51 protein-coding genes (1 of these 51 cut by a window edge) are annotated in these 57,671 nt (G+C 51.0%); 35 read left to right on the top strand and 16 right to left on the bottom strand.

What is annotated here, in order from left to right; translation table 11 throughout:
- On the top strand, positions 1-1,358 hold the 3' portion of the coding sequence (locus tag ACRQU7_RS13165) for a citrate/2-methylcitrate synthase (RefSeq protein ID WP_444641313.1). It extends 19 nt beyond the left edge of the window; the window shows 1,358 of its 1,377 coding nt (coding positions 20-1,377); the start codon falls outside the window, past its left edge; it ends in the stop codon at positions 1,356-1,358.
- Positions 1,359-1,493: 135 nt separating this feature from the next.
- Here ACRQU7_RS13165 and ACRQU7_RS13160 read toward each other — a convergent pair whose 3' ends face one another.
- From ACRQU7_RS13160 to ACRQU7_RS13135, 6 genes are all read right to left on the bottom strand, one after another.
- On the bottom strand, positions 1,494-3,128 hold the full coding sequence (locus ACRQU7_RS13160) for an L-serine ammonia-lyase, iron-sulfur-dependent, subunit beta (RefSeq protein ID WP_444641312.1): 1,635 nt from the start codon (positions 3,126-3,128) through the stop codon (positions 1,494-1,496).
- Between the two features lies 1 nt (position 3,129).
- Entirely contained in the window at positions 3,130-4,284 is a 1,155-nt protein-coding gene (locus ACRQU7_RS13155) for an amidohydrolase (RefSeq protein ID WP_444641311.1), read from the bottom strand.
- Between the two features lie 111 nt (positions 4,285-4,395).
- A complete protein-coding gene (locus ACRQU7_RS13150; RefSeq protein ID WP_444641310.1) occupies positions 4,396-5,136 on the bottom strand; it encodes an amino acid ABC transporter ATP-binding protein in 741 nt (246 codons plus the stop codon).
- Entirely contained in the window at positions 5,133-5,849 is a 717-nt protein-coding gene (locus ACRQU7_RS13145) for an amino acid ABC transporter permease (protein WP_444641309.1), read from the bottom strand. Before ACRQU7_RS13145 ends, ACRQU7_RS13150 begins: the two co-directional genes overlap by 4 nt.
- Positions 5,850-5,960: 111 nt before the next feature.
- A complete protein-coding gene (locus ACRQU7_RS13140; RefSeq protein ID WP_052010671.1) occupies positions 5,961-6,857 on the bottom strand; it encodes a transporter substrate-binding domain-containing protein in 897 nt (298 codons plus the stop codon).
- A 610-nt stretch (positions 6,858-7,467) separates the two neighbouring features.
- Positions 7,468-7,773 (bottom strand): DUF3892 domain-containing protein, encoded by a 306-nt coding sequence (locus ACRQU7_RS13135; RefSeq protein WP_038325113.1) that lies wholly within the window; start codon positions 7,771-7,773, stop codon positions 7,468-7,470.
- A 260-nt stretch (positions 7,774-8,033) separates the two neighbouring features.
- Here ACRQU7_RS13135 and ACRQU7_RS13130 point away from each other — a divergent pair, with 260 nt between their 5' ends.
- The 3 genes from ACRQU7_RS13130 to ACRQU7_RS13120 all read left to right on the top strand — a co-directional run bounded on the left by ACRQU7_RS13130 (position 8,034) and on the right by ACRQU7_RS13120 (position 9,252).
- Positions 8,034-8,468, top strand: coding sequence for a phosphatase PAP2 family protein (locus ACRQU7_RS13130; RefSeq protein ID WP_444641308.1), 435 nt, complete (start codon positions 8,034-8,036; stop codon positions 8,466-8,468).
- 69 nt (positions 8,469-8,537) lie between these two features.
- Positions 8,538-8,906, top strand: a complete 369-nt coding sequence (locus tag ACRQU7_RS13125; RefSeq protein ID WP_444641307.1) for a YkvA family protein — start codon at positions 8,538-8,540, stop codon at positions 8,904-8,906.
- A 40-nt stretch (positions 8,907-8,946) separates the two neighbouring features.
- A complete protein-coding gene (locus ACRQU7_RS13120) occupies positions 8,947-9,252 on the top strand; it encodes a hypothetical protein (protein WP_444641306.1) in 306 nt (101 codons plus the stop codon).
- Between the two features lie 73 nt (positions 9,253-9,325).
- On the opposite strand, the gene ACRQU7_RS13115 is transcribed toward ACRQU7_RS13120, so the two are convergent.
- From ACRQU7_RS13115 to ACRQU7_RS13100, 4 genes are all read right to left on the bottom strand, one after another.
- A complete protein-coding gene (locus ACRQU7_RS13115; RefSeq protein ID WP_444641305.1) occupies positions 9,326-9,844 on the bottom strand; it encodes a VanZ family protein in 519 nt (172 codons plus the stop codon).
- A 378-nt stretch (positions 9,845-10,222) separates the two neighbouring features.
- Positions 10,223-10,597, bottom strand: coding sequence for a hypothetical protein (locus ACRQU7_RS13110; protein WP_444641304.1), 375 nt, complete (start codon positions 10,595-10,597; stop codon positions 10,223-10,225).
- Positions 10,598-10,626: 29 nt separating this feature from the next.
- Complete coding sequence (locus ACRQU7_RS13105; RefSeq protein ID WP_444641303.1) at positions 10,627-12,054, bottom strand: 4Fe-4S dicluster domain-containing protein; 1,428 nt, start codon at positions 12,052-12,054, stop codon at positions 10,627-10,629.
- Between the two features lie 44 nt (positions 12,055-12,098).
- On the bottom strand, positions 12,099-12,350 hold the full coding sequence (locus tag ACRQU7_RS13100; protein WP_444641302.1) for a hypothetical protein: 252 nt from the start codon (positions 12,348-12,350) through the stop codon (positions 12,099-12,101).
- 365 nt (positions 12,351-12,715) lie between these two features.
- Between ACRQU7_RS13100 and ACRQU7_RS13095 the strand changes: the two genes are divergently transcribed.
- From ACRQU7_RS13095 to ACRQU7_RS13060, 8 genes are all read left to right on the top strand, one after another.
- The gene (locus ACRQU7_RS13095) at positions 12,716-14,443 is read left to right on the top strand and encodes a [Fe-Fe] hydrogenase large subunit C-terminal domain-containing protein (RefSeq protein WP_444641301.1); all 1,728 of its coding nucleotides are present in this window, start codon (positions 12,716-12,718) and stop codon (positions 14,441-14,443) included.
- Positions 14,427-15,104: a hypothetical protein gene (locus ACRQU7_RS13090; protein WP_444641300.1), complete on the top strand. Its 678-nt coding sequence runs from the start codon at positions 14,427-14,429 to the stop codon at positions 15,102-15,104. Before ACRQU7_RS13095 ends, ACRQU7_RS13090 begins: the two co-directional genes overlap by 17 nt.
- A gap of 30 nt (positions 15,105-15,134) precedes the next feature.
- The gene (locus ACRQU7_RS13085) at positions 15,135-16,679 is read left to right on the top strand and encodes a hypothetical protein (protein ID WP_444641299.1); all 1,545 of its coding nucleotides are present in this window, start codon (positions 15,135-15,137) and stop codon (positions 16,677-16,679) included.
- 398 nt (positions 16,680-17,077) lie between these two features.
- Positions 17,078-19,606, top strand: coding sequence for a glycyl radical protein (locus tag ACRQU7_RS13080; RefSeq protein ID WP_444641298.1), 2,529 nt, complete (start codon positions 17,078-17,080; stop codon positions 19,604-19,606).
- Between the two features lie 247 nt (positions 19,607-19,853).
- Complete coding sequence (locus ACRQU7_RS13075) at positions 19,854-20,762, top strand: LysR family transcriptional regulator (RefSeq protein ID WP_444641297.1); 909 nt, start codon at positions 19,854-19,856, stop codon at positions 20,760-20,762.
- A 102-nt stretch (positions 20,763-20,864) separates the two neighbouring features.
- On the top strand, positions 20,865-22,001 hold the full coding sequence (locus ACRQU7_RS13070; protein WP_444641296.1) for a 5-methyltetrahydropteroyltriglutamate--homocysteine S-methyltransferase: 1,137 nt from the start codon (positions 20,865-20,867) through the stop codon (positions 21,999-22,001).
- Between the two features lie 203 nt (positions 22,002-22,204).
- Positions 22,205-23,080, top strand: a complete 876-nt coding sequence (locus ACRQU7_RS13065; protein ID WP_444641295.1) for a MerR family transcriptional regulator — start codon at positions 22,205-22,207, stop codon at positions 23,078-23,080.
- A 523-nt stretch (positions 23,081-23,603) separates the two neighbouring features.
- Positions 23,604-24,785, top strand: a complete 1,182-nt coding sequence (locus tag ACRQU7_RS13060; protein ID WP_444641294.1) for a MalY/PatB family protein — start codon at positions 23,604-23,606, stop codon at positions 24,783-24,785.
- A gap of 66 nt (positions 24,786-24,851) precedes the next feature.
- Here the strand turns inward: ACRQU7_RS13060 and feoB are convergent, their stop codons facing one another.
- Positions 24,852-27,011: a ferrous iron transport protein B gene (feoB, locus tag ACRQU7_RS13055; protein WP_444641293.1), complete on the bottom strand. Its 2,160-nt coding sequence runs from the start codon at positions 27,009-27,011 to the stop codon at positions 24,852-24,854.
- Positions 27,012-27,123: 112 nt separating this feature from the next.
- Positions 27,124-27,360: a FeoA family protein gene (locus ACRQU7_RS13050; protein ID WP_038325020.1), complete on the bottom strand. Its 237-nt coding sequence runs from the start codon at positions 27,358-27,360 to the stop codon at positions 27,124-27,126.
- Positions 27,361-27,695: 335 nt separating this feature from the next.
- Here ACRQU7_RS13050 and ACRQU7_RS13045 point away from each other — a divergent pair, with 335 nt between their 5' ends.
- The 6 genes from ACRQU7_RS13045 to ACRQU7_RS13020 all read left to right on the top strand — a co-directional run bounded on the left by ACRQU7_RS13045 (position 27,696) and on the right by ACRQU7_RS13020 (position 34,995).
- On the top strand, positions 27,696-28,181 hold the full coding sequence (locus tag ACRQU7_RS13045; RefSeq protein ID WP_444641292.1) for a metal-dependent transcriptional regulator: 486 nt from the start codon (positions 27,696-27,698) through the stop codon (positions 28,179-28,181).
- A 621-nt stretch (positions 28,182-28,802) separates the two neighbouring features.
- A complete protein-coding gene (locus ACRQU7_RS13040; protein WP_038325018.1) occupies positions 28,803-29,303 on the top strand; it encodes an RNA polymerase sigma factor in 501 nt (166 codons plus the stop codon).
- Positions 29,287-30,333: an anti-sigma-I factor RsgI family protein gene (locus ACRQU7_RS13035; RefSeq protein ID WP_444641291.1), complete on the top strand. Its 1,047-nt coding sequence runs from the start codon at positions 29,287-29,289 to the stop codon at positions 30,331-30,333. The genes ACRQU7_RS13040 and ACRQU7_RS13035 overlap by 17 nt, the downstream gene beginning before the upstream one ends.
- Positions 30,334-30,463: 130 nt before the next feature.
- The gene (locus ACRQU7_RS13030) at positions 30,464-33,451 is read left to right on the top strand and encodes a hypothetical protein (RefSeq protein ID WP_444641290.1); all 2,988 of its coding nucleotides are present in this window, start codon (positions 30,464-30,466) and stop codon (positions 33,449-33,451) included.
- A 398-nt stretch (positions 33,452-33,849) separates the two neighbouring features.
- Positions 33,850-34,377 (top strand): ECF transporter S component, encoded by a 528-nt coding sequence (locus ACRQU7_RS13025; RefSeq protein WP_444641289.1) that lies wholly within the window; start codon positions 33,850-33,852, stop codon positions 34,375-34,377.
- Positions 34,378-34,380: 3 nt separating this feature from the next.
- Positions 34,381-34,995, top strand: coding sequence for a class I SAM-dependent DNA methyltransferase (locus ACRQU7_RS13020; protein WP_444641288.1), 615 nt, complete (start codon positions 34,381-34,383; stop codon positions 34,993-34,995).
- Positions 34,996-35,096: 101 nt separating this feature from the next.
- Here ACRQU7_RS13020 and ACRQU7_RS13015 read toward each other — a convergent pair whose 3' ends face one another.
- On the bottom strand, positions 35,097-36,464 hold the full coding sequence (locus ACRQU7_RS13015) for a hypothetical protein (protein ID WP_444641287.1): 1,368 nt from the start codon (positions 36,462-36,464) through the stop codon (positions 35,097-35,099).
- Positions 36,465-37,171: 707 nt separating this feature from the next.
- Here ACRQU7_RS13015 and ACRQU7_RS13010 point away from each other — a divergent pair.
- The 4 genes from ACRQU7_RS13010 (at position 37,172) to ACRQU7_RS12995 (ending at position 42,090) form a co-directional block, all read left to right on the top strand.
- A complete protein-coding gene (locus tag ACRQU7_RS13010; protein WP_444641286.1) occupies positions 37,172-38,560 on the top strand; it encodes a PTS transporter subunit EIIC in 1,389 nt (462 codons plus the stop codon).
- 160 nt (positions 38,561-38,720) lie between these two features.
- Entirely contained in the window at positions 38,721-40,547 is a 1,827-nt protein-coding gene (locus ACRQU7_RS13005) for a class I mannose-6-phosphate isomerase (RefSeq protein ID WP_444641285.1), read from the top strand.
- Between the two features lie 25 nt (positions 40,548-40,572).
- Entirely contained in the window at positions 40,573-41,148 is a 576-nt protein-coding gene (locus ACRQU7_RS13000; protein WP_038325011.1) for a glucose-6-phosphate isomerase family protein, read from the top strand.
- A 3-nt stretch (positions 41,149-41,151) separates the two neighbouring features.
- The gene (locus ACRQU7_RS12995; RefSeq protein WP_444641284.1) at positions 41,152-42,090 is read left to right on the top strand and encodes a class I mannose-6-phosphate isomerase; all 939 of its coding nucleotides are present in this window, start codon (positions 41,152-41,154) and stop codon (positions 42,088-42,090) included.
- A gap of 55 nt (positions 42,091-42,145) precedes the next feature.
- Here the strand turns inward: ACRQU7_RS12995 and ACRQU7_RS12990 are convergent, their stop codons facing one another.
- Positions 42,146-42,988, bottom strand: coding sequence for a MurR/RpiR family transcriptional regulator (locus ACRQU7_RS12990; RefSeq protein ID WP_038325008.1), 843 nt, complete (start codon positions 42,986-42,988; stop codon positions 42,146-42,148).
- A 232-nt stretch (positions 42,989-43,220) separates the two neighbouring features.
- Here ACRQU7_RS12990 and ACRQU7_RS12985 point away from each other — a divergent pair, with 232 nt between their 5' ends.
- From ACRQU7_RS12985 to ACRQU7_RS12960, 6 genes are all read left to right on the top strand, one after another.
- A complete protein-coding gene (locus ACRQU7_RS12985; RefSeq protein WP_042082004.1) occupies positions 43,221-43,694 on the top strand; it encodes a PTS sugar transporter subunit IIA in 474 nt (157 codons plus the stop codon).
- Positions 43,687-44,511 (top strand): HAD family hydrolase, encoded by an 825-nt coding sequence (locus tag ACRQU7_RS12980; RefSeq protein WP_141825723.1) that lies wholly within the window; start codon positions 43,687-43,689, stop codon positions 44,509-44,511. Before ACRQU7_RS12985 ends, ACRQU7_RS12980 begins: the two co-directional genes overlap by 8 nt.
- Before the next feature lie 42 nt (positions 44,512-44,553).
- A complete protein-coding gene (locus tag ACRQU7_RS12975) occupies positions 44,554-44,811 on the top strand; it encodes an HPr family phosphocarrier protein (RefSeq protein ID WP_038325004.1) in 258 nt (85 codons plus the stop codon).
- Between the two features lie 424 nt (positions 44,812-45,235).
- Positions 45,236-45,733: a MarR family winged helix-turn-helix transcriptional regulator gene (locus ACRQU7_RS12970; protein ID WP_444641283.1), complete on the top strand. Its 498-nt coding sequence runs from the start codon at positions 45,236-45,238 to the stop codon at positions 45,731-45,733.
- A gap of 43 nt (positions 45,734-45,776) precedes the next feature.
- On the top strand, positions 45,777-46,145 hold the full coding sequence (locus ACRQU7_RS12965) for a metal-dependent transcriptional regulator (RefSeq protein ID WP_444641282.1): 369 nt from the start codon (positions 45,777-45,779) through the stop codon (positions 46,143-46,145).
- Positions 46,146-46,644: 499 nt separating this feature from the next.
- On the top strand, positions 46,645-47,883 hold the full coding sequence (locus tag ACRQU7_RS12960; RefSeq protein WP_444641281.1) for an MFS transporter: 1,239 nt from the start codon (positions 46,645-46,647) through the stop codon (positions 47,881-47,883).
- Between the two features lie 173 nt (positions 47,884-48,056).
- Here the strand turns inward: ACRQU7_RS12960 and ACRQU7_RS12955 are convergent, their stop codons facing one another.
- Positions 48,057-48,710 (bottom strand): hypothetical protein, encoded by a 654-nt coding sequence (locus ACRQU7_RS12955; protein WP_444641280.1) that lies wholly within the window; start codon positions 48,708-48,710, stop codon positions 48,057-48,059.
- Positions 48,711-48,814: 104 nt separating this feature from the next.
- Positions 48,815-49,393, bottom strand: a complete 579-nt coding sequence (locus ACRQU7_RS12950; RefSeq protein ID WP_444641279.1) for an RNA polymerase sigma factor — start codon at positions 49,391-49,393, stop codon at positions 48,815-48,817.
- Between the two features lie 803 nt (positions 49,394-50,196).
- Between ACRQU7_RS12950 and speD the strand changes: the two genes are divergently transcribed.
- The 7 genes from speD to ACRQU7_RS12915 all read left to right on the top strand — a co-directional run bounded on the left by speD (position 50,197) and on the right by ACRQU7_RS12915 (position 57,585).
- The gene (gene speD, locus ACRQU7_RS12945) at positions 50,197-50,979 is read left to right on the top strand and encodes an adenosylmethionine decarboxylase (RefSeq protein WP_444641278.1); all 783 of its coding nucleotides are present in this window, start codon (positions 50,197-50,199) and stop codon (positions 50,977-50,979) included.
- Complete coding sequence (locus ACRQU7_RS12940) at positions 50,976-52,424, top strand: aminotransferase class I/II-fold pyridoxal phosphate-dependent enzyme (RefSeq protein WP_444641277.1); 1,449 nt, start codon at positions 50,976-50,978, stop codon at positions 52,422-52,424. The genes speD and ACRQU7_RS12940 overlap by 4 nt, the downstream gene beginning before the upstream one ends.
- Positions 52,424-53,278, top strand: a complete 855-nt coding sequence (speE, locus tag ACRQU7_RS12935; protein WP_444641276.1) for a polyamine aminopropyltransferase — start codon at positions 52,424-52,426, stop codon at positions 53,276-53,278. The genes ACRQU7_RS12940 and speE overlap by 1 nt, the downstream gene beginning before the upstream one ends.
- On the top strand, positions 53,271-54,134 hold the full coding sequence (gene speB, locus ACRQU7_RS12930) for an agmatinase (RefSeq protein ID WP_444641275.1): 864 nt from the start codon (positions 53,271-53,273) through the stop codon (positions 54,132-54,134). The genes speE and speB overlap by 8 nt, the downstream gene beginning before the upstream one ends.
- Positions 54,127-55,329: a saccharopine dehydrogenase family protein gene (locus ACRQU7_RS12925; RefSeq protein ID WP_444641274.1), complete on the top strand. Its 1,203-nt coding sequence runs from the start codon at positions 54,127-54,129 to the stop codon at positions 55,327-55,329. The genes speB and ACRQU7_RS12925 overlap by 8 nt, the downstream gene beginning before the upstream one ends.
- Entirely contained in the window at positions 55,326-56,459 is a 1,134-nt protein-coding gene (gene nspC / locus ACRQU7_RS12920; RefSeq protein WP_444641273.1) for a carboxynorspermidine decarboxylase, read from the top strand. The genes ACRQU7_RS12925 and nspC overlap by 4 nt, the downstream gene beginning before the upstream one ends.
- A gap of 229 nt (positions 56,460-56,688) precedes the next feature.
- Positions 56,689-57,585 carry a helix-turn-helix domain-containing protein gene (locus ACRQU7_RS12915; protein ID WP_444641272.1) on the top strand — a complete coding sequence of 299 codons (897 nt, stop codon included), beginning with the start codon at positions 56,689-56,691 and terminating at the stop codon, positions 57,583-57,585.
- Positions 57,586-57,671 lie beyond the last annotated feature (86 nt).

Here is a 57,671-nt window from a genome sequence, read left to right as displayed (position 1 = left end):
CAGACTTTTTCACGGTAACTCCCGAAATTCTGGAGCTGACGGACCTTTGTAAAAGCCACAGTACGATCAACCCCTCCCTGTTTGCCCAATACGACGTGAAGCGCGGTCTGCGCGATATTAACGGAAAAGGCGTCCTGACCGGTTTAACCGAGATATCAGATATTATTTCTTCCAAGGAAATAGACGGAAAAAGTGTGCCCTGCGAAGGGGAACTATATTACCGCGGCATTAATATTCACGATATTGTACGCGGCTTTATCGCGGAAAACCGCTTCGGATTTGAGGAGACGACCTATCTGCTCCTGTTCGGCGAACTGCCGGAAGAGGACAGGCTGCAGGAATTCAAAAGGCTCCTTTTCAAATACAGAACTCTGCCCACCAATTTTGTGCGCGATATTATTATGAAGGCGCCGTCTTTCGATATGATGAATACGCTGGCGAGAAGTGTCCTCACTCTTTACGCCTACGATGAAAGGCCAAACGATACCTCGCTGCCGAATGTGCTGCGCCAGTGCCTGGAAATGATCGCACTTTTCCCGCAGCTTGCGGTTTACGGTTATCAGGCCTACGCCCACGACATGGACCCGAACTACAGCTTTTTCATCCATGCGCCCAAGCCGGAGCTCTCTGTGGCGGAGAATATTCTGTACATGCTTCGAATCGACAATCAATACACCGCCCTGGAAGCCCGTATCCTTGACCTTGCGCTTGTTCTGCACGCCGAGCACGGCGGCGGCAACAATTCCAGCTTTACCACCCATGTGGTCGCGTCCTCCGGTACGGACGCCTACTCGGTCATTGCGGCGGCGCTCAGCTCGCTCAAGGGACCGAAGCACGGCGGCGCAAACATCAAGGTCATGATGATGTTTGAGGATATGAAGCAGAATATCGACGACTGGGAGGACGAGGACAAGGTAGCCGACTATCTGAGCAGGCTGCTGAATAAACAGGCGTTTGACCGGGCCGGCCTGATTTACGGGATGGGTCACGCGGTTTATTCCCTTTCCGACCCGCGCGCGAATATTTTCAAGAAGTTCGTCAAGAGCCTTTCCGAAGAAAAGGGCCTTACCAAGGAGTACAAGCTCTATTCTCTGGTGGAACGGCTGGCGCCGGAGGTGATCGGGCGCGAGCGCAAGACCTATAAGGGCGTCAGCGCGAACATCGACTTTTACAGCGGGTTTGTCTACCATATGCTCGGCCTGCCGCCGGAGCTTTTCACCCCGGTTTTCGCCATGGCTCGTATCTCCGGATGGAGCGCCCATTTACTGGAGGAACTGATCAACGTCGGCAAGATCATCCGCCCCGCGTACAAGAGCATATCCTCCCACAAGGACTATATTCCGCTCCACGAAAGATAAGAGTTTCTTTACGGATCAATCCTGAGAAATTCAAACGGCTGACCTTCCGCAAACCGGAAGGTCAGCCGTTTTTGTACGATGGGGTTTGTCCGCATGGGAAGTCCCCGAAAAAGTCGGGGAGGAGACTTCTCGGCTTTATCGGCCGGTTTCCGTCTCTTCCGCTTCAAATTTGATTTTGTCTCCCATGACCTCGTTCTGAAGAAAAGCCTTGCAGCGGCCCGCCGTGGGCGTGCAGTTGATCCCGCAGAGAGGGCCGCAAAGCTCCCCCGGCCTGCTGCTGCGGAAATTCTTTTCGATCGCTCCCAGCACTTCGTGATAGGGAACGAGGGGGTCGATTCCGCTCAGCGCCAGATCCGCGTAAAGGGGTGCGGTCACCGCTGCGCGAATCGTCCGTGTAATGCAGGGAAATTCAAGACCGCCGGGAATGGGGTCGCAGGGGATTCCAAGGTTGGCCTGCAGCGCCATGGAGGCGGCGTGCTCGACCTGGTTTCCGTCGCCCCCCGCCATCCAGGTGACCGCGCCGGACGCCATTGCGCAGCAGACCCCGGATTCTCCGACACAGCCGACCTCGCCGGTCGCGTTGGTGTGCGTATAGGCCAAAGCGCCCAGCCCCGCCGCCACGACCAGTCCCTCGATCATCTTCCGGTGGGAAAAACCTCTTGCCTCCCGCACGGCGTCCAAAGCGGAAAACAGATATCCTCCTCCGGTCCCCATGGGGCCGGGTACAATCCGTACACCCGGCAGCTTTGCGTTGGTCGAGAAGGCATGCACCAGAATATGGCGTGTGATCGGGTCCGACAGCGTCTGATGGTTCTGCATGTATGTATTCCACTGTCTGCCGTAAATAGGCAGCATCGGAGTGTCCTTTGCATTGTCGTAGCCGATGGTCTCCAGAGCATGGATCTGCTGATTTAAAATATCCGCGATATTTTCAAAATACTGCCAGATGGTTTCGTCCGTCCATCCGGAAAAATCCTTTTCGTATTCAATAGCGGCCTGAACAAAGGAAATTCCCCGCTGTTCCGCAACCCGGCGCCATTCCTCCACTGTTTTAAAAAGCTGCGGCTTCCTTTTTGCGGTGGTGACGACCGGAAGAAGGGCGGGGAATACCCTGACCTGCGTGTCGGGACCGAAATGCCGCAGCAGCCCGCCGGGCTCCGGGTTTTCGGAGAGCTCAAGGAATACGGCGCTCGCGCCGTCCGGGCGGGCGACGCGTTCCGCCGTAAGGAATGCTTCCCCCGCGCTTTGCTCAAAGCCGCGCAGCTGTTCCTCCGGAATGTCCTGATTGGCATTTTGCAGCAGCACGCCGAAGGTATCCGCCCGCCAATGGATGGGGAAGCCGGAAATTTCATAGGTCGCCACCATGCCGCCTCCGACCGATTTTGCGGTGAGGGAAGCGGTGTCCCCGCCGGTTCCCGTCAGTTCGAAGTGGACGCTTCCGGGATACGCGTTATCGGTTTCCAGCTCCCCGAATTCATACGATATCTTTTTTTTCCGGGCAAGCTCATGCGCAGAAAACAGGCGCACGTCGTCCGTGGCAAAATCCTGCAGGCCGCCCAGATAGCCCCGGTCGTCCATCATATTTCCCAGATTCAGCATATGGTGGTCGCCGGGATTGAACAGGATGCGCACCCGTTTCGGTTCACTGAGCAGCGTATGCCGGGCAATCCGGCCCACCCGGCTGGTACCCGCGAAGCTTCCGCTGGAACCGGGCTGCATAATCGGCCCGAATACGTCGTTAAAAAAATCAGGATAAAAAATCTTTCCCATGTTACCTGTCCTTTCCGCTGTTGATTCTTGTAAGCGCCCTTTCCCCAAGTGCGGCCAGCAGCTTTGCCGCGCCCGTCAGCCCGCTCCGGTCCGCTTTGAACGAAGGATTGTGCAGCGGGGCGGTATCGCCCACCCCGATCATCCAGAACGCCCCTCTGATTTTTTCCTGATAGCAGGAAAAATCTTCGCCCCCCATGGAGGGAACCGCCTCCTGTGTGCGCAGTCCCAATGACTCCGCGGTGTCTTTTATAAAAGCCGCCAGCTCTGCGTCGTTGTTTGTGGAGGGACAGCCGGGGTACCAGTGAAACCGGATGGACGTGCCGGATACCGTCGCGATTCCTTCGCAGATTTCCTTCATCCGGCGGACGATCTTTTGCCGGACCGTTTTGTCCAGCGTCCGAACGGTTCCCTCCAGCTGGGCGGAGGACGGGATTACATTCCACGTGCTGCCCGATTCCACTCTGGTTACGCTGATGACGGCGCGGTCGAACGCGGAAATACTGCGGCTCACGATGGTCTGAAAAGCGATGGTCAGCTGGGAAGCCGCGAGAATCGGATCAATAACCAGCTCCGGGTGCGCCGCGTGGCCGCCCAGACCCGTTACATCCACAACAAACCGGTCGACCGCCGCATGGTCGGCCCCCGCCGTCACCGCGACCGTACCGGCTGGCAGGTCCGCAGCCACGTGCAGTCCGTAGATTTCCTCCACGTCGTCCAAAGCTCCTGTTTTCAGGACATGCTCCGCTCCGTGCCCCGCTTCCTCCGCAGGCTGAAACAGAAGCTTTACGGTGCCTTCCAGATTCGCTTCCTTCTGTTTCAGAAGCAGGGCGGCCCCCAGCATCGCCGTGGTATGGAAATCATGCCCGCAGGCGTGCATTTTCCCCGGGTTTTCAGACCGGTACGGTACATCCGCCGTCTCTTCGATCGGAAGAGCGTCGATATCACAGCGCAGCGCCACTACGGGCTTTTCTTTTTTTCCGCGAAGAACGGCGACAAGGCCGGTTTGCAAGCCGCTGTCCAAAATTTCCACGCCGTTTTCCGTCAGAATCCGCTTGATATACGCCGTGGTTTCAAATTCCCTGAGCGCCGTTTCGGGGTGGCGGTGGAGCCATGAAAAATGCTCTTCCAGCGTATTCTGTAATGCTTTTTCGTCCATGTTTCTTCCTTTCTGAATCTGCGTGTGTTTTCCTATATAAAAAGCCGATAGGAGATTCTCCTACAGGCTTTTGAAGTGACTTTTTCATATCGCTGTCCGGTTTCCGCCTTTTCAGCCGTCAAGGCAGGCCTGTGACAAAAACTGCTTTGTGCGTTCGTTTTGCGGGTTGCGGAAGATTTGTTCGGGGGTGCCGTCCTCCTGAATCACGCCTTCATCAAAAAACAGGACGCGGTTGGACACGCTCCGCGCGAAACGCATTTCATGCGAAACCACCATCATCGTCATTCCCTCCGCCGCAATCTGGTTCATGACCGCCAGAACCTCGCCGACCCATTCCGGGTCCAGTGCGCTGGTCGGTTCGTCGAACAGCATCACCTTGGGGTCCACGGCAAGCGCGCGCGCAATACCCACACGCTGCTGCTGCCCGCCGGAAAGCCGGGAAGGATATTGGTCATGCTTTTCCTGCAGGCCGACCTTGCGCAAAAGCTCCATGCCGATTTCATCCGCTTCCTTTTTTGGAAGCTTTTTCACATAGATCAGGCTTTCCGTAACATTTTCCAGGACCGTTTTATTGTGGAAAAGGTTGTAATGCTGAAACACCATGGAACTTTGCGCGCGAAGATGATAAACCTCTTTTTTGGTCGGGTTTTTCGCGTCGATAACGGCGTCCGCAATCCGGATGGTGCCTTCATCCGGCAGCTCCAGCCAGTTGAGCATCCTCAGCAGCGTCGTTTTTCCCGCGCCGCTGGGGCCGATTACCGTCACGATTTCCCCTTTTTTTATCTGGAGGCTGACCCCGCGAAGCACCTGATTGGTACCGTAGGCTTTTTTAAGATTTTCAATCTGTATCATCGGGCAACATCTCTTTCATATCGTCTTACATACCGTTCGATTATCCACAGAATCCGCTCAATTACAAAGCAGCATGCCCAGTAGATCAGCGATACCACAATGTAAATTTCAAAGAAGCGGAAGGAGCGGGCGCCGATCAGCTTGGCCTGAGCCATGATGTCCACAATGGAAATGCTGAAAGCCAGCGACGTTTCCTTTACCATGGAGATAAAGGAATTCCCCAGCGGGGGAAGCGCGACCTTGAACGCCTGCGGGATGATGATGCGGACCATCGCCTGCCTTGTGGTCATGTTGACGCTGTAGCATGCTTCCAGCTGTCCGGAATCGACCGAGAGCATGGCGCTCCGGATGGTTTCGGACATATACGCGCCGGAATTGAAGGAAAACGCCACGACGCCGAAAACCAGCGTCGGAATCCCGTCGACGTTCAGATTCCATTGGAACTGCTCGTTCAGCGCCTGAAGAAGGATCGGCGTTCCGTAATACACGAGGAAGAGCTGAACCAGCGTTGGGGTTCCGCGGATAAAAGACACATAGATTTTGCTGATCGGCTCCAGAACGCGGATATGAAAATAGCGGATCAGGGCGATCCCCAGCGCGATCATCAGTCCGATCAGGGAGGAAACCACGGCAAGCCCGAGGGTAATCGGCAGATAGGACACAATTTCAGGCACGGTGGAAATCATAAATGCGGGGTCAAATAATTTATTCATAGAAAGTCAAGTCTCCTTGCAGATCTTTGCCAATTTCCTTTTTCGGTGAAAAGGCCGGCAGAAGGAACGCGGGCCGTTGCACCGTATTCCTTCTGCCGCCTGTATCTGAAATTAAGAGGTCCGGTCGGTAATGGCTTTTTCCGTTGAATAGTCCTCGCCAAGATACTTTTTGGAGATTTCAACAAGCGTTCCGTTGTCGGTCAGGGTTTTCAGTGCTTTATCGATCAGTTTTTTATATTCGGTTCCCTTTTCATTTTTGGAGAAAAGGAAAAATTCCGGTTTTATTCCCAACTCCGGCGCCAATGCGTAACCCAGATCAAGGTTCTGTTTTTCGGCAATCAGCTTTGTGGTCACCTCACTGTTGATGGTGGCGTCCACACGGCCGGAGATGATGTCCTGAAGCATCAGGGTAACATCGCCATCGTAATATTTCAGCTTAATCGCGTTATTGTTTTTCTTGTTGTAGTCCTCCAGCCAGACTGTATTATTGGAACCGACGCCCGCCGCTACCGTTTTCCCATGAAGGTCTTTCAGGGAATGAATGTCCGTGCGGCCGCCTTTATAAATAATGGAGTTCCCGGCATAAGAATAGGGGAGCTCTGAAAATTGATATTTTTCTTCTCTGGATGGGTTTTTGGCAATTTGACTGGCAATCATATCGAATTTCCCGGATTCCAGCGCGACAAAAATAGAGTCCCATGCCGTAGGCTGAAATTTGAATTCCACTTCGGGGATCAGTTCGTCCAGCGCGCGGACCACCGCAATGTCGTACCCGTCGACGGTACCGTCCGAATTTACGTAGTTAAATGGCGGGTAGGCCCCTTCTGTTCCAACGACCACGGTTTCCACCTTGGTACCGGAAGAAGCCGGTGCTGCTGCGGCAGAGGATGCGGACGTGTCTGCCGCCGAACCGGTGGCTGCGGGTGCTGCGGTATTTGCGCAGGCGGCGGTCAGCAGAAGCAGAAGAGTAGCCAGGAAGAGAGAAATTGATTTTGCGCCCTTTTTCATATGTAAAACCTCTTTCATTTTTTAAGTATAAAACTTGGATTCTATTTTCCAATATAACAGCGGCTGCACCTTCTACACATTCGCGTATGGCGATGGATGCAGCGAATCATTTTTCCCTTCAAGCAGTTCATAAGTAACTTCCTTTCCCAAAATCTCATCCCTGTTTCATAAGCACCATATGCTTTTATGTAATAAAGCATACTTTTCATATAATAATTATATGAAATAGGGTTGCAATAAGGATAAAAGATTTTCACCTTTTTGTCAAGAGACTTTTTATCACTAAAACAGTTAAATACCAGTTTAAAGCTCTTTTCTGCTGTTCTCTGGCATCCATATTTCCATAAAGAGTATTTTTTGTAGCCTTCGGTGAAACAAAATGCATGAAAAGAAAAATACAGAGATCGGAAAAACCTTACATTTCCAGAGCTTTACTCCCAAATAACAAAAAAGCGCAATGCCTGCATTCCAGACATTTGCGCCCTTTTTATTGAATTGTGATATTCCCGGAAGTATAATAGGATTGATAAAAATTGATGGCTGTCATGCTGTTGAAAAACATGAAAAAATCTGCTGCGGGCAGCCCGGAAACAATCGCCACGCCGCTTGCTTATGACTGTTCAGAACGGGAAATGGAAGGTAAATTGCTCAGATTGTTGCCGTCGCTTCCGTCGGGAATGGACTTGAGATATTCGGTGTCGCCCCGATGAGCGATCCCCACGCCGGTTATTCCGCCCTGTCTGGCCAATTGAACGGCCTGTGCTTTATCCAGAACCGTGTTGTCGGAAAGCTGATAACCGGTCACTCTGCCGCTTTCTTTTACCAGCCCGGTGATACTGCGGGCGTTGGGCGCGGGCGATGGAATATTGTCCAGCGTGTTCTGGGCAAGCGTATTCTGCTCCTGATTTTGTTCCATTTGAGTTCCTCCTTTGCTGTTTTTGATTAGTTTGCTCAGCTATTCAAAAATTATCGATTTGAAGGAATTCTTTCATCAGGACATCAACCTTAAAAGTGAATGTAAAACAACCATAAAATCCGCGTTTCGTTTAAGATCAGTCCTATATAGTTTGTGAAAGAAATTGAGCCATGATTGCAGAAAGGATATTTTTATTGAATAAGGAACGATATGACAAAATCAGGCAATGGTTTTTACTTCACCCGGTATGGTTGAGCAGTATGAAGCTGCTGAACCTCTGGCTGCCGCGAATTGTTTACTGCGCGTATCCCGTCCTGCTGGCGGTGCTGGCCATTCGGAGGGATGAGCGCTTCTATCAGGTGCTGCTGATACCGGCTTTCGTTTTCGGCGCAGTGACTGTGATGCGAAAGCTCTGGAATCTGCCGCGGCCGTATGAAAAACTGGGGATAGAACCGCTGATTCCCCGCGAAAAGAGGGGGCATTCTTTTCCAAGCAGACACGTAGCTTCGGTCACCATTATCGCGGTTGCCTGTTGGTATATCTGGCCTCCCATCGGAATTGCAATGTCGGTGATCGCGCTGCTGATCGCCGTTATCCGGCCCCTAGCCGGAATCCATTTTCCCAAAGACGTGATTGCCGGTATGGTGTTTAGCCTCCTGACCGGCATCATCGGATTTTGGCTTATACCAGCGTAAAAATGGGCTGTTAAAACGCTGCCGAATTGATAAGACACAAAGATAAAGAAATTTGTGGGGAGCAATGCAATGAATCTGAAGGAAAAAGCAAAGGAGTTAAAAACGGATATTCCCGCGGTATTTTTGAGTTTGAAAAGCAGTGATACGCCGGTTGTGGCCAAGGTTTTTGCTTGTATAACAGTGGTATATGCGTTGTCACCGATTGATCTGATCCCTGATTTCATACCGGTTCTCGGTTACTTAGACGATGTTATTCTGCTGCCGGCATTGATTTCTCTTACGATAAAATTGATTCCCGATACAATCTTTGAGCAATACCGAAAAGAAGCGGAAGGTATGTGGCAGAGCGGGAAACCGAAGAAATGGTATTACGCCATACCCATTGCAGGAATTTGGCTGATCATTCTCTGGCTGATCGCAAAAGCCGTTTTCTTCTAAAGCATCTTACTGTCAAATTCAAATTGAGAGGAGAATATTTATGCTGGGTCTGCTGAATTTAGGAAGTCTGGTATTGGGGTTAATTGCATGGATTCTTCCCGTGGTCAATCTGCGGCGCAATAAGGCGGGCATCGGGAGCCGGATTGTTTTGTGTGCGGCAAGCGTCAGCGCCTGTGCCGTCTCGCTTTGCCTACAAATTTTCTATACGGATCATCTGGTAAAAATAGAGGACTGGTCGGCGCTGATGGACACTTCTTCCTCGGTGGCATTGGTTTCTGCGATTCTTCTCGCGGTTACAATCATACTCAATGCGATTACGTTGGGTTCGTATTTCAGAAAGAATTAATTCCAATTAATTGATTATAAGCCTGCCTCGTTTTTATTGTATGCCGCTGAAATTCGTAAGCTCTATTCGTCCCTTAGAGATTTGATACGGTCAGAAACGCCAGCAGGGCGACGGTCAGCAGTGTTCCGACCAACGCAATCGTGTTTAAAACTGCGTTGGTTTTCCGCTGTGTTTTCAGCAGCCTGAGGGCAATGGCATAGACCGCGATCCCAAGGATTCCCCCGAACGTGTTGCCGATCAGGTCGGTGATATCGGATGCCCCGACTGCCAGAATAAACTGCATTGCCTCATAAAAGAGGCTTACACTGAAGATCGGAATGACTTTCTTCAGAAAAGACCAGCTGCTTTTCAGCATACTGACATAAAGCCCGAACGGCACGAAAATCAGGATATTTCCGTAGATTTCCGACCATTCAATCCTGTCGTTGACGACTACCGACTGATAAAAGGGGATCAGGTTGATACTGCGGAAGGGATAAAACGGCCCAAAAGGCGACTGCATCTTGAATAATATGATCCAGGTCATTACGAGCAGATAAACAGCCAATAAGCTTCCTGTCAGAATTTGCTGCCTTCTTTCTTTCTTTTCCATAGAGACCTCCTTAAACTTTTCTAATATGATGATCGTTCGATTGTTTTTTAACTGTATTAATAATACTAATACAGTAATACAATTATGTCAATACGGAATTTGGCTTACAGCATTTCCCGTTTATTCTGCAACCAGGCTGTCGATAAAGTTGCACAACCGCAAAATTGTGAAACAATTTTGCTTACTGCCGTTGGATGTACTTGCTTTGTCTTGCACGATTTCTCGACACTCTCTTAAACGGAAATGGAATTGCTGTAAATCGGAAGCGATAGGAAGAATTATTTGAAATCAGCGAAAAGGCCGGAATCCCGCATTGAACAGGATTCCGGCCCTTTTATCAGTCTTATTAAGTTTTCAAAGTAATTTCAAAATAGATTTTTATCTTTTTGCGGCTTTCACCAGATCAGCGTGCGTTCCGCACAGAGTCCCGCTGGTTTCCGTATCCAGCTGTTTTTGAAAGCATTTGGATATGACTCCTTCCGGGAATTTTATCATGGATACCCCGCATTGTTTCAGCTCCCGGAACATTTCGGGGTCGACCAATTCCACGGCCGCGGCAGGGTCGATGCTGTTCGCCGATTTTTTACGAAGGTAATCGTTGTAGCTCATTTCGCGGCACGGATATTCGGCTGTCCTATTTTCGGCGTCTTCAATGAACAGAAGATCGGTAAAATCGCAGATGCCGAGGTCCAGCCCATGGAAATCCCGGCCGGAAACCGCATGATAATAATCGCATAATTTACAGTCCAACATAGAAATCCTCCTTTATCGAGTGGATAGATTTATCTTACCGGCACATATTCACTGATCTCTCTGTGTGCCTGCTTCGCGTAATTGTCGATGTTCATTTTATTTTTTACCGCGTGGTTCAGGCTGATGCAGGCGGCTCCACCGGCGCATCCGCCGACGCAGGCCATTCCCTCTATGAAGTTTTCAGCCAGCTTCCCCTTGGAGGCTTTGATCAGCGCGGCACGGCATTCCTCCAGCCCGTCGCAGATCGCCGGTTCTGCCTGGAAATCGAGATGCTTTTCCTCTAGCGCGTTGGAAACTGCCTCCGTCACGCCGCCATTCCTTGCAAAAATCCTGCCGAAATAGGAAGCGTCGCTCAGCTTCCTTTCTTCCAGCTCTTCCAGACGGATATCCAGACCGCCGAAAATCGCCTGCAGCTCTTCAAAGGTGATTACGCTGTCGACGATACCTTTCAGCTCTTCCTTCTGAAATTCCATTTTCTTTGCGATGCAGGGGCCGATGAACACTACCTTCGCCGTTTTGTCGACCGTCTTGATCAGCCTGGCCGTCTCGACCATCGGAGAAGCATTGCTCGAAATATTGTTCTCCAGTTCCGGAAAATTCGCTTTGATATACTGGACAAAGGCCGGGCAGCAGGAGGTCGTCAGGAACTCTTTTTCGACGAGCTCCTCCGCTTCCTTGTGCGCCACGATGTCCGCGCCGAGGGCCGCTTCAACGACCCGGTTAAAGCCCATTTTGTACAGGCCTGCCGCCACCTGACCGACCTTCGCGTAGGAGAACTGGCTTGCGATCGCCGGCGCGATCGCGGCGTATACCCGGAAGTTTTCCCCGTTATTCGATTCTTGTATCATTCGCAGAACGTCCAGAACGTACGATTTATCCACAATGGCGCCAAAGGGGCATTGACGGACACATGCGCCGCAGCGGATGCATTTGTCCGGATCAATATCCGCCTTGTTCTGCTCATCCAGTAAGATCGCCTTTGCTTTGCACGCGTTGATGCACGGCCTTTCCTGCTCTGTAATCGCGTGATAGGGGCAGGCTCTCATGCACTGGCCGCACCCCTTGCATTTTTCGGGGTCGATGACCGCTTTATGGTTTACAAACGTAATCGCTTTCGCCGGACATGCGGATTGGCAGCGGTGGGCAATACAGCCCTGACAGGTTTCCGTGACCAGAAAGCGCTTGCTCGGACATTCTTCACAGGCAATATCGATGACCTCTACAACATTTTTGTTGTCCGGGCTGCCGCCCATCGCCATCTTTACGCGTTCCTCCACAATTGCTCTTTCCCGGTAAATGCAGCACCGCATCGTCGCTTTGGGTCCCGGAACGATCGTGCGCGGAATATCATACAGCTTTGCGGGAAGCTCGTTCCTTGACGAAAGCCGGACCACCTCTTTCAGTACCCTGTATTTCAGTTCCTGTACGTTGGAATCAAAAATCAACAAATTACACACCCTCTCACAAGTCAAACCCGGATCATTCGAAAAACAGGGGCCGGTCAACAGGGGCCGACTGCCTGAAGAACATATTCCCCGAACACATTTTCCAGATTTTCCGCTGAGACATAATCGGTAAATTTTTCTCCAAACCTGACCGGAATCCCGGACTGGCCGAAATCGCCGACACAAAGCGAAGCGCTGAGCAAGACCCTGTTTTCCAGATGATTTTCTTCAATCAGCCTGCGAAATCCGTTTAATACATCCAGAGCCTTCCGCCGCAGCGATTTTCCAATGTATACTTCGATCACCATATAAAACCCCACCAATCATTTTGAAACAATTTTTCAGAACTGAAAAATGATTCACTCTGTATTAAAGCAAAGGTAACACGGCAGGAAAAAACCGTCAACAAAATGCGGCGGCGCGGCCCGTTTCCGAAAGCGGGAGCCCCGACAGGCGCAATTTGTCCATAGGCGAAAAAGTCCGATCAGCCGTGGATTTTTCAGGGATACCGCATCTTTTTTTTTAGCGGGAAATACTTCGAAATCAAAAACCATATTTATAATTCAGAGGATAAAATTGGGCAACACTGACGTTGCCTTTTCAAATGTTTTGTGGTAGGATAAAAAAACGTTAATTATAAATTGGATTTTCTTATTTATTTGGAGCATGCTTAATGGAAGAAATTATCGGTTTAAATCAATCAAACTGTAAGAACTGCTATAAGTGCATTCGCAACTGTCCGGTAAAATCGATTGCCTACCGGAACGAGCAGATTCACATTATCGGCGACGAATGTATTTATTGCGGAAACTGCCTGCTGATCTGTCCGCAGAACGCGAAATATATCAACAGCGATCTTTCCAAGGTGAAACAGGCGATACGTGCGGGTGAAAAGCTGTATGTGTCCCTGGCGCCTTCCTATATTGCCGCCTTTCCCGAAACCGGCATCGCGAAAATATCCGCAGCGCTGAAGCAACTGGGGTTTGCCCATGTGGAAGAAACGGCGATCGGCGCCGAACAGGTTACCCGGGAATATGAAAAGCTGATCCGCGAACATAAAATGCAGAATATGATCACCACCTCGTGTCCGTCGGTGAATCTGCTGATCGAAAAGAATTATCCGTCGCTGATTCATCAGCTTGCCCCGGTGGTGACCCCTTTGATTGCGCATGCGCGCATGATCAAACAGATTTACGGCATCCGGGCCAAAATCGTTTTTATTGGGCCGTGCATCTCCAAAAAGTACGAATGCGTGGACCCCGATAACGGAAATCTGTTGTTTTCGGTCCTGACGTTTGACGAACTGGAAAAATGGTTTCGCGAAGAAAATGTGGATTTTTCGCAGGACGACCATAACAGCCGCACTCTGAAAAACACATTGCCCCGCTACTATCCCGCGCCGGGGGGCATTATTAAAAATCTTCACCGGAAAGAGCGGAGTACTTACGAATGCCTGAGCGTCGACGGAGTGGACCGCTGCATTGAAATTCTGGATTCCGTCGTGCACGACAACCTTTCCGGCTATTTTCTGGAGCTGAACGCCTGCTCCGGGGGATGCCTGGGAGGCCCGATTCTCAAGCTGATGAATCTCAGCTTTTTAAACGCCAAAAATGTGCTGGTCGATAATGTGAAACGGGCGAATGAAGCTCCGCCCGCCCTTACGGAAGGGGTTGCGTCCCAGTTTACGAAAAGGTTCCGGAACCGCTCGGCGAAAAAGGAAATCATCGACGAGGAAAAAATTCGCAGCGTGCTGGCTTCAACCGGAAAAACCTCGCCGGAGAAGGAACTGAACTGCGGCTGCTGCGGGTACAACACCTGCCGCGAAAAAGCGATCGCGGTGCTGCAGGGAAAAGCGAACATCAACATGTGTATCCCTTATATGCGCGAGCTGGCCGAAAGCATGTCCAATACGGTCGTGGAACACACTCCCACCGGCATTCTGGTCATCAACGACCATCTGCAAATCGAGCAGATCAATCCCTCCGCCACTCAGCTTTTGAAGCTCGGAAAGGACTGCGTCGGGCTTCCCGTTGAAGAACTCCTTCCCAGCAGGGATTTTGAGGAGGTCCTTCAAACCGGAAAAAATATATTGAACCATAAGCAGTATTACAAGGAACTCGGGCTGATTCTGGAGCAGACGGTGGTTCATGTGAGCAATAACCAGCTGATTTTTGTGCTTCTGAAAGATATTACCCAGCAGGAGCAGGTGCTGGAGGAACAGCGGAAGGTTACGGAGAAAACCGCCGCCTTTGCCAGGGAGGTCGTCAACAAACAAATGCGGGTAGTGCAGGAAATCGCCGACCTTCTCGGGGAAACAACCTGTGAAACCAAGGTGGCACTGCTGCAGCTGACCGAAAATATCGTTCCGGGAGCGGAGGACAAAAATGGACATCAGCATTGAGACGTATAGCGATTCCGTTCCCAAGTATCATGAGGGCCTTTGCGACGATCAGATCAGAATCGTACGTGATGAGTCCGGCGTCGCGGCGATTCTTGCGGACGGAAGAAACGGCGGGGCGAGGGCAAGCCTCCTGACCTCCTTTGCCGCAAAGATGATGGTGGCAATGCGCGGCAGCGGCGCATCCATCGACCGGGTCACCGATATGATTGCGGAATCCCAGCCGTCCGGCGGGAAAAAGGGGAAGGCGGGGAATATCGCCTTTACGCTGATCCTCGCGCTTTTCGACGGAACGATCCGGGTGGAGCAGTTTGAAACGCCCGACGTGATCCTGCTCCGCAGGGGCAGACCGGTTGAACTGCAGACGACCCAAAGGATCGTGCAGGGCAGGACCATCCGCAGCGGGAGGATAACGGCGAAGAAAGCGGATATGATCGTCGCGGTCGGCAACGGGATGCTGACCGCCGGAAAGAACAGAAAGCTGAAGGACGGCTGGAATTTAAAAAATATAGAAACCTATATGGCGAATGCCTACGATTCCCGGATGTCGGCCGAAGACCCCGTCCGGCTGCTTCTTGCCGCGGGCAGTTCCCTTTCTTCCGGAAAACCGGCGAGCGATCTGTCGGCGCTGGCCTTCCGGATCAACTGCCTTCGCGTGCCGTAAGATGACTGCACTTTTTGAGGATGAAATGGCATGATGATTTTTAAAACGCTGATGCTTCAGCTTTATAAGCCCGGAAAACAGAAACGGGATTTGATGGATACTGCCCTTCTGCGCTATTCCCAGGCTTTGCAGTTCCTGATGGATACCTATCGAAATGAAATTACGGAACTCTCTAAATCGGAGACCGATATTACCCAGCACCTGATCCTGAAAATGATCGACAGGGAAACCGCCAAAAGCCTGAACCGCTTCGACATACAGCCTTTTAAGGATTCCCTGCTGCTGGAATTTTCCGCCGTCGCCGCCTCCTATCTTGCGCGCAGGCAAAATCATCCCCAAACCGGGTATCCTCTTCCTTTTCTGGACGCCCAGAGCTATTCCCGCGCAATGTCGGACTGCGTTGCGCAGTTTGACAGTGGGGAGATCGGCCTGCAAAGGTTTCAGCACCGCTCCTTTAAGCTGGTGGATAAGGCGGGAAAGCTGCGGTCCGTCTATTTCGGCCGGTACGCAATGAACCGCGATTACTGCCTGCTTTACGATGAGTTTAAGGACCGGTTCTATGCGAAGCTGTATCTGATGAACCGGGCGAACAGTATTCCGGGCGGGTATTGCGCAAGCGGGCTCAGCCTGAAATATGTCTGGGATGGGATGCCCTTCATGAGCAATCTGCCGGGGCAGAGAAGATATATCGTCGTCCCGCTGGCCTTTGGAAAAGAGCAGTACGCCGACCTGAAGGAAACGCTGAAAAATCCGCGCCTGCTGCATTCCTCCCGGCTGGTCAAAAAAGACCGGCAATATTATCTGATGGTCAATATCGAGTGCAGTCGGCAGACCACCAGAGAAGCGGTCACGACCATGGGGGTCGCGCGCGGCGTTCACGGGGGATTGAGTTATACGATCTGCGATAAAGGCGGCGGCGTCAGGGAAAGAAAACGGATTTCCGCGTGCCGGAAGCAGAACGGCGCTCCCGACTTCTCCAATACGATTGCGGAAATCGCGGCAAAGAACCGCGCTCAGGTGGTGCTGGAGGCAAACGGCGGAAAAAACGACCGGATGCCCGTTCCCGCACAGAACCGGGAGCTTTGTTTTTCAGTCCGGGATTATCTGCTGCTTGCTCAAAAATTGAAATACAAACTGCCCGGCAAAGGTCTGCCTCCGCCGGTCGAGGTGAGCTCGAACGGCCTTTTCCTCACCTGTCCCCGCTGCGGGACAAGGACGCAGAGAAACCGTGTAACTGAGGAGCTTTTCGCGTGTATCCGCTGCGGATATGCGGCTGAATTTGAGACGGTCGGAAGCGAGAACCTTGCGAAAAGGCTGGACAAATATCACAGCGACAGGGTCCCCATCACAGTCTCGAAAAAAGAAGACGGTTTTCTTTGCTGCAATAAAATTCTCGGCTTCCGGTACGAGCTTCCGCCGGACACGACGGATTATACGCCGATGTTTGAGGAGCTCGACCGGTTTATCGGCAGAATGCGGGAAACCTATATCGACGATTCCAAAAGGTACGCCGTCTGGAAAAAGCTTGCTCAGGCGCCCGACCTGCGGAAATCCGTCCACCTGCTTTTGAGGTGAATTCCTGTTTTGGGTGCATTAGCTACCGCATCATGATTCCGCACATGCGGGCAATCCCGTGTGCAGAGCGATTCCGCTGAGCGGAAACGGGTAACCGTTCAAGTGTAGCTATTTAAATAAAGCCTGATCCGGAAGGAAAGTTCCTTCCCGGCTCGGGCTTTTTCTATGCTCCGGTCCGGGCGGAGACAGTACGCTGTGGAAAAGTATTATTTATTTAGTCCAAATAATGTCTGGATTTTTCACTAAAGTTGTCATGGCACTCATTTTTCTGGTTTGGAATTTATTGCTTAATGGTTTGGATTTCGCTCCCTGCTCCGTAAAGAATTCTATATAATGATAGATGGCAAGTAGTCTTGTATATAGAAGAAGTGTTTCATTTTGTAAGGGAGGTCAATAACGTGTTAGAGAAAGGATTTTCCAAACCGACCGCCAGAGTAGAACGTTTGAAAGACATGATTATTCATGCCAGGCCCTGTGTGGAATCTGAGCGCGCTATTCTGATTACCGAGTCCTATAAGGAAACAGAGGGACTCCCTATCATCATGAGGCGTGCAAAGGCAGTGGAGAAGATTTTCAACGAGCTGCCCGTGACGATCCGTGACGACGAGCTGATCGTCGGTTCCATGACGAAGAATCCGCGTTCGGCGGGAATCTATCCCGAATTTTCCTGTGAATGGGTGGAAAAGGAATTCGATACCATGACCGACCGTCTGGCCGATCCTTTCCTCATCTCCGGGCAGACCAAAAAAGAGCTCCATGACGTTTTTACCTATTGGAAAGGCAGGACGGTCAACGAGCTGGCCGCCTCCTATATGTCGCAGGAGGCAAAGGACGCGATGGCGTCCGGCGTATTTACCGTCGGGAACTACTTTTTCGGCGGAGTCGGCCATGTGAACGCCGACTATGGCAAGGTGCTGAAGATCGGCTTCCGGGGAATCCTTGCGGAAGCGGTCAACGCGATGGAAAAGCTGGATAAGCTGGACCCCAACTATGTAAGAACCCAGCAGTTCTACCATGCTCTGATCATTACATATTGCGCGGCGATCACGTTCGCCCACCGGTACGCGGCTAAGGCGAAGGAGCTGGCCGCGTCCGAATCCGACCCCGTCAGGAAAACGGAGCTTCTTCAGATCGCCCGCAACTGCGAGCGGGTGCCGGAATACGGCGCGACCAATTTCTACGAGGCCTGCCAGTCGTTCTGGTTTGTTCAGGCGATGATCCAGATCGAGTCCAGCGGCCATTCCGTTTCCCCCGGGCGCTTCGACCAGTATATGTATCCGTATTACGCCGCGGATAAATCGCTTACCGAGGATTTCGCGAAAGAGCTGATCCACTGCCTGTGGGTCAAGTTCAATGACGTCAGCAAAATCCGCGACGAGGTTTCCGCACAGGCGTTCGCCGGTTACGGCGGGTTCCAGAACCTTTGCGTCGGCGGGCAGACCCCCGGCGGGATGGACGCATCCAACGAGCTGTCCTACCTTTGTATGGATGCCTGCGCCGCCGTGAAGATGCCGCAGCCTTCCTTCTCGATCCGCGTATGGCAGGGGACTCCGGACGAATTCCTTTACCGGGCGTGCGAGCTTGCCCGTCTCGGACTCGGCGTGCCGGCCATGTATAACGACGAGGTCATCATTCCGGCACTGGAAAACAGGGGCGTTTCTCTGGAGGACGCCCGCAATTATGCCTTGATCGGCTGCGTGGAGCCGCAGTGTCCCCATAAGACGGACGGCTGGCATGACGCTGCTTTCGTCAATGTCGCCAAGATACTGGAAATCACCCTCAACAACGGAAAAGCCGGCGGAAAACAGCTCGGGCCCGTCACGGGGGACCCGACCGAATGGAAATCCACCGACGACCTGTTTGCGGCGTTTAAGAAGCAGATTGAGTATTTTGTCTATTATGTGGCGGAGGCGGACAACTGCGTGGATGTCGCACATACGGAAAGATGTCCGTTGCCGTTCCTTTCCGCTTTGGTGGATGATTGTATTGCCACAGGCAAATCGCTGCAGGAGGGCGGAGCCGTCTACAACTTTACCGGTCCGCAGGCATTCGGCGTTGCCGACTGCGGCGACTCCGTTTATGCGATACAGAAGAATGTTTTTGAAGATAAAAACATTACGCTCTCCCGGCTGAAGGAAGCGATGGACGCGAACTTCGGCTATAGCGACGGCGGAGTGCGGCCGGCCTTCTCTTTGACGGAGGAGGAAATTGACAGAAGAATGTACCAGGCTCTTGCAAAGCTGGCGGGATGCCACTGCGGAATTGATCTGGCCTCTCTCAGAGACCGGGTAATGGCAGAGATCCAAGCTCCCCCCGCAGGGGATTACGAGTATATCCGCAGGTTGATGGACAGCACGCCGTGTTATGGAAATGACATTGACGAGATCGATATGATCGCCCGCAAGTGCGCGCTGCTCTACTGCAAAGAGGTTGAAAAGTACCGGAATCCGCGCGGCGGACTCTTCCAGCCGGGGATTTATCCGGTGTCGGCAAACGTCCTGTTCGGAAAGGACGTCGGTGCTATGCCGGACGGCAGGCTTGCAAAGCAGCCCCTGGCGGACGGCTGTTCCCCCAGACCGGGCAAAGATGTCAAAGGGCCCACAGCGGCGGCGAATTCCGTTGCCAAGCTGGACCACACGCTCGTTTCCAACGGAAGCCTTTACAATATGAAATTCCTGCCCTCCGCCATTGCGGGGGATACGGGACTAAAGAATTTCGCCTCCGTTGTCAGAAGCTATTTTGACCATAAAGGCCAGCACATCCAGTTCAATGTCGTAGACAGGGAGACCCTGCTGGCAGCCCAGAAAAATCCCGACGATTACAGGGATCTGGTGGTACGTGTAGCCGGTTACAGCGCGCACTTTGTGGTGCTGGCAAAAGAGGTTCAGGACGATATCATCAGCCGTACGGAGCAGACCTTCCGCTGACATCCTTTATTGATTCCTTTAACAGGCAATGTGAAGTGTTTGTGTTTTCTGTGCCGTAAAACGCGGCAGGAAAACCGTCCCGCTTTCACATTGCCTCCTTCTTTTTTTGCGTTTATTTGCCGGTTTTTTGGATATTGGTTGAAGGAAGGGGAAAACATCGGTATAATGGAGAAAAAGACGGCGGCAGGCTGGAGCAGCTTTCCATCGGCCAGCCAACAAAATTTGAAAATCCGGTCAAGGTGATGAAATGACATTACAACAGCTTCGATATGTGATTACAATCGCGCAGACGGGGTCCTTTCACACGGCCGCGAAGCTGCTTTTTGTTACGCAGCCCAGCCTTTCCAAAGCGATTGCAGAACTGGAAAAAGAGATGGGTGTCTTCCTCTTTTTCCGCAGTAACCGAGGGGTCCTGCTGACGGAGGAGGGGACGAAATTCTTATCCTATGCCCGTCAGGTGGTGCAGCAGGCTGAGCTTCTGGAACAGCAGTATAAACACGGAGCGCCTGCGCGCAGAATGTTTGCCATTTCCGCCCAGCATTACGCCTTTGTGGTCAATGCGTTTGTGGCCCTGGTCCGGGAATACGGAAAAACCAGGTATGAGTTTTCCCTCCGGGAATCGCGCACCTATGACATTATTGAAGACGTGCGCACCCGCAGGAGCGAGCTCGGCATCCTCTATCTGAGCAATTTCAACAGGAAAGTGATCCTGCGGATGATCCGTAACAACGAACTGCGCTTTGTTCCGCTGTTTACGGCGAACCCCCATGTTTTTGTCAGCAGAAAAAATCCGCTGGTCGGAAGAGCGTCCGTTACGCTGAATGATCTGGAGCCATACCCGCGGTTAAGCTACGAACAGGGCAACAACTCTTTTTATTTTTCCGAAGAACTGCACAGCGTGGAACTCAGCCCGAAAAACATTGTGGTGACGGACCGGGCAACGCTGTTCAACCTCCTGATCGGGCTGGACGGGTACACCATTTCTTCCGGAATTCTCAGCAGCGACCTCAACGGGAACGAGATCGTGTCCATTCCGTTGGAGAGCGGGGAGACAATGGAGATCGGCTATCTCTGTGAAGAAGGCTACCCGCTTGGAGCGATCAGTGAACGGTATATCGCCCTGCTGCGGGATTATATTGCTTCTTACAAACAGTGATAGCTTTTGTCTATTACAAAGAATTGAAATTATCAATTAACACATCACCGGGTATTTTGTGTATTATTAATTTAAATCCAATGTGATAAGGAGACAAAAATTATGAGTACACAGTTTACCGCACGTACGACCGCGCCGTTTCGATATGATATTGTCGGCAGCTTTTTGCGCCCACAAGCTTTAAAGGAAGCCAGAGCATCTTTCGCCGACGGCACACTATCAAAGCAGCAGCTTTCCGCTGTTGAGGACGACTGCATCCGCACGCTTGTGGAAAAGCAGATCAAGGCCGGACTCCATTGTGTGACGGATGGGGAATTTCGCCGCAGCTATTGGCATCTGGACTTTATGTGGGGGCTGGACGGAATCGACCATGTGGTATTGGAGCATGGGTATTTTTTCCACGGGGAAGAAACCCGGGCGGATTCCGCCAGAGTCAGTGGGAAAATCCGCTTTTCCCAGCATCCTTTTATTGCCCACTACCGGTTTTTACGGGATATCGTTGGCGATCGGGCTCTTATCAAGCAGACGATTCCCGCTCCCGCCCAGTGCTTTGCGGAGCTGGTCCGCGGGGAAAACGAGCGGTACCTGGACGCTGTCTATCCGGATCGGGAAGAGCTGTACAGGGACCTGTCCGCCGCATACCGCGATTTTATTCTTGCTCTGTATGAGGGCGGCTGCCGCGTTCTGCAGCTGGACGACTGCACTTGGGGAATGCTCTGCGATGAGAAGTTCTGGAGCGGCATGGCCGGCAGCGGATACAGCCCGGATGCGCTGCAAAAGCTTTACCTGCGCCTGAATAACGATGCCATTGCGGATTTGCCCGCCGATCTTACCGTTAATACGCACGTGTGCCGCGGAAACTATCACTCCACCTGGGCTACCAGCGGCGGTTACGCGCCGGTAGCGGATATCCTGTTCGGCGGCGAAAATGTCGGTGCCTATTATCTGGAATTTGACGACGACCGTTCCGGGGACTTTGCCCCTCTGGCTAAAGTCTCGGGGGAAAAGCTGGTGGTATTGGGCCTGGTTACTTCAAAAGGCCCCAAGCTGGAAAATAAGGCGGCTGTTATCGCCCGCATTCACGAAGCCGCTGCCTATGTGCCTCTCGACCGCCTGTGCCTGAGCCCGCAATGCGGCTTTGCCTCCACCGAAGAAGGCAACATCCTCACCGAGGAGGAACAGTGGTCCAAAATCAGATGGATCAGAGAAATCGCCGAAGAAGTCTGGGGACCATTCTGATTCACAATCGTATCTGTGTTCAGCACCTCTTCGGAGGTGCTTTTTGTATTTCCGAAATAACTTCAGCAATATGATTTTTTCTGATTTCAGTATCAATTTTTTCTTTACCGGCAATGTCAAACGAAAATTCAAAAAAAGGATTGACCCTGACATTGTGTCATAGTGTAATATAAAACCAGACGGACAGGAGGTGAAGCTTGACGATGAAAACGATTAAACAGGTCTCGGATTTAACGGGAATCAGTGTCCGTATGCTGCATTATTACGATAAAATTGGCTTGTTAAAACCTTGTACAACAACAGAAGCGGGCTACAGATTATACGACAACGAAGCCCTGGAAACTTTACAGCAGATCCTTTTTTTCAAAGAGTTGGACATTCCGCTGAAAAGCATGAAAGAAATATTGGAAAGCCCGCGGTACGACAAGGTACGGGCGCTCCACGAGCAGAAAGAACTGCTGATGCTGAAACGGGACCGGCTGAACGAACTGATCGCAATGATTGAAAAGAAATTGAAAGGCGGCAGCACAATGAGCTTTAAAGAGTTTGATATGGGCGAATATTTCAATACACTGGAAACCTTTAAGCAGGAACATGCGGATGAAGTTGTTAAGTATTATGGCAGTGTGGAGGAATTTGATAAGAATATTCGGAACATGAAAACAAAGGAACTTGAGATTGCAAAGATGGCTATCAAGGAGTTTGGCAGTATCGAAAAATACACCGAAGCGATGAAAAACAATCTTGATCATCTGCCGTCCATTATGGAAGGGTTTCAGACAATAAAAGAGAATGCCGATGTTTATTTGGCTCAAACAAATCAGTTAATGGAACGTTTGACATCTGATATAAATAGAGACCCTTCTTCTGCGGATGTTCAGAAAATCGTAAAGGAAATGGATGATATGGTCAGGGAACACTATAAGATTCTCAAGCTGGACATGGGCGAAAACTACTGGGGCATGATGGCAGACCTGTATCTAACAAAGCAAACGAAAGTCCATGATAAAAAGTATGGGAAGGGTGCAACAAAATTTATAGGGGAAGCCCTCCGATTTTACAGTGAGAACAACAAATAAAAGGGCGGAAGAGCTTTGGAATCCTCCTGCCGCAGTCCGGACCTTACGTTAGGGGATTTTTCGCAATATCCTTTCAAGGGGATCTGTTCATATGCAGAAGAGAGATAAAAGTTTCAGTAAAAACATCTGCAGATTCGTGCAACAATCATGGTTGACTTTTTTTACGACTTCCTATATTATATAACATATATAATTAGTATGTTATTTATGAATTACAGCAATTCCATCCCAGTTTGCGGAACAAAACGCGTTTCTCCCCCGCCTTTGGCGGGGGAGAAACGCAAACTTGTTGCAGAATCAACTGGAAATGCTGTAAGAGGATGATGGAAAGAGGGATCATTTTAGCGTACTGTTTCCAAACAGGGTTTTAAACCCCTGTGTTTTTTGCTATAGTATTCAGGAATGTTGAACGCTGAAGGAATGCCTTTGGCCATTACGGCCGAACGCCAAAAATAAGGAAAAATGATGGTGTGAGTTGGAACGTGAAAAAATCAAAACCGGAATTCTCACAGGAGGAATGGAAATGAACTGTCAGTTTGATCAGGTAATAGAGAGAAAGGGTACGAATTCCCTCAAATATGATTTTGCCGCCGAGCGCGGAAGACCGGAGGATGTTTTGCCCCTTTGGGTAGCCGACATGGACTTTAAAACGTCTCCTTTTATTGTTGATGCTTTACAGAAAGCCGCCGGGCATGGAATTTTCGGTTACTCCGAAAGCAAAGCGGGCTATTTTGATGCCCTGCAAAGCTGGTATGCCCAGTATTTCGACTGGAAGCTTCAGAGCGACTGGCTTGTAAAAACGCCGGGCGTTGTTTTCGCAATTTGTATGGCCATCCGTGCCCTGTCGAAGGAAGGGGACTCCGTCCTAATCCAGCGCCCGGTGTATTACCCTTTTTCCCAGTCTATTCTGGACAACGGCCGAAAGCTGGTGAATAACCCGCTCGTTTATCGCGACGGGAAATACGGGATCGATTTCGAGGATTTTGAAGAGGAAATCGTTCGGAACAAGGTAAAAATTTTTATTCTCTGCAATCCTCACAATCCGGTCGGCCGCGTGTGGACAAAGGAAGAGCTGATTCGCTTAGGCGATATTTGTGTAAAACACGGGGTCTATATTGTATCCGATGAAATCCATGCGGATTTTGTTTTCGAGGGACATTGTCATTCTGTTTTTGCAAGTCTGAAACCGGAGTATCTGGAAAGAACCATCACCTGCACGGCGCCAAGCAAGAGCTTCAACCTGGCGGGCCTGCAGGTATCCAATATTTTGATTGCCAACGGGGAGATCAGAAAAAAATTTCAGCTTGAGATCAACAGGTCAGGTTATTCCCAGCTAAACACAATGGGCCTTGTCGCCTGCCAGGCGGCCTATGAAAACGGAAGGCCGTGGCTTGAGGAGCTCAAACAATACCTTGCTGAAAATCTCGCGTTTTTCAGGAGCTTTTTGTCTGAAAAACTGCCGCAGATCGAAATGATCGAGCCGGAGGGGACTTATCTGGTATGGCTCGATTTCCGCAGGCTCGGTCTGGATGACAGGCAGCTTGAAGATCTGATTGTGAATCGGGCAAAGCTGTGGCTGGACAGAGGTTCCATTTTCGGGCCGGAGGGGAAAGGCTTTGAGCGGGTCAATATCGCCTGCCCGAGGGCGACCCTGGAAAGAGCGCTGCTGCAGCTGGAGCAGGCGGTAAATCAGCAGAAAATCTGACAACCCCGCCGGAACGGAAACATTATTCAGCACCTCTTCGGAGGTGCTTTTGTTATATCCTTTCCGTCATACCAACCCGAAAAGCCTTACCGTATTGGCGACGAGGAAACAGACCACAATCCCTGTTACTGTCGGGATCACAAACGACAGCAGTGTCCATTTCAAACTCTGTGTTTCTTTTTTAATCGTAAGACAGGTAGTGCCGCAGGGCCAGTGCAGAAGGGAGAAGAGCATGACGCAGACAGCGGTCAGCCAGGTCCATCCGTGACTGACAAAAAGCGAATGGAGCTGTGTAAGGCTTTCAAAATCGGTCAGGCTTCCCACCGCCATATAGCTCATGATGATGATCGGGATGACGATCTCATTTGCAGGGAATCCCAGAATGAACGCCATCAGGATATAACCGTCCAGCCCCAGCGTTCGGGCAAACGGGTCCAGAAACCCCGCGCATTGCGCGAGAAGGCTGATACCGCCGACCTGAATGTTGGCGAGCAGCCAGATCACAAGACCCGCGGGGGCGGCTACGACGACGGCGCGGCGCAGGACGAACAGCGTCCGGTCGAAGATGGAGTGGACGATTACCCGGCCGATCTGCGGGCGGCGGTAGGGGGGAAGCTCCAGATTAAACGAAGACGGCATCCCTTTTAAAATCGTCATGGAAAGAAGCTTGGAGATCAGCATGGTCAGGAAAACCCCGAAAACAATGACGGCGGTCAGGGTAAGCGCGGAAACGGCGGACTGGAAGGGGCCCGCCACCGCCGATGCAAAAAACATGGTGATGACGGCGATCAGGGTGGGAAATCTTCCGTTGCAGGGAACAAAGTTATTGGTCAGGATGGCGATGAGCCGTTCCCGGGGAGAGTCGATGATGCGGCAGCCGATCACGCCGCAGGCGTTGCAGCCGAAGCCCATGCACATTGTCAGGCTCTGCTTGCCGTGCGCGCAGGATTTGCGGAAGAAGTTGTCGAGGTTAAAGGCGACTCTGGGCAGGTATCCCAGGTCTTCCAGCAGGGTAAACAAAGGAAAAAAGATCGCCATCGGCGGAAGCATGACGGAAACGACCCAGGCCAGGGTCCGGTATACTCCCTGAACCAGCAGCCCCGTTACCCATTCGGGTGCGGATATCCACTGGAAAAATTCCATCAGCCGGTCCTCCACCCAGAACAATCCGTCCGCAATCAGGCCGGACGGCACGTTTGCGCCGGTAATGGTGATCCAGAAAATACCGAGCAGCAATAAAATCATAATGGGAATGCCGGTTGCCTTTGAGGTCAGGATCTTGTCGATCTTCTGGTCCCGCTGTGCGTATTCCGCCTTTTCATAAACAATTGTTTCGCTGCCGATTGCTTCACACAGCTCTACAATCCCGGTAACGATCCGGTCGCGGAAAGAATCGTTGGAAATCCCCGCGCCTTCCAGAAACTCTTTTGCTTCTTTCAGCCGGTCTGAAATCTCTTTTTCCGATAAGATGTCTGTTCCGAGGAAATTTCTCATGGACTGCAGCAGGCTTTCATCGCCGTCCAGCAGCTTGAGCACGACCCAGCGGCTGTTCAGCCTGCTGCCCAGCGCGCTTTCCAGAACGGGCTGAAGCATTGCCACCGCCTGTTCGATTTCGTCCCCGTAAGTAATGGAAAGCGGACGCGTTTCGCTTTCCTCCCGCGTCAGACCGGCAACCGCATCCATCAGGTGATTCAGCCCTTTTCCGCTTCGGGCGCTTGTTCCCACGACAGGGATGCCCAGCTTTTGGGAGAGCGCTTCGAGATTGATTTTAATTTTCTTTTTTTTCGCCTCGTCCAGCAGGTTGACGCAAAGCACGACCCGCTTGGATATTTCCATGGTTTGTAAAACCAGATTCAGATTGCGTTCCAGACACGTGGCGTCCGCAACGACGACGACGGCGTCCGGATTTCCAAAGCATATGAAATCACGCGCGATTTCCTCTTCTTCCGAGTTTGCCATCAGAGAATAGGTCCCCGGAATGTCGACGAGGACAAAATTCGTCCCCTGATGTCTGTATTTTCCCTGTGCGTTAGCCACTGTCTTTCCGGGCCAGTTGCCCGTATGCTGATTCATTCCGGTCAGGCTGTTGAATACCGTGCTTTTTCCCACGTTGGGATTTCCGGCCAGTGCGACCACTTTATCGTCCGCGGTTTCCCTCTCAATTTGGAAAGCCCCGCTGCAGCCGCATAAAACCCCGGCGCCCGTGGATTCTCCCGTGAGCCCCATAACTTTCCCTCCTATATTCTAAAATAGAATTGATTTGTGCAGAGAAATAGGGTGGGGCAGAGAGCGCATATCAACAGGAGATATGCCTTCTTTCGGTCCCACCGGTTCTACCTTACGCAGTAACCAGAATCTTGTCGGAAACATCGGACCGCAGCGCAATCACTGCTCCGCGAATCCGGTAAGCGGTCGGATTTCCGGACGGGCTCTGGTAAAGCGGCTCGATTTCCGTTCCATCGATCACACCCAGATCAAGCATCCTTCTGCGGACCGTGCCGTTGGCATTTAAAGATGTCACGCTGCCTCTGACCCCCATGGGCAGTTCATTCAGCGGTATTCCTTTCTCACTCATAGCAATGACCTCCTGAAAACTATTTTTAAACCGTGTGACGGATTGATAGAGACCCTTTAATTTCTTGCACTAGGCTAATATATGGTTCTTTCACTGAAAGTGCTACAAAATTGTATTCGGACAAAAAAATTAGCCCTGCCGAATAATTTTTCCTTCCTCTAAAATTAGTTCTTATGCGGGAGCGATTTTGAATATATTATCGTAGGCATTGTTTGTAAAGTCCAAAGTCCTGTCTTTGGCCAAATCCCGCCCAAAATGCCCGGAATACGGCGGGCTGAGCCTGCATGCACATTTACAGACAAGGTCCAGCTTTCAATAAAAGGAAGGGTGCCCTTATGAAAAAATCGGAGAATCGCGAATTTCGGACTGCGCGCGGATATCAAATACTCAACCAGCGGGAAGGAATGCTGACATCCTCCATGGAGGACTATTTGGAAATGATCTACCGCGCATGCAGCAGCGGCGGCTACTCAAGGGTCGGGAAGGTCTCAGAGCTGCTTCACGTAAAACCGTCGTCCGCTTCCAAAATGATTTTTAAACTGGCTGACATGGGGTATATCCGATATGACCGATATGAAATTATTCAGCTGACGGAAATGGGGGAAAAAACCGGCGCGGCTCTGTTGAACCGGCATATGATCATTGAGGAATTCCTGCAGCTGATCGGAAGCCCCAATGCTTTGGAAGAGACGGAGCTGATCGAGCATTCGCTGAGCTCGTCCACTGTCGAAAATCTGCAGTCTTTGATAGATTATTTTAAGTCGGATCCTCAGGCGGTCGATCAATTTGAAAAAATCAAACAAAAAACGGTCGCTTTGTAAATCAGTCAATGAAAATCATCAGATCAGTCCGGCACCTCTTCGGAGGTGCTTTTGTTGTATCCGGAAAACCACTCGCTTTTATCTTCACTCAGGAAGCGTGGATTTTTGGAATCAGCGTATCACAATCATGCAGGGCGTAAACACCGCCGAGAATTGCTACAGCATTTCCGGTTGATTTTGAAGCAAGGCTGCGTTTCTCCCCCGCCAAAGGCGGGGGAGAAACGTGTTTTGTCTTGCAAGCTGAAATGGAATTGCTGTAAGAGACAGTTTGCGGAGTGGTAAATATTGGAGTTGACCCCGGGTTGAAATTGACGGTAAAATGGTATTGAAAAATGCTCCGCTTGCTGATGACGCGCAAAAGGCTGCGCGTTCAAACTGCGGGAGCTATCTTTGCACATTGAAATCGGTCTTTTACGGGCCTCCAGAGATTTAGAATACCAATTGGGGAAGATGTGTTGCTGAACATTTCTTCCTCTTTTTTTAAATAGAACAGGCCGTTTCGGATGGAAGGCTGTTCCGCTGGGGGTGCTATATACTGGAACGCAAACCGCATAAACTTTACCGAATTTTGAAAGTATTTGCCATCGTCAATCGTATCTATGGGTGAAGGGAGGAAAAGAGATGGAAAAAACATCGTCCGGTACCAACGATGTTGTAACAGAAGCTCTCGACAAATATTCCGATATGGTTCGAAGAATATGCTTTATGTATCTGAAAAATGAAGCGGATGTGGAGGACATCTTTCAAAATGTCTTTTTAAAGCTGCTGCAAAATAAAAAACCGTTTGAAAACGACGCGCATGAAAAGGCATGGCTCTGCAGAGTTACCATAAATGAATGCAAGGATTTCCACAAAAGCTTTTTCCGTAAAAATACTTGTTCCATCGACGACTTAGAGATTCCCATAGAGGATAAATCCGAAGAGGGTGTGCTGCGTGAAGTGTTGTCGCTTCCACAGAAATACAGGAATGTAATTTATCTCTTCTATTTCGAGGACTATTCGGTTCCTGAAATTGCAGTGATTCTTGGAAGAAATCAAAATACAATTCACACACATCTGCGAAGAGCGAAAGCAATTTTAAAGAACAAATTGAGAGGTTTTGATGATGGAAACTATTTTTAGGGCCGCTATGAACCATATCCGTGCCAAAGAAGATCTGAAAAGGAAAACAAGGGATTCCCTCATTGCCAGTTTAAGCACGACACCCGCTGCGTTGCAGAGCAGGCACAGGCGCTCCATGAGGCAAAGAGCCCTTATAGCGGCCTGTACCGTCGTTTTTGTGTGCGCAATGTCTGTTGCCGCGGTTTCCTACTATAAAACTCCCGCTTCCTATTTAAGCCTTGACATAAACCCCAGCGTTGAGCTGGGCGTCAATGGATTCGGAAGAATTGTGTCCGCGACCGCTTATAACAGCGAAGGCACAGCGATTCTGAACGGGCAAAACATCATGGACGCAGATGTCAAAAGCGCCGTCCATACTCTGGTTAAGTCGGCCGCGCAGAAAGGCTTTGTCGCACAGGACGGCTCAACGGTAATTTCCGTGACCTCTGAAACCGACGATACCTCGGACGCGATCGAACTGGAAGACGCCGCGGCACAGGGCGCAGAAACGGCAATAAAATCAGAAGGGAAGACCGCAACAATCAGCAAGGACCACATTCCCCTGGAAAAGCGGGATGAAGCCAAAAAACTGGCCATTACTCCGGGCAAGCTGAGCTTGATACGAAAGCTGCAGGCGCTCGATCCTTCCGTTACGGTCAGCGAATACAGGAATGCCAAAGTAACGGATATCATGAAAAAGATCCACGAACTGAAAAATTCGGCGGATACAGACGGGAACGATACAAAGGACAGCTCTGTTCCGACGGATAACAGCAGCGCCCCCGATGAAACGGACGGCGAAGATACACCGAATTCATCCGGTACAGCCGTTGATGGCAATCAACAGGCTGATGAGAGTTCCTTGGTTTCCTCGGGTGAAGCCGGCAAAGACAATGTCTCCGATTCATCCGATGACCCGGAAAAAGAAGACACCGCTTCCAGCCAAAAGGGGGAAACGTCCTCTCAGGCACAAAGTCACTCCAGCAGTTCAAACGGCTCAAAAGTCAGCCGCCGTTCCTCTTCCTCCCCTTCAAGTCAGCAGAAACGATAAAGACTTCCATACGACGAATCGGCTGACACATGGAACACGGACACGGCATGAAGCCTGCTGCCGAAAAATCACCACCGCACTTTCACCACTGAATTCGTAAAAACATCACTCGATCAGGAGGATTCGCAGAATGAAAAAATTTACAGCTAAGGTGCTTTCTCTCGTACTTTCATCTGCGCTGGTTATCAGCAGCTTTGCGACCGTCGCTGCCACGGCGGCTGCAAAGTCATTGACCGGCGTAATCAGCGGTACCAATCAAGACGCAATTTATCTTGTCAACGGCGGTACGGCAAATACCGCAGACCTTACGGATTTTCTGCTGGACAGCGGCAGCGATTTCCGCTTTGAAACCGCGGACCATCAGTCGGTCAGCGACGAGAAGATCAGCGCCATCGCCCATGTTTCCGGCGACAGCCTTGTTTCGTTAAAGGTGGACAGCTCCACCGACGCGGCGACTCTCAAGCTGAAGAGCAGTTCGGTTTCCGGCAAAGAAGTGATTTCCGTTCTTTATGAGGGCGGCTACACCGACGAAGACGGAAATGATTACACGGTGAAAGCAAGGAGCAACCTTACCGTATATGTCTATGACAAGGATCAGATCGTCTTCGGCGAATACGACTCAGGCTTCGCAGCCAAAGAGCCGGGCACCGGTTTCTCTGATTTCGAAACCTTTGCTCAGACCGCCAACTATACAAAAACTTTGGGTATTTATAAAGCGAAACCAGGCTCCGACTCCGCGCTGGCTGTTTATGAGGCTGCCGACTTAACCACGGCAACCGCCGGCATCACGGATAAAAACGCCTACAGCTTCAGCATGACGGGCAGCGACGTGCATGTTTCGGTCGCAGATACGACTTCGGCATTCACCCAGTCCCCGGTTGCTGTCGTAGGAAAGAATTTGTCTGCTGAAACGCACCTGTACACACAGGATGCCAATACCACGAACGTAAGCATCACGGTGAAGAAGCTGGTTTCAGACGGTTCCACCTACAAGGCATCCAGCAGTTCCGGCGACTCTTACACCCTGAAAACAAAGATTGAAAAGAAAACCGACGCGGCGACCTTATTGCCCGGCAGCAAGGTTTTTACCATTAAGAGAACGGACGGAAAAACAATGCTGACCGGCGACGCAAATCCCGGGACAAGCAATGTTACAGACAGCGAAGTAGTATTCCCGCAGGGCACCACACGCGTGAGTGTCGGGGAGAGCACCAATGTTAAGAAAATTTCCGGCTATGTCGGGGATCTCCAGATCGGCGGCGGGAAAGTCGGTTCCGTCGATATAAAAAGCGGTACCGTTGAGGTTGCGGACGGCACCGTCGGCGACGTCAAAACGAGCGGGGCACCGTTCACGACCGACGGAGACGCAGTTCTTGTAAGCGGCGGTAAAGTTGGAAATATCGACGTTACGGAGGAAACTCTGGATTCGGACAGCAATGTGACCGTAAACGCGGGAACAACCGGAACCATCCATGCCGACGGTACGGTTACCGTCAGCGCGAATGATTCGGATACTCCGGTTGTTACGGGTAAGATTACCGCACAGGATATCTTGATGTACTCTAAGGAATCCAAAATCACCTGTGCAGGCGTTCAATCGGGCGCGGACGGTTCCATCACATTGTCCGGGGACAACACCAACGTGAATGCCATCGACCTCGATTTCCGCGAGACAACGGTCTATGTCGGCGACGACAGAGAAGCCTTCACCGGAAAAATCCCCGCTCCCTCCAACGCGAAAAACGGAATGCTCTATACCCAGAACGAGGACACAAACGCAACCGTCAGCGGCTCCGTTACGGTTGACACCATTTCTCTGGATTCCGATACCGTCCTGACGTTTGACGGTATGGTCACTGCGGATACGATTGAAGGGGACGGCACCATGAGGATTGCTGCCGGAAACCTGTATGTAACCGGCAGTGTCTATAATGTTACCCTGAAGCTGACCGACAAGACCTTTGCGGCGGGCACCACCGTCTTTAAGGCCGCTTCGGATGCCGTCGATGTGGATGATTTCAATACCTTTGGATTCACACTCGAGAAAACGACGGGTACGGCAATCGATACTTTTAAAGTCGCATCCCTTTCTTTTGCAGGCATTGCAATCAATAAGGACTCTTCCAGCATTGCCAAGGGCTATTCCGAGACATTCACCGCAGCGGCCTATCCGGCCGGCACCTCCCTTCCCGCCGGGACCAGAGTGGTCTGGGAGCTTGACGGGGGCAGCAGCGACGTCTTTGAGCTCACTTCCTCCGACGCTTCCGCAACCGTAACGGTAAACAGTATCGATCCGGTTTTCGCGTCGGAAAATAAAACGACTCTGACCGCGGTCCTGTATGACGCGGACGGTTATGAGATGGATGACTATGGTACGGCCAGATGCGAGATTACCGCCGTTGCTGTTCCGATCGCGGTTTCCGACACAAACGCCGCCCTCTCGGTCGAGAAGGGCTCCAGCTATATCATGAAAGTGACCGCTTCGGCCACACCTTCCGTTACAGCCGGTACAAGCGGCGTATTCACAGTGGCGCCGGTTTCCCAGAACGGCAATGAATACCTCTACAGGCTTTCCGCAGTCGGCTCCGTCGGCTCCGCGACAGGCATCTACCTGAACGGGAATAAAATCTTTGTCGCGACGGTAAAAGGGATTGCTTTCACAAGCGATACCACAATGGACGTATCCGTGAATGGTTCTTACACCTTTAAGATTACCTCAGCGGTAGCTCCGACCGTTACGGTTGGTTCTCCCTCGTTCCAACTCTCCTATGTTTCCAAATCCGGCAATGATTATTTGTATAAGATTACCTCCGCCGGTGCGGCAGGCTCGGCAGCCGGAATCTATGTAAACGGTACGAGAATTTTTGTAGCTACCGTAAAGGGGACTTCTTTCACAAGCGATACGACGATGGATTTGACCGTGCATGGTTCCTATACTTTCAGGATTACCTCGACAGCGGCTCCGTCCGTTACCGTCGGGTCCCCTGTCTTCAGCCTTGTTTATGCCGGCAAATCCGGCAATGACTATTTCTACAAAATCACCTCCGCCGGCGCGGCAGGTTCGGCAGCCGGAATTTATGTAAACGGTACAAGAATTTTTGTTGCTGCGGTGGGATAAGGATTTCCCAGCCGTATCACAATAAAATCGGTCTTACTGCGAGGCATCGGTTCCTGTTTACTCTGAGCCGATGCCTCTTTAGACTGATGCATATTGCATTTTATTGCAATTCCATTTCAGTTTGCGAGATAAAACACGTTCCTCCCCCCCGCCCTTCGGCGGGGGGAGGAACACAATTTTGTTGCAGAATCAACTGGAAATGCTGTAATTGACTTTTTCCATATTTTATATTAAAATAATAATGTTAACAAAGTCATGAAGGCTTTAAAATCTTCACTTATTTATTAGCACACAACCATGAAGGGATGCCGTACGAAACGGCTCTTTTCATGGTATTTTTATTTAGGAGGATAGTAAAGATTTGTTTGCTCCAATGATAACTTGTTAAGGAGACTACCATGAAAAAAACAACGACAGTAAATCTGACCGGAACGGCGCTCTGCATCGCGCTCGGAATTCTGCTTCCCACCTTTTTCCATATGATCGGTGCCGGACCTACCTTTTTGCCTATGCACATTCCCGTTTTACTTTGCGGATTGATTTTCGGGTGGCCGTATGGAGCGGTATGCGGGTTTATCGTACCGCTTTTCTCTTCTGTTCTGACTGGCATGCCTCCCATTTTCCCGACGGCTGCGGCCATGATGCTTGAGCTTTGCGCTTACGGCGCACTGACCGGATTCTTTTATCAAAAGCTCCGCTGGAATGTCTACCCCGCGCTCATTGGCGCAATGCTTGGCGGACGGATTGTATCCGGTCTGGCAAACGCTGTGTTTATGAACATGGCAGGCAAGCCTTACGGCTTTGCCGCATTTATTTCAGCTTCCTTTGTCGTGGCACTGCCGGGAATTATTATCCAAATGCTTCTGATTCCGATCTTTATCCTGGCCTTGGAGAAGGCTAAAATGATACGGAGGGAAAGAGCGTAAAATATGAGCGAATATTTAAATCAACGAAATGAAATAAAACAGTTCTTTGACGGATGCGCAGAAAATTGGGACAATCATTGTACGTTCGACAAAGAAAAAATTGCATCGATTGTCACCTTGTCGGCAATAAAGGCCGGGTCGCGGGTGGTGGATATCGCCTGTGGGACCGGCGTATTGTTCCCCGAAATCCTTTCACGCAACCCCGATTCTGTTTTGGGTATTGACCTTTCGGGCGAAATGATATCCAAGGCGCGAAGCAAATTCGCGGATTCCCGTTTGCGGCTGCTTGCCTCGGACTTGTTTGACATACATGAGACCGGCTTTGACACAGCCCTGATATTCAGCGCATATCCCCACTTTCCTGATAAACCAAAGCTTGCGGAGCATCTTGCAAGTATGCTGAGGCCGGACGGAAGATTCGTCATTGCTCACAGCGAGGGCAGAAGCTCTATCAATCACTGTCATTCGGGTGATACAGTGAGCCGGATTTCGTGGCCTTTGCGTCCTGCGAAAGAGGAAGCCGAAGTATTTTTCCGCTGTTTTCATGTGGATATGTTAATCGACACCCCTGAAATTTACCTCATTTCCGGTACAAAAAAATCAGATCCGAAGGATTAGGTCATGCACGTACTTCCGGACAATATCAATGCACCCCAAAGGTATTCGGCATATTTTGCCGTTTGGCCTTTGGGGTGTATTTCATCTTCAGGATGGGGTGGTCAGGGCTGCTTTTCAATCGTAAAGAGGCAGAAAGAATCGTTCATCATCCGTATGCTTTCCTTCAGCCGGTCCTTCACCGCGACGCTTTTGCTCCCGGTAACAGACAGACCGGTTAACGAGTGATCGCTGATCCAGTTGTTATGCCGCTCGTCAACATAATACTCAGTCAGCAGATAGGTTCCTTCCTGCAGACCGAAAATCTCCAGGTCATAATCGTTGATCTGTGCTCCGGGATTGGCGGCCAAAATCTGGATAGCCCCCTGCCGATCTATGGTTGCTACGCAGTTGTCATTGACGTAACCTTCAATCAGAAGTTCCCTGTTTCCAAGCATATGGAGCATTTTCATCACGTGCCCGCTCGGGGTCGGAACATACTGATTCTGATCATTCAGGACAAACATCGTGCGCCCAAGCTGCTGATTTGGATTGTGGAAAGAGCACCATGGAAACATCTTGAGATTCTTGCAATAGGAGCCTAAAATCATTCCGGCGATCTCTCCGCTGGCATTTTGAAGGTTATTCGGTCTTCCCGCGTCGCCCACTCCGGTTCTCAACCCATATTCCGTCATCAGAAGCGGCAGATCAGGCAGGTTCAGTTCTTTGATCTTCACTTCATGACGGACATAGAATTGAAGAATTCTTCCGGGATTGGTATGATACTCATGCATGGAATAAAAATCTATTTTACGGTCCTTATCCTTTGCAAGGATCTCTAAAAATTCATCCCAGTATTTCCAGTTTGTCATTCCCGCGGACATCCCGAAACCGCCGACCAGCAGCGGCGTCTCATAGGAGTGTTCTGCATTCAGTTGCTCAATCGCCCGATAGGCTCTCTTGTACAGATTATAAAATTCCGGCATGGTCAGTTCGCCGAAATTTGGAATTTCAACTTCGTTACAGCACTCAATATAGACAATATTTGGACACAGGGCTTTATAGTGCTCGACTACTTTCTTAAATACCTTTTCATATTGATCAAACGAAACAAGGCCGTCGGTCACCTCCCGCTCATATCTGCGGATATTCAAAAGGACCGTGTCCGCACAGGCCGCGTGAGACGTCAGATATTCTTCAACATGAACTCCCAGCGGGGAAGGAACGGTCAGAGGCCAGTCGTAGTGATAATGATTCGGGTCGTTCTGATAGCGGTTTTCCCCAATCAAATAATTCCAGTGATAGGTATTATCACGGTAGTCCCATACCTCATCCAATGTAATGAACAGGCGAATCATCTCGGGGCGTCCGATATATGCCTCCATTGCCTCCGGAAAACGTTTATCCGGGGTGTACCTTAATGTGGTGTTATGGTACTTTTCGACGTGTGGCCACTCTCTCATGACTCTGTTTGCGTCCACCTTGATCTCCATATTTTTCTCCTTTTACATAAAATTTAATTTCGTTGCAGCATTTCCCGTTGATTCTGCAGCAAGGTTGCGCTCCTCTCCCGCTTACGGCGGGGACGTGTTTTGCCTCGCAAACTAAGATGAAATTGCTGTAAATAGTATAGAATAGTAAAAATTCAGCCGCCTATGCGTTTTCGATAGGGAATAGGAACCGGATACCAGTGCTTGAACGTGATGATTTGAAAGGCAGACTCTAACCAATTTTCAAAGCTATTATAGCATGGATAGAATAAAATTTCACTAATATATAAAACAAAATTCTATTTTATATGCTGTACGAATTCAACAAAATAAATCCGTTGCCTTCCTATCCGGGGGACATGGCGGGGAAGAACATAAGCTTCCGCGCACAGCACCCGATGGCCGGAAAAAGGAAGGATGCATAAATGGGAACTATGTTCGAATTCAGGAGGGAAATAGCGAGTGGGGAAGAAACAAAAAGTTTAAATATAAAATAAAGTTTCATAAATACATCGGGTACAAACTGATTTTAAAGGATTAATTTTAAAAATTGGATTCATTTAAACTGAAATCTGTGGAAAACGACCAATGGACAAAATAAAATTTTGTTTCAATTCATAATGGAATTCTGTTTCATTAGTTGTTATAATAGATGCGAAGGGCGGTTCCCGATCCGATTTTCAATTACATAGTTGTAGGGAGGAAAACATATGGAAGCAAAGACCTTAGCACAGGAAATTCTGGAATGTCTTGGAGGAGCGGCAAACATCGCAGAACTGGAAAACTGTATGACCAGACTGAGGGTAGAGGTTCGGGACGCCGACAAAGTGAAAAAGGATGCGCTGCTGAAGATCAAGGGAGTGATGGGGGTCGTTGGGACGCCTGAAGAGCCTCAGGTCATTCTCGGTCCGGGCGTGGCGGACAAAATCTGTACGGAGCTGAAACAGATGGACGGGCTGAATTATTCGGAGGCGAAACAGGATGGAGCGCTGATGCACAAGAAAAAGTCAAAAGGCATTTTTGAATTTTTCTCCAACGTATTCGTACCCCTCGTTTCGATCTTTGCCGGAGCCGGTCTGCTTTTCGGTATCAGGCAGATTTTCGTGCTCATATTCACCCTCACGGGTACGGCTGCCTTTAACCCGGCTGCGGTCGCGGACGGCGGCTCCGTATTCATGGCGGCGCTGACGGTTCTGTGCTCCACGTTCTTTACGTATCTGAACATCGCGGTCGGCTGCCAGGCGGCGAAAGTCATGGGCGGTAATCCGTATCTCGGCCTGATCGCCGGCGGCATCGTCACAAACGTAGGGAATCTTGCGGGCGTTTCGATGGGCTTTTTCGGTCTTGCCTTCACCAACGGCAAGGGCGGTACGCTTGCGGCGCTCGCGGCCGGTGCGCTGATTGCCGTTGTGGAAAAATGGATCAAGGACCACTGCCCGGATTCCCTGAAAATCCACTTGCCTTCTCTCGGGGCGATCCTGGTCGTCGGTCTTGCAACGCTGTTCATCATCCAGCCGGTATGCGGCATTCTGACAACCGGCATCACCAATGTGCTGCTGTGGCTGGTAAACAACGCGGGACCGCTTGGCGGCGCGGTGATTGCCTTCACGTTCCTGCCGCTGGTTATGACGGGCATGCATCAGGGTCTTACTCCCATCCATCTTTCCCTGATCCAGCAGCTTGGCTACACACCGATTTACGCCTTCGACTCCATGGCGGGCGGCGGCCAGGTGGGTGCAGCCATTGCCCTGTTCTTTAAATACCGGAAGAACAAAAGCCTGCACAATGCCGTAAAGGGCGGTCTCCCCGCCGGTATCCTCGGCATCGGTGAACCGCTGATTTTCGGCGTCAGCCTTCCGCTGGGCCGCGTATTCTTTACGGCCTGCGCCGGCGCCGCTCTGGGCGGTGCTCTCCTCGGCTTCTTCCCTCACTCGGGCGCCGTTACCGTCAGCGTTTCCGGAATCCTCGGCGTTCTTGTCAACACCAATCCATTGGCGTACCTGGCCGCCTATGCTCTTTCCATCGCCGGAGGCTTCCTGTTTACCTGGTCTGTCGGTGCGAAAAAAGAGGCGCTTGACGCGTTCGGCGGAGATCGGTAAAGCCGGAACTGAAATATTCTGTGGCCCAATGCCGGAACGGGAGCCTTCGGGAGCTCCTTTTTCCGGCAGCGGGCTTTCCCGGCAAGCCACTGAAGTTACAGTCAACAACCTGATATCATATTGAATTGAATTTAGAAAGGATTTTGCAAAGATGAGTTTTATGTTCAAACCCCTGGCCTATGATGACCACACCGCAATCAACCGTCCCGACATCCCGGCATCCGTCAGGGAGGATCTTGTTTTCGGTACCGTGCAGTCCGCGAAGCGTATTGCTGAAAAGGCCGTTTCCCTGCTGGAAAGCGGAAAATCGGGATGTGTCGTGGCCGTGGACGGTTACGCCTCCGCCAAATTCAGCGACCTTTCGGGTGCGCTGTCACAGGCCGTACGGCAGCGCGGCTACCGGGTGGTCCTGCGCACCATGGACGAGGTTTACAAACCGGTCGAAGAACTGGACGCCATGCTGGCGGAGTGTCTTCCCCTGAATTACGAGGAAGACCCCGTTCTGCTGTTTGGCAAACTGTACGAGGGAAGCTTCTCCGATTTTATCGACAGGGGAAAGGCAGAAAAACTGTTGGAGGAAATGCGGAATCTTCCCGAAAAAACGTTGATGATTTTTATCGGGTACGGCAGCACGTCGGAGACCTTTTTGGCTCTGACAGACCTGAAGGTCTATATTGATGTGACCCCGAAATCGGCCGCCGTCCGCGCACGCGAAGGGAAACTGATCAACGTGGGGGACAAAACCCCGCGCCCGTTTGAGGAACTGATGCGCCGCAACTATTTCGTGGATTTTGAGATCATTCTGAAAAACCGCAAACGTCTGCTGACGCAGAATGAAATCGATTTTTACATCTGCGGCGACCATGACGAGGATTTTGTGCTGATGAGCGGCCGGGACCTCGAAACGATCCTGACCGGCCTGGCCCGCTATCCGTTCCGCACCAAGCCTGTCTATCTCGAAGGCATCTGGGGCGGCGAATTTATCCGTAAGGTCAGACGGCTGCCTTCCGAATACAAAAATATCGCCTGGGTATTCGACATGATCCCGATGGAGGTCAGTGTCGTAGTCGACGCGGACGGCCGCGAAGTCGAGTTTCCGTTCTTTACCTTCATTCAGAAATGCCCTCTGCCGATCATGGGTGAAAAATGCACCGAACGGTTCGACGGCTATTTCCCCATCCGGTTTAATTACGACGATACCTACCACAGCAACGGCAACATGTCTGTTCAGGTTCATCCCTACGAATCGGTCTGTAAAGAATCTTATAATGAAAAAGGCAGTCAGGACGAGGCCTACTACGTTATTGCCACCGGTCACGGGGCGAAAACATATCTCGGCTTCAACAAAGATGCCGACCCCGCCGAATTTGTCGCGCTGGCGAAACAGTCCGAAAAGGACGGCAGCGACCTGGACTATGCCAAATATGTCAACCACATCGACTCCGTTCCCGGCCGTCAGGTCATGATTCCCGGCGGAACCATCCACGCCTCCGGCCGCAACCAGCTGATTCTGGAGCTCGGTTCGCTCACCATCGGTTCCTATACCTATAAAATGTACGATTATAACCGGCGAGATGCCGAAGGCAACCTCCGCCCGATTCACAGCGCGATGGGTGAGAAGGTGCTTCGTACCGAGCGCACCTCGGATTGGGTACGCGAAAACATCGCCATTGAGCCGATTCCCGATGGGGAAGGCGACGGGTGGAAACAATATATTGTAGGAAAAACCGATTTGATGTATTATCAGACCAAGCAGCTTTATCTTGAAAAAAAGGCGGAATTCTCCAACGACGGCCAGTTTACCGTTCTCACCTTGGTGGACGGCGAGGAAGTGAAGGTCTATTCCAAATCCAATCCCGAGTTCTGCTACCGGCAGAAATTCCTGGATATCGTTGTGGTTCCGGCTTCCATCACCGATTATGTGATTGAAAATATGGGCTACCAGCCGGCTGTTGTCCACAAGACCATGCTCAGAACCGATGACTGAAGAATTCAGAAAGGAACGGAAAATCATGAGGGAAGACTTTATCCGCGAACCGAAGGGAATACAGAAATGGTGGGAAGACTGCGAGCTTTCCGGCCAGAACGTTGTCTGGCGCCAGAAAAAAATCAGCGAGCTGAAGGGCATTTACAAAAATGAGGATGCCCTGGCGGCGTTCGGCGACCAGCTTGCCTACCGCGTAGCGAATCAGAATTTCCACCGCACCGACTACGTCAAGGGCAATCTGCAGTGGGGCATTACTTACCTGGAAGCTTACTGCGTCGACGGGGAATGCAGCATGACGCACGGACATTTCCACATAGACCGCGACTGCGACGAATATTACTACGGCCTGCAGGGCGAAGGCTTTCTGCTGTTCTGGGACGGCGGGGACGAATTTTACGCGGAAAAGATTTTTCCGGGCTCGCTGCACTACATCAGCGGTAAATACGCCCACCGCATCATCAATTCCGGCGAAGGCGTCCTGGCCGTGGCCGCGTGCAGCCTGCCCGCCACCAAGCAGGACCACGCCGTCATAGAGCAGAAGCCGTTTCCTTTCCGCTGCTATAAGCGCAACGGAGAAATCCAGTGGGTCGGGGAGGGCTGAAAAATGGAACCGATTCTTCCCATCTCCGGTTACTGCGTCAGCGTGTGGGGCGGCAGCCGTCTTACAGATATTCGGGGCATCACGCCGCCCGAAGGGCAGCAGTATGGAATCTGCCGGGAGGTGAGCGCCTACCGGAACACAACAAGCAAAATTCTCAGCGGCGAATATGCCGGCAAAACCCTTCACGAACTGATCGGCCTCCGGCACGGGGAACTGCTGGGCAGGGACCCCGCCGACCAGCTGGTGCGTGTGGCCTATATTGACGCGCGGGAGGATCTTTCCATTCAGGTCCACCCCGGCGAAGAGTATGCGAGCCGCGTGGAAAACGATTTTGAGAAGTCGGAGTCGTGGTATATTCTGGACTGCGACGAAGGCGCCTATGTGGTGGCCGGAACGACGATAACGGACAAAGAGCAACTGCGCAAAGCCGCCGCCGACGGCACGATCGAGCAATATATCCGCAAAGTGCCGGTGAAAAAGGGCGACTTCGTCATGATTCCCGCAGGGATGCTGCACGCCTGCGGCAAAAACATGCTGGCGCTGGAGGCGGGCAGCTTTGGCGGCATCACCTACCGACTGTACGACTATGGGCGCGGCAGAGAGCTGCATCTGGAAAAGGGGTTTGATGTGCTTGACCCGGCCCTGCAGCCTGAGGTGCGGCACTTCGAGCCGGGAAGCAGGCCGGCCGCCGGCGCCAGCGTGCGGGAAGCGATCCGCCACCCTAGCTTCTGCGTGGATATCGTGGATATCGCGGACGAATGGGAGCCGGAAAACAACGGCATCTGCCTGTCGCTTACCGCCGTGGAAGGGAACGCCGTCGTGGAAACCGCCGAAGGGCGGTATCAGATGAATCATACCCACACCGTTCTTCTTCCGTCGGACCGGAAGTCCTGCAAAGTAAAAGGAAACTGCAGAATCCTGTGCTGCTGGCACCCGTTCTGAGAATATCAAAAAGACCGGCCCCGTTCGGGGCCGGTCGTATTCTCCGCAAACAGGACTACTCTTTCAGTCTCAGCAGCAGCGAACGGTAATCCGTAAGCATTTTCGCCGGGTCCTCTCCGCTCTCGTTCACAAAATTCAGGAACAGGATGTCCACAATAAACAACTGCGCGTACCGTGAAAAAATGGCCGCTACTTTCGTCACCTGTTCTACGTTCGGAACGAAAAGGCAGATGTCGGCGAGTTCGGAAAGGGTCGTGTGGCCGTACCGGGTAATGGCGATGACTTTGCATCCGTTTTCCTTCGCCCGCTGGACGGCCAGATTTACCTCGCGCGTGATTCCGCTGTAGGAAACGGCCACGACAACATCGTCGGGGCCCGCCATGATGGCGTTCTGGGTGCCGAAGTTTCCGTCGATGTTGTAAATACAGCACTTATGCATCTTCATCAGCTTCTGCTGCAAATCCTGTACGATCAGGGAGGATGCCCCGATACCGAAAAAGTACACCAGTTTGGCGCGGTTGATGATGGACACGGCCTCCCTGAATTTTTCAAGGCGGTTGATGTTCAGCGCTTCCTGACACACGCTGGTGATATTGTGAAGAAAGTGCTGGTTGAGATCGTCTTTGTTATTGCCCCACTGAAGAATCTCATTGAAATCGTTTACGGTTTTCACGTCCACGTTGCGCACCAGCTCTATGCGCATTTCGTTAAAGGATTTGTATTCCAGATTGTGGACAAAACGCGTTACGGTGGAAGGGGCCACCCCAGCCGCGCTGGCCAGGCCGTATATACTCAGCTTTACGGTCTGCTCGGGATTCTGTGTAATATAATCCGCAATTCTGCGTTCCGCTTTGGTAAACGAATTGTAATATTGACTGATTCGAGTCAGGCAGTTCATAAAGGAAACCTCCGACTGGTCTTTGAATGATTTGACAGCTGGACCATCATTATTGTAACATGTTTTTAACCGGGTGTATACACGGGAATTGTTCTCCAACGGACCTATTTTAAAAAATATCAACGCAGCCTTGTTGCAGAATGAACTGGAAATGCTGTAAACAGGTTTCCACAGGTCTTGAAGGAAAGCGGAAGCCGAAGACAATTTTATCGCAAGAAAGGAAACAGGAACCATGGAAAGGAAAGTATATTCGCCGATCACCGGCCGCGCTGTCTCTGTTACTGAGGTCCCGGACGAAGTTTTTTCCGGGAAAGTGCTGGGCGACGGCGTCGCCGTTTATCCCGAGTCGCCGTTCGTGCTGGCGCCGTTCGACGGCGTGATCTCCAATATCGCCAGGACCCTGCACGCCATATGCATCACCGGCGACAACGGAATCGAGCTGCTGATTCATCTCGGGATAGACACGGTGAAACTGAACGGAAAGGGATTCACCTGCTATGTGGAAGACGGCAGCCGTGTCCGCAGGGGCGACCGGATTATGAAAATGGATCTCAAGCTTTTCAAGTCAAACAATTTCCGAATGATTTCCCCTTGTATTATCACCAATCTGGCCGACTTTACAAATCCAAAAATCCGGCTGGGAGAAGTGACCGCGGCGCAGTCGGAGATTATTTCCTGCGAATCCGCAGAGGCCGCCGATGACTGATCTCCGCGCCGTTATTACCGATCTGGACGGCACTCTTCTGAACGACCGCGGCTATGTCCATCCGGACGACCTGAAGACGCTGTCCAAGCTTCGGGAACACGGCGTACGAACACTGATCGCGACAGGCCGCCATCCCGATCTGTTCCGTTTCTATCTTCCGCGGCTTGGGACGATGGACGCAGCCGTCGCCTGCAACGGAACCCTGTTGTACGACCCTTCCCGGGATGTCGGAGAGGTTCTGGATCAGTTCACGGCCGGGCAGTTGGAGCGGCTGGATCGCTTTTGCAGACGTGAAGGGCTGTATTTCAATTATTACACTTCCGTCAGCCCGTATTTCTGCCGGCGTGACCCCAGGCTTTCAGCGGACGGCCGGTCGGTGGAAATGCATAAAAATTTTTTTATCCGCTCCGGTATCCGGTCTTATGAAGAATGGAGAGGCCTGCCGGAGGAACCTGTGGTAAAGGCATCGATTCCGACCCTTTTACCGGAGCAGATGGATAGACTGCAGAGGGAATTCGCCGACCTGACTCTGGAGCTCTATCATAGTCCCTGCTGCGTGGAAATGGAACCTCCGGACTGCGGCAAAGGGCCGGGCCTGAAGAAGGCCGCGCAGAAACTCCGTTTTCCGCTGGAAAAAACCCTGGTAATTGGAGACAGCAGCAATGACATTTCCATGTTTCGCGTGGCGGGCTTTGCCGCGGCGCCTGCGAACGTGTCCCCGGAAGCGGAACCCTACATAGCCTATCGCGGGACCGATAACAATCATGCGCCGATTACGGATATCGTGCGCCATTTTGCGCCGGAGCTGCTGCGATAGCACGGCGGAGACGGCTGGGAAATCATCAAGGAGGAAAAGGAAATGAAAACGTTTGAGTATATCGTAACCGCAGAGGAAGGGCTGCACGCACGGCCGGCGGGTCTGCTGGCGCAGGCCGCCAAAAAATGCGTGTCCAAAATCACTATGACGGCGGCCGGTAAATCGGCAGACGCCAAACGGCTTTTCGCGATCATGAATCTCGGTGTAAAAAAGGGCGACGGAGTCGTCTTTCAGATTGAAGGCGAGGGCGAAGAAACCGAAAGCAGACAGCTTCGGGATTTTTGCGAAAAGAATCTATGATTTTACGGCATTTTACATGATCATGTTCCGGCTCGTTCGGAAATCCACGGCCCGGCTGACGTCCAGCAGCAGTAAATGCCGGGATTTCCGTCGGCGGGGAAGAGAGAAAACAGCAGACACGGTTTTTCCGTGTCTGCTGTTTTTACTTATGAGCTTCGCGAAAAAGTTTCAGCGTTCAGACCTGTCCGCTTTGCAAAAGAAAAAATTCAACAGTACATTCAGATAGCTACAGCATTTCCAGTTAATTCTGCAATAAGTTTACGTTTCTCCCCCCGCCAAAGGCGGGGGGAGAAACGTGTTTTGTCTTGCAAAGTAAAATGGAATTGCTGTAGATGAAAACTGTTGACAAATTAGAAAGCTACCTTTATAATATAGAAAGGTAGCTTAATAAAACTTGAACGGCCCGATCTAAGGAGGGAAAATCATGAGCGAGAGCAAATACAGCGGGTTGGTGGAGCAGTTTATGCAAATCCAATGGCTGCTCATCCGGCATCACCACCACAACCATATGGCTTTCGGCCTGACGGGGAATCCATACCGCGGCCAGGGACGGGTGTTGAAATTGCTGAAAATGAAGCCGGAAATCACGCAGAAAGAGCTTTCGGACTTAATGGATATGCGTCCTCAATCTTTGGGGGACCTGCTGAAGAAGCTGGAGCAGAAAGGGTACATCACGCGTACGCCGTCGGAGGATGACAAGAGGGCCATGATTATCCGTTTGACCGAGAAAGGGAAAAACGCCGAAATCCAGGACGACAGGCAGCTTGGATTTGAAACATTATTCGACTGCCTCTCGGAAGAAGAGCAGACAAAGCTGGGGGAATATCTGGAGCGCATTATAGACGATTGGCGCGGCGACAATGAACAGGAGTTCGGATTCGGGCATTTTGGGCACGATGGTTTCTGGAATCGGCACAGCTAAGAGGACGGCGCATACCGCCAGAACCCCGTAAGGAGGTTAGAGAATGGACAACAATACGATAACCCCTTCGCTTGAGAATTACCTTAAAACGATATACCTCCTGCACAAGGCGGACAGCTCCGTCCGGCTTATCGACATTGCCGAAAGGATGTCCGTGTCGAAACCGAGTGCAAACAGGGCGGTTGCGGAGCTGTCGGAAAAAGGATTTGTGGAACACGAGAAATTCGGTCCCATACGATTGACCGATCAAGGAATTGCAACAGCGCAAAAACTGCTCGCCAAGTTTGACACAATCAAGCGCTTTTTAATGAACGTGCTGAACCTCAGCGAGGCTCTGGCGGTGAGCGAGGCCTGCGTCCTTGAGCATACGATTCAGGATGTAACATTAAATCAAATGGCGGCACTGATATGAATACGCCAAACCAGGTTGAATGCATACGTACTGTGCCATACAAATGTCCGCACGAAAGCAAAGCTTACAAACTTATTATACGGAGGTTATACACGATGTTTCCTTGGATCAAAAGGAAGACAGCCGTGCCCATTGACCCTGCGCTTCGGCAAGTCTTGGAAACAAAACGCTGTGGCCAATGTCCGCGAAATTGCAGACTATCGGAGCCGAAATGCGGGCGCGGAAAAAAACAGGCGGAAATCGCGATAAAAGATCACACAAATGAATAATTAACTACTGTCGTACCACAAAATGCCAACTGCAAATCCGCAAGGTAGCTTAGGTGTTTTACACCATTTGCGCCCGGCTTCCGACATGGGGAGTATAATATCGACAAAATTCCGCCGCATTTTTTCGGCGGCGATCGACACTTCAGAGTGGAAACATGGTATAATCAATTCAAAACATAATGGTCATTTATCTATGGACGAAGTATTTAAACGATCATACTGGAGTGCCTATGAAGAAAAATCAACAGAATAAGTGGAAACGGGATTTCCTCACCATTGCCGCGGGGCAGACGGTATCGCTCATCGGCAGCGCCGCCGTGCAGTTTTCCCTGATCTGGTGGCTGGCCACGGAAACGGCATCGCCGATCATGATGTCGGTCGCCGGCATGTTCGCTTTTTTGCCGCAGTTTCTTCTCGGTCCCTTTGCGGGCGTTTGGATCGACCGCCTTCATCGAAAAGCCGTCATGATAGCGGCGGACCTTTTCACTGGATTGGCGGCCCTTGTTTTCGCCTTCCTTTTCCTGTATGGCAATCCGCCTTACTGGTCGGTCTGCGCGGTACTGGGGATCCGGGCGGTGGGCAACGTGTTTCAAAGTCCGGCTGTTCAGGCCGCAGTACCCATGCTGGTGCCGCAGGAGGAACTGGTGCGCGCCAACGGCTGGAGCCAGTTCCTGCAGTCGGGGGCTTTTCTGCTGGGTCCTGTATTGGGCGCGGCCATGTATGCCGCCCTGCCTCTTTGGATCATATTGCTGTCTGATCTGGCGGGGGCTCTCGCAGCCAGCGCCACGGTATTATTTGTTAAAATACCGGATCCGGAACGCGGGGCAAAGCAAAAACCGCGCTTTTTCCATGAAATGAAGGAAGGCGCGGCGACAATCTGCCGGGACAGGAAGCTGTGTATCGTAACGGCGGCTACCTTCTTTATTTTGGTGTTTTACGCGCCTCTCTCCACCTATTATCCGCTCATGACCAGCGGCTATTTCCGCTCCGATGCCTGGCACGCCAGCATGGTCAATTTTGCTTACGCCGGGGGGATGATGCTCTGCGCTGTATTGTTGGGAAGGTTTGGTATCATCAAAAATAAGTTCCCGGTCATCCATCTGGGGCTTTTTGTCATGGGAATATCCTCGTTACTGTGCGGCCTGTTGCCTGCGAAGATGTTCTGGTTCTGGGTGTTCGCGGCATTGTGCGCGCTGATCGGGGCCGGCACCAACCTGTATAACATCCCTTATATCGCCTATATGCAGGAGACCATCGCCCCGGACAAAATGGGGCGTGCCTTTTCCCTGATCAGCAGCCTCAGTTCATCGACTATGCCTTTGGGGCTGCTCATAGCGGGCCCAATTGCCGAAAAGCGGGGAGTCTCGTTGTGGTTTTTTGTTTCCGGGATCGCAATGCTGCTGCTGACAGTTGTCAGCGCCCTGCTCGTCCTTCTAAAAGAGCCGGATGAAAGCATATTGCAAAAGTGATGGGAAGCATGGACCTGCAAATGAGTGAAGGCCTGTTTTCGGTGACTTAAAATGGTCAACATGAAAGAGCCACGAAACATTTTAGCTTCGTGGCTCAGGTAATGCAGGGGGACGGGACCGCATTTCTTTCTGCGGTTCTTTATTGATTGCGAGGACCGAACCGGTTACGGCCCTTATTTGTTGTTGTCCACAATCTCCTTTGCCATTGCCGTCAGATCAGTCTGCTGAAGCTTGCTGTCGGATGCCATTAAATCATAGCTGATCCCTTCGCTGTCGGTCCAGGTCACGTTCTGAACGATGCTGTTTTCTACTTTGTCACTGCCGTAAGTGAACATAATCTCTCCGCTTTCCTGGGCCTGTTTGTCTTGTTCCGTCAATTGATAGTCTGCCGGAACAAATTTATATTTCTGTGAGGAATAAGAAAGGGTCACGCCTTTATAATCCGTGTTTACCTCTTTGGAATCTGATGTTATTCCGGGAAGCTGTTTGTTGGCGTATAGGTTTACTTTGTTATCCTTGCCGGATGCATATGTGTAGGAAATAAATTTATAATCGCCCATTTTTTTGCCGTTTTCATCAACAGGGGTGGTATTTCCGATGACCGCTTCCTGAAAAGTATAGCCGTTCGAAAACGTTTCCAAGTTGTTCGGAACAAATCCAAGATCCTTTTGAAGCGCTTTTTCCGTCGGGAAAGAAGTATAGGTCGGTTTGGATGACGAGGTTGACAGATACTGGCTGACTTGTGTTGCCGCGAAAACGGTAACCGTGGTCAAACAGAGAATGGCGGCCAGAATCACTGCGCTTTTTAGTGAAAGTCGTTTTTTCATCAGAAAACCCTCCTTTTGGGTCTGTTGTTTCATTGCTTTATTTACTCTGAGTCTTAATTGATCGGAAGCCTCAACCTGGTTCGAGATATTTAAGAGCGCCTCTTTTATATTTTTTTCAAATACTTTTGTGGTCTGCATAGGTCCCCGCACTCCTCTCCTGAATGGTTAACAGAATCCAGCCTTGCTTTCAATTTATTCCTTGCTGAAAAAAGTCTGGACTTTACGGTACCTTCCAGACATCTGCAAGCTTTTGCGATCTCCTTTGTAGAAAGGCCGTTAAAGTAGTACAAAATGACAACTGTTTTCTGCTTTGGCTCCAAATGGTTGATTTCCGAGTATAAAAGTCTGTTTTCCTCAACTGCTGAATATTGTTCATTTAAAAGATCAAGATTTGACTCCTCGACCTTTTCCGCCATGTTATCCATTGGTATTTCACGGCTGGCTGACCGGCCGAATTTCCAGGCTGTTCTGGTCAATATTCTGAAAAACCAGGCATGGAAGCCGTTCGGATTTTGCAGGTCGCCGATATGTTTAAAGCATTTTATAAATGCCTCTTGTGCAATATCCTCACAGATGGACTTTCTGCCGGTAATCAGATAAGCCGTTCTGACCGCTTCATTCTTGTATTTCTCGAATATCTGGTCGAACGCATCAGAATTTCCTTGCTGCATCATTAAAATCAAATCTGAATCTTCGATTTTGCATTCTCCTTTCCCGGAACGATTCGGTGCACCTGACTATAAGAGTCCCTGAAAGATGAAACGGTTCAAAAAAATCAGTTTTATCATAAAAACATTCTAAATATAACCGTATATCTGTCATTGGAAGTTGTCAACAGGAATCAATCCGGGCCTTGTTTCCTTCGGATACAGGGTTCGGATTGGAGAAGTCTTTCGTTTACAAAGAAATTGATATTCTGATTCCTTATAAGGGCCTGCAGCAATTCCATTTCAGTTTCCGGGACAAAACGCAACCTTGTTGCAGAATCAGCTGGAAATGCTGTCATGTGGTGATTCTGTTCAAAATGGCCAGTCTTTTGAAGGATAAAAAATATAATTGACATTAAACGAATAACATGATAATCTAAACACGGTCGTCTATATAGGACGAGAATTTACTGACCGCTTCTATCTTTTGGAAGTTCAGGGCCTACGGACAGCCCGGTCGACTGCCGCCGCGGAGCAATCCGCATTATTGATTGCGTTAAAAGCGCGACTTTTATAAGCTGGCAACTTAATTGCCTGTTGGGTTCATTCGCCCGAAGTGTACTGTGGTACACACTTGTAAAACGGTCAATAAGAGTAGTAAAAGTAAGTTTTTTGCTATATAGACTCTGAAAACATCAGCACGAAAGCAATCCTTCCTTACGGCATATCCATGTGAAAAATCGTGGTGTTCCGTGCGGTGCTGTTTATATTGAATTGATTTTATAGGTGTGTCACAGGATACTGTGGCGCACTTATTTTTTATTTAGGGAGGAATTATCATGGCGGATAAGCTAAGCCTGTACGGTTTTAATAATCTGACAAAATCGCTCTGTTTCAATATTTATGATATTTGTTATGCAAAAACCCCCCGCGAGCAGCAGGACTATATCAAATACATCAACGAGCAGTACAATTCCGAGCGTCTGACCGCGATCCTTACCCACCTGACGGAAATGATCGGCGCAACGGTGCTGAATATTTCGAAGCAGGACTACGAACCGCAGGGGGCGTCGGTCACCCTTTTAATTGCCGAAGAAAGCATGGTGCAAAACCTCAGCGGTGAAACAGTGGTGGCGCATCTGGATAAAAGCCATGTCAGCGTACACACCTATCCCGAATATCATCCCGGGACCTCGATCGCAACCTTCCGGGTGGATATTGACGTAGCCACCTGCGGGGAGATTACGCCGCTTTCCACTCTTGAGTTTCTCATCAACAGCTTTGACTCGGATATCATCACCATGGATTACCGCGTACGCGGCTTTACCCGTGACGTAGAGGGGAAAAAGCTGTTTACCGACCAGAAAATCAGCTCGATCCAAAATTTCATTACGCCGGAAACATTAAAGAAATACGATGCCATTGACATCAACGTTTATCAGGCAAACATCTACCACACCAAAATGCTTATCAAGGATATCGTTTTGCAGAACTACCTTTTTAATTCCGATGTTTATGAAATCCCGCCAAAGCTGCGTTTGGACATTACGCAGGCGCTGCGGCAGGAGATGATCGAGATTTTCAGCGGCGAAAACATTTATCAGGAGGGTGGAGCCCAATGAAACAAAATCAGGCTCCCCTTTATGAAGCGCTGGAGCGCGTGAGGGACGGCGGTCTTGTACCGTTCGATGTTCCGGGGCATAAGCGGGGCAAGGGCAACCGGGAGCTGACCGAGTTTTTGGGTGAACGCTGCCTTTCCGTCGACGTTAATTCGATGAAGCCTCTGGACAACCTGTGCCACCCCACGGGGGTGCTCCAAGAAGCTGAGGCCTTGGCCGCACAGGCCTTTGGCGCGGCACACGCTTTCTTTATGGTGGGCGGTACGACCTCTTCGGTGCAGGCGATGATCCTTTCCCACGTGAAGGCGGGCGAGCGGATTATCCTGCCGCGCAACGTGCACCAGAGCGCAATCAACGCCCTGGTACTCTGCGGCGCGGTGCCGGTTTATATCAATCCCCAGACCGACAAAAAAATCGGTATCGCACTGGGCATATCGGTCGCCGATGTCAAACGGGCAATCGCGGAGCATCCCGAAGCGAAAGCAATTTTAGTCAATAACCCCACTTACTACGGCATTTGCTCTGATTTAAAGCAAATCACCCGGCTGGCCCATGCGCAGGGAATGAAGGTGCTGGTGGACGAAGCCCACGGCACGCACTTTTATTTTGGGAAGGATATGCCGGTTTCCGCTATGGCGGCGGGCGCGGATATGGCGGCCGTGAGCATGCATAAATCGGGCGGCTCGCTTACGCAAAGCTCGATCCTGCTGTGCGGGGAGCATGTGAACGCCCACTATGTGAGGCAGATTATCAACCTGACCCAAACCACCAGTGCGTCTTACCTGCTGCTTTCCAGCCTGGACATTTCACGCCGCAACCTCGCTCTACGCGGGGAAGAGCTGTTTGAGAAGGTCAAGCGCTTTTCGAAGTATGCCCGGGAAGAAATCAACAAGCTGGGTGATTATTACGCCTACGGCAGGGAGCTGTGCAACGGCGACAGCTTTTTTGATTTTGACGCCACCAAACTTTCGATCAACACCCGTGCTCTGGGTTTGGCGGGCATTGAGGTCTACGATATTCTGCGTGAGGAATATGATATTCAGGTGGAATTCGGCGATTTGGGAAATATCCTTGCCTATATTTCACTGGGTGATAAAAACAAGCATATCGAACGGCTTATCAGTGCCCTGGGCGAAATCCGGCGGCTTTACAAGCGCCCTGTCAGAGAGATGCCCGAGAGCGAATATATCAGCCCCGATGTGGTGCTTTCCCCGCAGGCGGCCTTTTACGGCGATAAGCAGAGCCTGCCGCTTGCACAGTGCGCGGGCAGGATATGTGGCGAATTTGTAATGTGCTATCCGCCGGGGATCCCGATTCTTGGCCCGGGCGAGCGTGTTACCGGGGAAATTATTGCATACATCCGGTATGCAAAGGAAAAGGGCTGCTTGCTTACAGGGCCCGAAAGCATGGATGTAAGCAGCCTGAACGTGCTGAAAGGAGAAGAGTGATGGACGATTTATGGTACAGCGAATATGATACGCCCAACGTGCGCTTTTCGATCAGGGTAAACGCGCAGTTACACAGCGAGCAGAGCGATTATCAGAAAATCGCCGTGTATGACTCCCCCGAGTTCGGGCGCTTTTTGACGCTGGACGGCGTGCTGATGCTCACCGAGCGGGACGAGTTTATTTACCACGAGATGATCACCCACGTTCCGATGGCTGTCAGCCCGGATGTCAAACGGGTGCTGCTGATCGGCGGGGGAGACGGCGGCGCAGCCAGAGAGCTCGGTAAATATCCGGACATTGAGCGGATCGACGTGGTAGAGATTGACCGGCGCGTGGTCGCTGTCTGCAAACAGTATCTGCCTCAGACCGCCTGCGGGTTTGATAATCCCAAGGTCCGGCTGCATTTTAACGACGGTCTGCGCTTTGTCCGTTCGGCAGAGGAGGAATACGACCTGATCATCGTCGATTCCACCGACCCCTCGGGACCGGGTGAAGTGCTTTTTACCAAAGAGTTTTACGGCAACTGCATGAAAGCGCTGCGCCGGAACGGGATCATGGTCAACCAGCACGAAAGTCCCTTCTATAGTGAGGATGCCAAAGCCATGAAGGCGGCGCATAAGCGGATCGTTTCGGTTTTTCCGCTGGCGCGTGTCTATCAGGCGCATATCCCCACCTATCCCTCCGGGCAGTGGCTGTTCGGCTTCGCCTCCAAGGGGCTGCATCCGCTGAAGAATCTGGACGCGGAGCGCTGGAATGCCCTGGGCATTCCGACACGTTATTACAATACCAATCTGCACAGGGGCTCGTTTTATCTGGCAAATTACATCGAGGAGGCGCTGAGCGAAAATGAATAGGAATCTGCAGTGCTTTTTGTCCTGTGAAGCAGAGTACGACGAAGCGGATATCGCGCTTTTTGGCGTGCCGTTTGACGGTACGACCTCCTTTCGCCCCGGCGCACGCTTCGGCCCCGCCGCAATCCGCGGCGAAAGCTTTGGGCTTGAAACCTACTCGCCGTACTGCGGCCGCGACCTTACCGACTGCCGTATCTTTGACGGCGGCGATTTAGAGCCGCCCTTCGGCAATCCCCGGCGGATGCTCGCGCTGACACAGGAGTATACCGCACGGGTGCTGGAAGACGGCAAGCTGCCCGTTATGCTGGGCGGCGAACACTTGATCACCCTTGGTGCGGTGCGGGCGGTGCTGGAACGCTATCCCGGGCTGCATGTCATCCACTTTGACGCACATACCGACCTGCGCAGCGATTATCTGGGCGAGGAGCTTTCCCACGCCACGGTCATGCGGCAGATCTGGAAGCTGGTGGGGGACGGCAGGATACACCAGTTCGGCATCCGCAGCGGAGAGCGGTACGAATTTGAATTTGCAGGGGCCCATACCGACCTTCATCCGTTCAACCTGCACGATTTCGAGTCGTTTCTGCCCCGTCTGGCGGGCAAACCCGTCTACTTCTCGCTGGATTTGGATGTGCTGGACCCCTCTGTGTTTTGCGGCACGGGCACTCCCGAGCCGGGCGGAGTCGGTTTTCAGGAGCTTTTAGACGCCGTCCTGCAGCTGCACCGGCTGAATATTGTAGGCTGTGATATCAACGAGCTATCCCCCCACTACGACCATAGCGGGGCCTCCACAGCCGTTGCCTGTAAAATCGTCAGAGAACTACTATTACAGCTAAAAGGAGAAATGGAAAATGGGTAAATGTATGATCATCGGCTGCGGGGGTGTGGCGGGCGTTGCCATCCACAAGTGCTGTCAGAACAGCGATGCCTTTGAAGAGATTATGATTGCCAGCCGCACCAAATCGAAATGCGACGCTCTGAAGGATTCGCTGCAGGGCAGTACCAAAACCAAAATCCACACCGCGCGGGTAGATGCCGACAAGGTGGACGAGCTGGTTGCGCTGATCCGGGACTTTCAGCCCGATGTCGTCCTGAATCTGGCCCTGCCATATCAGGATTTAAGCATTATGGAAGCATGCCTTGCCACCAAAACGCACTATGTCGATACCGCCAACTACGAACCGACCGATACCGCCAAATTTGAGTATAAGTGGCAGTGGGATTATCGCGAACGCTTTCGCGAGGCGGGGATCTGCGCGCTGCTGGGCAGCGGCTTTGACCCCGGCGTAACCGGCGTATTCTCGGCCTATGCGCTCAAGCACCAGTTTGATGAAATCAACGAGATTGATATCCTCGACTGCAACGGCGGTGACCACGGGTATCCCTTTGCCACCAACTTTAACCCCGAAATCAACATCCGTGAGGTATCCGCCAAAGGCAGCTACTGGGAAGACGGGGGCTGGGTGGAAACCGAACCGATGGAGATCAAGCGCCGGTACGACTTTGCGGGAGTAGGGCCCAAGGATATGTATCTGCTGCACCATGAGGAAATCGAAAGCCTTGCCCTCAACATCCCCGGTATCCGCCGCATCCGTTTTTTCATGACCTTTGGCGAAAGCTATCTGACCCATCTGAAGTGCTTGGAAAACGTGGGCATGACCTCCATCAAGCCGATTCTGTACGAGGGGCGCGAGATCGTACCCCTGCAATTTTTAAAGGCGGTCCTGCCCGACCCTGCTTCGCTTGGCCCGCGCACGGTCGGCAAGACGAACATCGGCTGCATCTTTCAGGGGAAAAAGGACGGCAAGGATAAAACCTATTACCTCTACAATATCTGCGACCATCAGGAATGCTATCGTGAGGTAGGCTCCCAGGCGATTTCGTATACCACCGGCGTGCCCGCTATGATCGGCGCTATGTTGGTAATGAACGGCATATGGAACAAACCGGGGGTCTGGAATATTGAGGAATTTGATCCCGATCCGTTCATGGATGCACTCAATCAATGGGGACTGCCCTGGATCGAAGACTTCGCCCCCGTCCTGGTGGAATGATGGATCCCCGTGCCTTTGCGCTTCCCACCCCATGCTATGTAGTGGATGAGGCGCTTCTCATAAAGAATCTGGAAATCCTCCGCGACACCGCCCGGCGGGCCGGCTGTAAAATTCTGCTGGCGCAAAAAGCCTTCTCGATGTTTGCAGTCTATCCGCTGATCGGGCAATATCTTGACGGAACCACTGCAAGCGGGCTTTTTGAAGCAAGGCTGGGGCGCGAAGAAATGGGGGGCGAAACACATATTTTTTCGGCCGCATACCTTGAAAACGATTTTGAAGAAATATTAAAGATTTGTGACCACATTACCTTCAATTCCTTTTATCAGTGGGAAAAGTATAGGCGTCAGTCGCTCGCTTCCGGAAAAAGCTTCGGAATCCGGATCAATCCGGAGCATTCCACACAGGAGCACGGTATCTACGACCCCTGTGCGGCCGGTTCAAGGTTAGGGGTAACACTCCAAAATTTTCGTCCGGACCTGCTCGAGGGGATTGAAGGATTGCATTTTCATACTCTGTGCGAGCAAAACAGCGATGCGTTAATGGAAACACTGGCGGCGGTAGAGGACAAGTTCGGCGCATTTTTGCCGCAGATGAAATGGGTGAACTTCGGGGGCGGGCACCACATCACCCGTCCGGATTATGACCGGGACGCGCTGATTGCCTGTATCCGGCGCTTTCGGGCAAAATACGACGTCGAGGTTTATCTTGAGCCGGGGGAAGCGGTGGCGCTGAATGCGGGCTTTCTGGTAACCAGTGTGCTGGATATTGTAAAAAACGGCGTCGAAACAGCCCTGCTGGATGCTTCGGCGGCCTGCCATATGCCCGATGTGATCGAAATGCCCTACCGTCCGCCCCTTTACGAAAGCGGAAACGCCGGCGAAAAAGCATACACCTACCGTCTTGCGGGTGCTACCTGTCTGGCGGGAGACGTCATTGGCGATTACTCCTTCGATCATCCCTTAAAACCGGGCGACCGCCTTGCCTTTTGCGATATGGCGATTTATTCGATGGTAAAAAACAACACCTTTAACGGGATTTGTCTGCCATCCATTGTACTGCGCAGGCAAAACGGCGAACTGACGGTAATCAGGAGTTTCGGGTACGCCGATTTCAAAAACAGATTATCTTAATAACGTTTTATACAGACGGAAAACAAATCGGGCTCTCATTTTTATGAGAGCCCGGTTTGTTTTAACGGCTATAGGCGGGACCCATGATTCCTGCTCCGTTTCCGTACGGTTGATGTAATTTGGCTTTTCAGAGGTTCAATTTCAAATTTCACGTTTTGAATATTCATGTTATAATAGACACGGTTATCCGTCCGGAAAAATATGCAGGCCGAAAGGAGCGGAAAGAGATTTGAGAAATATCTCCAATATAGAATTTCATGCGGGAAGTAAAGAGGAACGATTGCCTGATTTTGCGTCCGATTTTCCATATATCGCTTCTCACGCTGATTTTATAGGACGTTTCGTACCATGGCACTGGCATAAAGCAGTAGAACTTTTTTATATGCAAAGCGGTACACTGGAATATTATACGCCAAAAGGGAAAAAGGTATTTCCCACAGGTTCCGGCGGGTTGGTCAATTCGAATGTGCTTCATATGACAAAGCCGCAGGCGGAAGGGACCATTCAGCTTCTGCATATTTTCGATCCTTCTTTTATCGCCGGAGAGCAGGGGTGCCGGATCGAACAAAGGTATATTACACCGGTTATCGCGCATTCACAGTTGGAAATCATAGCATTATATCCCGATCGTCCGGAACAGACATCGTTATTAAATACAATCCGGGAATCTTTTAATCTTTCTGAAAACGATTTTGGATACGAAATCAAACTGCGCGCATCTTTATCTGACATATGGCTCCGCCTTCTTACCATCTCTTCCCCTTTACTGAGGGAGGGGGGAGATTATGACAGAATAAATGATAAGATAAAATTGATGATGATCTATATCCATGAACATTATGCAGAGAAAATCTCAATCAAGGAAATTGCCGCTGCTGCTTTTTCCAGCGAACGTGAGTGCTTTCGGGCATTCCATGATTGTCTGCATATGACGCCTGTGGAATATATAAAAAGTTACCGGCTGCAAATGGCGTGTCATCTGCTGGCAAAAAGCCGGGAATCCATTACGTTTATCAGCCGCGCCTGCGGATTGGGCAGCAGCAGCTATTTCGGAAAAACGTTTCGGGAACATGCCGGCTGTACTCCCGCAGAGTATCGCAGAAAATGGCAGGATAATGATATATAAAGGCGGAAATATGATATTTATCCAGAAAAGATTGCACTATAATGATATCCGTAAAGGTGATGGGGCAATCTGAAAAAGCAAAGCTC

It is taken from the genome of Caproiciproducens puteiluti (assembly GCF_052442865.1).
Classification (GTDB): domain Bacteria; phylum Bacillota; class Clostridia; order Oscillospirales; family Acutalibacteraceae; genus Caproiciproducens.
Note: the sequence above shows the minus strand (reverse complement) of the source record. Positions and strands in the feature narration are given on the sequence as shown.

Bases quoted from the DNA above. Each gene is read 5' to 3' on its own strand.
- ACRQU7_RS13160 (WP_444641312.1), bottom strand. From the start codon at position 3,128: ATGGGAAAGATTTTTTATCCTGATTTTTTTAACGACGTATTCGGGCCG.
- ACRQU7_RS13155 (WP_444641311.1), bottom strand. From the start codon at position 4,284: ATGGACGAAAAAGCATTACAGAATACGCTGGAAGAGCATTTTTCATGG.
- ACRQU7_RS13150 (WP_444641310.1), bottom strand. From the start codon at position 5,136: ATGATACAGATTGAAAATCTTAAAAAAGCCTACGGTACCAATCAGGTG.
- ACRQU7_RS13145 (WP_444641309.1), bottom strand. From the start codon at position 5,849: ATGAATAAATTATTTGACCCCGCATTTATGATTTCCACCGTGCCTGAA.
- ACRQU7_RS13140 (WP_052010671.1), bottom strand. From the start codon at position 6,857: ATGAAAAAGGGCGCAAAATCAATTTCTCTCTTCCTGGCTACTCTTCTG.
- ACRQU7_RS13135 (WP_038325113.1), bottom strand. From the start codon at position 7,773: ATGGAACAAAATCAGGAGCAGAATACGCTTGCCCAGAACACGCTGGAC.
- ACRQU7_RS13130 (WP_444641308.1), top strand. From the start codon at position 8,034: ATGAAGCTGCTGAACCTCTGGCTGCCGCGAATTGTTTACTGCGCGTAT.
- ACRQU7_RS13125 (WP_444641307.1), top strand. From the start codon at position 8,538: ATGAATCTGAAGGAAAAAGCAAAGGAGTTAAAAACGGATATTCCCGCG.
- ACRQU7_RS13120 (WP_444641306.1), top strand. From the start codon at position 8,947: ATGCTGGGTCTGCTGAATTTAGGAAGTCTGGTATTGGGGTTAATTGCA.
- ACRQU7_RS13115 (WP_444641305.1), bottom strand. From the start codon at position 9,844: ATGGAAAAGAAAGAAAGAAGGCAGCAAATTCTGACAGGAAGCTTATTG.
- ACRQU7_RS13110 (WP_444641304.1), bottom strand. From the start codon at position 10,597: ATGTTGGACTGTAAATTATGCGATTATTATCATGCGGTTTCCGGCCGG.
- ACRQU7_RS13100 (WP_444641302.1), bottom strand. From the start codon at position 12,350: ATGGTGATCGAAGTATACATTGGAAAATCGCTGCGGCGGAAGGCTCTG.
- ACRQU7_RS13095 (WP_444641301.1), top strand. From the start codon at position 12,716: ATGGAAGAAATTATCGGTTTAAATCAATCAAACTGTAAGAACTGCTAT.
- ACRQU7_RS13090 (WP_444641300.1), top strand. From the start codon at position 14,427: ATGGACATCAGCATTGAGACGTATAGCGATTCCGTTCCCAAGTATCAT.
- ACRQU7_RS13085 (WP_444641299.1), top strand. From the start codon at position 15,135: ATGATGATTTTTAAAACGCTGATGCTTCAGCTTTATAAGCCCGGAAAA.
- ACRQU7_RS13075 (WP_444641297.1), top strand. From the start codon at position 19,854: ATGACATTACAACAGCTTCGATATGTGATTACAATCGCGCAGACGGGG.
- ACRQU7_RS13070 (WP_444641296.1), top strand. From the start codon at position 20,865: ATGAGTACACAGTTTACCGCACGTACGACCGCGCCGTTTCGATATGAT.
- ACRQU7_RS13065 (WP_444641295.1), top strand. From the start codon at position 22,205: ATGAAAACGATTAAACAGGTCTCGGATTTAACGGGAATCAGTGTCCGT.
- ACRQU7_RS13060 (WP_444641294.1), top strand. From the start codon at position 23,604: ATGAACTGTCAGTTTGATCAGGTAATAGAGAGAAAGGGTACGAATTCC.
- feoB (WP_444641293.1), bottom strand. From the start codon at position 27,011: ATGGGGCTCACGGGAGAATCCACGGGCGCCGGGGTTTTATGCGGCTGC.
- ACRQU7_RS13050 (WP_038325020.1), bottom strand. From the start codon at position 27,360: ATGAGTGAGAAAGGAATACCGCTGAATGAACTGCCCATGGGGGTCAGA.
- ACRQU7_RS13045 (WP_444641292.1), top strand. From the start codon at position 27,696: ATGAAAAAATCGGAGAATCGCGAATTTCGGACTGCGCGCGGATATCAA.
- ACRQU7_RS13040 (WP_038325018.1), top strand. From the start codon at position 28,803: ATGGAAAAAACATCGTCCGGTACCAACGATGTTGTAACAGAAGCTCTC.
- ACRQU7_RS13035 (WP_444641291.1), top strand. From the start codon at position 29,287: ATGGAAACTATTTTTAGGGCCGCTATGAACCATATCCGTGCCAAAGAA.
- ACRQU7_RS13030 (WP_444641290.1), top strand. From the start codon at position 30,464: ATGAAAAAATTTACAGCTAAGGTGCTTTCTCTCGTACTTTCATCTGCG.
- ACRQU7_RS13025 (WP_444641289.1), top strand. From the start codon at position 33,850: ATGAAAAAAACAACGACAGTAAATCTGACCGGAACGGCGCTCTGCATC.
- ACRQU7_RS13020 (WP_444641288.1), top strand. From the start codon at position 34,381: ATGAGCGAATATTTAAATCAACGAAATGAAATAAAACAGTTCTTTGAC.
- ACRQU7_RS13015 (WP_444641287.1), bottom strand. From the start codon at position 36,464: ATGGAGATCAAGGTGGACGCAAACAGAGTCATGAGAGAGTGGCCACAC.
- ACRQU7_RS13010 (WP_444641286.1), top strand. From the start codon at position 37,172: ATGGAAGCAAAGACCTTAGCACAGGAAATTCTGGAATGTCTTGGAGGA.
- ACRQU7_RS13005 (WP_444641285.1), top strand. From the start codon at position 38,721: ATGTTCAAACCCCTGGCCTATGATGACCACACCGCAATCAACCGTCCC.
- ACRQU7_RS13000 (WP_038325011.1), top strand. From the start codon at position 40,573: ATGAGGGAAGACTTTATCCGCGAACCGAAGGGAATACAGAAATGGTGG.
- ACRQU7_RS12995 (WP_444641284.1), top strand. From the start codon at position 41,152: ATGGAACCGATTCTTCCCATCTCCGGTTACTGCGTCAGCGTGTGGGGC.
- ACRQU7_RS12990 (WP_038325008.1), bottom strand. From the start codon at position 42,988: ATGAACTGCCTGACTCGAATCAGTCAATATTACAATTCGTTTACCAAA.
- ACRQU7_RS12985 (WP_042082004.1), top strand. From the start codon at position 43,221: ATGGAAAGGAAAGTATATTCGCCGATCACCGGCCGCGCTGTCTCTGTT.
- ACRQU7_RS12980 (WP_141825723.1), top strand. From the start codon at position 43,687: ATGACTGATCTCCGCGCCGTTATTACCGATCTGGACGGCACTCTTCTG.
- ACRQU7_RS12975 (WP_038325004.1), top strand. From the start codon at position 44,554: ATGAAAACGTTTGAGTATATCGTAACCGCAGAGGAAGGGCTGCACGCA.
- ACRQU7_RS12970 (WP_444641283.1), top strand. From the start codon at position 45,236: ATGAGCGAGAGCAAATACAGCGGGTTGGTGGAGCAGTTTATGCAAATC.
- ACRQU7_RS12965 (WP_444641282.1), top strand. From the start codon at position 45,777: ATGGACAACAATACGATAACCCCTTCGCTTGAGAATTACCTTAAAACG.
- ACRQU7_RS12960 (WP_444641281.1), top strand. From the start codon at position 46,645: ATGAAGAAAAATCAACAGAATAAGTGGAAACGGGATTTCCTCACCATT.
- ACRQU7_RS12955 (WP_444641280.1), bottom strand. From the start codon at position 48,710: ATGAAAAAACGACTTTCACTAAAAAGCGCAGTGATTCTGGCCGCCATT.
- speD (WP_444641278.1), top strand. From the start codon at position 50,197: ATGGCGGATAAGCTAAGCCTGTACGGTTTTAATAATCTGACAAAATCG.
- ACRQU7_RS12940 (WP_444641277.1), top strand. From the start codon at position 50,976: ATGAAACAAAATCAGGCTCCCCTTTATGAAGCGCTGGAGCGCGTGAGG.
- speE (WP_444641276.1), top strand. From the start codon at position 52,424: ATGGACGATTTATGGTACAGCGAATATGATACGCCCAACGTGCGCTTT.
- speB (WP_444641275.1), top strand. From the start codon at position 53,271: ATGAATAGGAATCTGCAGTGCTTTTTGTCCTGTGAAGCAGAGTACGAC.
- ACRQU7_RS12925 (WP_444641274.1), top strand. From the start codon at position 54,127: ATGGGTAAATGTATGATCATCGGCTGCGGGGGTGTGGCGGGCGTTGCC.
- nspC (WP_444641273.1), top strand. From the start codon at position 55,326: ATGATGGATCCCCGTGCCTTTGCGCTTCCCACCCCATGCTATGTAGTG.